At 69.4% G+C, this 55,062-nt stretch carries 54 protein-coding genes and 1 tRNA gene (1 of these 55 only partly in view); 29 read left to right on the top strand and 26 right to left on the bottom strand.

Annotated elements, in window-relative coordinates; translation table 11 throughout:
* From ALA01S_RS10520 to ALA01S_RS10475, 10 genes are all read left to right on the top strand, one after another.
* Nucleotides 1–16: the end of a LysR family transcriptional regulator gene (locus ALA01S_RS10520; protein ID WP_066335727.1), read on the top strand. The gene continues 911 nt to the left of window position 1, outside the view; 16 of the gene's 927 nt are visible here — the last part of the coding sequence; its start codon lies beyond the left edge, outside the window; it ends in the stop codon at nt 14–16.
* A gap of 96 nt (nt 17–112) precedes the next feature.
* A complete protein-coding gene (gene nadC, locus ALA01S_RS10515; protein ID WP_066335723.1) occupies nt 113–973 on the top strand; it encodes a carboxylating nicotinate-nucleotide diphosphorylase in 861 nt (286 codons plus the stop codon).
* Between the two features lie 203 nt (nt 974–1,176).
* Nucleotides 1,177–2,397: a cytochrome-c peroxidase gene (locus tag ALA01S_RS10510; protein ID WP_066335721.1), complete on the top strand. Its 1,221-nt coding sequence runs from the start codon at nt 1,177–1,179 to the stop codon at nt 2,395–2,397.
* A gap of 59 nt (nt 2,398–2,456) precedes the next feature.
* Nucleotides 2,457–3,776, top strand: a complete 1,320-nt coding sequence (locus ALA01S_RS10505; protein WP_066335719.1) for a putative porin — start codon at nt 2,457–2,459, stop codon at nt 3,774–3,776.
* Between the two features lie 2 nt (nt 3,777–3,778).
* The gene (locus tag ALA01S_RS10500; protein ID WP_066335718.1) at nt 3,779–4,321 is read left to right on the top strand and encodes an FMN-binding protein; all 543 of its coding nucleotides are present in this window, start codon (nt 3,779–3,781) and stop codon (nt 4,319–4,321) included.
* Nucleotides 4,322–4,342: 21 nt separating this feature from the next.
* Nucleotides 4,343–5,098 carry an FAD:protein FMN transferase gene (locus ALA01S_RS10495; RefSeq protein WP_066335716.1) on the top strand — a complete coding sequence of 252 codons (756 nt, stop codon included), beginning with the start codon at nt 4,343–4,345 and terminating at the stop codon, nt 5,096–5,098.
* Complete coding sequence (locus ALA01S_RS10490; protein ID WP_066335713.1) at nt 5,077–5,655, top strand: hypothetical protein; 579 nt, start codon at nt 5,077–5,079, stop codon at nt 5,653–5,655. Before ALA01S_RS10495 ends, ALA01S_RS10490 begins: the two co-directional genes overlap by 22 nt.
* Before the next feature lie 71 nt (nt 5,656–5,726).
* Nucleotides 5,727–5,969 (top strand): FeoA family protein, encoded by a 243-nt coding sequence (locus ALA01S_RS10485; RefSeq protein WP_066335768.1) that lies wholly within the window; start codon nt 5,727–5,729, stop codon nt 5,967–5,969.
* Nucleotides 5,970–6,003: 34 nt separating this feature from the next.
* Nucleotides 6,004–7,887, top strand: coding sequence for a ferrous iron transporter B (feoB, locus tag ALA01S_RS10480; protein WP_066335710.1), 1,884 nt, complete (start codon nt 6,004–6,006; stop codon nt 7,885–7,887).
* 5 nt (nt 7,888–7,892) lie between these two features.
* Complete coding sequence (locus tag ALA01S_RS10475; RefSeq protein ID WP_157118888.1) at nt 7,893–8,150, top strand: hypothetical protein; 258 nt, start codon at nt 7,893–7,895, stop codon at nt 8,148–8,150.
* Nucleotides 8,151–8,222: 72 nt separating this feature from the next.
* Here the strand turns inward: ALA01S_RS10475 and ALA01S_RS10470 are convergent, their stop codons facing one another.
* The 7 genes from ALA01S_RS10470 to ALA01S_RS10440 all read right to left on the bottom strand — a co-directional run bounded on the left by ALA01S_RS10470 (nt 8,223) and on the right by ALA01S_RS10440 (nt 14,537).
* Complete coding sequence (locus ALA01S_RS10470; protein WP_084267415.1) at nt 8,223–9,260, bottom strand: TRAP transporter substrate-binding protein; 1,038 nt, start codon at nt 9,258–9,260, stop codon at nt 8,223–8,225.
* A 103-nt stretch (nt 9,261–9,363) separates the two neighbouring features.
* Nucleotides 9,364–10,179: a shikimate dehydrogenase family protein gene (locus ALA01S_RS10465; RefSeq protein ID WP_066335708.1), complete on the bottom strand. Its 816-nt coding sequence runs from the start codon at nt 10,177–10,179 to the stop codon at nt 9,364–9,366.
* 32 nt (nt 10,180–10,211) lie between these two features.
* Complete coding sequence (locus tag ALA01S_RS10460; protein ID WP_066335705.1) at nt 10,212–11,186, bottom strand: 2-hydroxyacid dehydrogenase; 975 nt, start codon at nt 11,184–11,186, stop codon at nt 10,212–10,214.
* Nucleotides 11,183–12,148, bottom strand: a complete 966-nt coding sequence (locus ALA01S_RS10455; protein ID WP_066335704.1) for a sugar kinase — start codon at nt 12,146–12,148, stop codon at nt 11,183–11,185. Before ALA01S_RS10455 ends, ALA01S_RS10460 begins: the two co-directional genes overlap by 4 nt.
* Nucleotides 12,145–12,906, bottom strand: a complete 762-nt coding sequence (locus tag ALA01S_RS10450) for a sugar phosphate isomerase/epimerase family protein (RefSeq protein WP_066335701.1) — start codon at nt 12,904–12,906, stop codon at nt 12,145–12,147. The genes ALA01S_RS10455 and ALA01S_RS10450 overlap by 4 nt, the downstream gene beginning before the upstream one ends.
* Before the next feature lie 151 nt (nt 12,907–13,057).
* Nucleotides 13,058–14,110, bottom strand: coding sequence for a LacI family DNA-binding transcriptional regulator (locus ALA01S_RS10445; protein WP_066335699.1), 1,053 nt, complete (start codon nt 14,108–14,110; stop codon nt 13,058–13,060).
* 148 nt (nt 14,111–14,258) lie between these two features.
* Nucleotides 14,259–14,537, bottom strand: a complete 279-nt coding sequence (locus ALA01S_RS10440) for a hypothetical protein (protein ID WP_157118887.1) — start codon at nt 14,535–14,537, stop codon at nt 14,259–14,261.
* Between the two features lie 127 nt (nt 14,538–14,664).
* Between ALA01S_RS10440 and ALA01S_RS10435 the strand changes: the two genes are divergently transcribed.
* Nucleotides 14,665–15,585, top strand: a complete 921-nt coding sequence (locus ALA01S_RS10435; protein ID WP_066335691.1) for a DUF808 domain-containing protein — start codon at nt 14,665–14,667, stop codon at nt 15,583–15,585.
* 539 nt (nt 15,586–16,124) lie between these two features.
* Here the strand turns inward: ALA01S_RS10435 and ALA01S_RS10430 are convergent.
* From ALA01S_RS10430 to ALA01S_RS10410, 5 genes are all read right to left on the bottom strand, one after another.
* A tRNA-Ala gene (locus ALA01S_RS10430) sits at nt 16,125–16,200 on the bottom strand.
* 68 nt (nt 16,201–16,268) lie between these two features.
* The gene (locus tag ALA01S_RS10425) at nt 16,269–17,069 is read right to left on the bottom strand and encodes a pseudouridine synthase (RefSeq protein WP_373862988.1); all 801 of its coding nucleotides are present in this window, start codon (nt 17,067–17,069) and stop codon (nt 16,269–16,271) included.
* 5 nt (nt 17,070–17,074) lie between these two features.
* Nucleotides 17,075–17,470: a YchJ family protein gene (locus ALA01S_RS10420; protein WP_066335689.1), complete on the bottom strand. Its 396-nt coding sequence runs from the start codon at nt 17,468–17,470 to the stop codon at nt 17,075–17,077.
* Between the two features lie 66 nt (nt 17,471–17,536).
* Entirely contained in the window at nt 17,537–17,788 is a 252-nt protein-coding gene (locus ALA01S_RS10415; protein WP_066335686.1) for a hypothetical protein, read from the bottom strand.
* 144 nt (nt 17,789–17,932) lie between these two features.
* Nucleotides 17,933–19,738, bottom strand: coding sequence for a glutamine--tRNA ligase/YqeY domain fusion protein (locus ALA01S_RS10410; protein WP_066335679.1), 1,806 nt, complete (start codon nt 19,736–19,738; stop codon nt 17,933–17,935).
* Between the two features lie 153 nt (nt 19,739–19,891).
* On the opposite strand from ALA01S_RS10410, the gene ALA01S_RS10405 reads away from it, so the two are divergent.
* Complete coding sequence (locus ALA01S_RS10405) at nt 19,892–20,344, top strand: hypothetical protein (RefSeq protein ID WP_066335678.1); 453 nt, start codon at nt 19,892–19,894, stop codon at nt 20,342–20,344.
* Nucleotides 20,345–20,408: 64 nt separating this feature from the next.
* Here the strand turns inward: ALA01S_RS10405 and ALA01S_RS10400 are convergent, their stop codons facing one another.
* Complete coding sequence (locus tag ALA01S_RS10400; RefSeq protein WP_066335674.1) at nt 20,409–21,914, bottom strand: helicase HerA-like domain-containing protein; 1,506 nt, start codon at nt 21,912–21,914, stop codon at nt 20,409–20,411.
* 110 nt (nt 21,915–22,024) lie between these two features.
* Between ALA01S_RS10400 and ALA01S_RS10395 the strand changes: the two genes are divergently transcribed.
* From ALA01S_RS10395 to rng, 8 genes are read left to right on the top strand one after another with little or no spacing between them, the layout of a single operon-like run.
* Nucleotides 22,025–22,756 (top strand): YebC/PmpR family DNA-binding transcriptional regulator, encoded by a 732-nt coding sequence (locus ALA01S_RS10395; protein ID WP_066335672.1) that lies wholly within the window; start codon nt 22,025–22,027, stop codon nt 22,754–22,756.
* A complete protein-coding gene (purD, locus tag ALA01S_RS10390; RefSeq protein WP_066335668.1) occupies nt 22,753–24,039 on the top strand; it encodes a phosphoribosylamine--glycine ligase in 1,287 nt (428 codons plus the stop codon). The genes ALA01S_RS10395 and purD overlap by 4 nt, the downstream gene beginning before the upstream one ends.
* Nucleotides 24,040–24,043: 4 nt before the next feature.
* Nucleotides 24,044–24,997 carry an oxygen-dependent coproporphyrinogen oxidase gene (gene hemF / locus ALA01S_RS10385; protein WP_157118885.1) on the top strand — a complete coding sequence of 318 codons (954 nt, stop codon included), beginning with the start codon at nt 24,044–24,046 and terminating at the stop codon, nt 24,995–24,997.
* Nucleotides 24,994–25,605: a nicotinate-nucleotide adenylyltransferase gene (gene nadD, locus ALA01S_RS10380; RefSeq protein ID WP_238455759.1), complete on the top strand. Its 612-nt coding sequence runs from the start codon at nt 24,994–24,996 to the stop codon at nt 25,603–25,605. Before hemF ends, nadD begins: the two co-directional genes overlap by 4 nt.
* On the top strand, nt 25,606–26,451 hold the full coding sequence (rsfS, locus tag ALA01S_RS10375; RefSeq protein WP_066335660.1) for a ribosome silencing factor: 846 nt from the start codon (nt 25,606–25,608) through the stop codon (nt 26,449–26,451).
* 12 nt (nt 26,452–26,463) lie between these two features.
* Complete coding sequence (gene rlmH / locus ALA01S_RS10370) at nt 26,464–26,934, top strand: 23S rRNA (pseudouridine(1915)-N(3))-methyltransferase RlmH (protein ID WP_066335658.1); 471 nt, start codon at nt 26,464–26,466, stop codon at nt 26,932–26,934.
* A 53-nt stretch (nt 26,935–26,987) separates the two neighbouring features.
* Nucleotides 26,988–27,602 carry a Maf family protein gene (locus ALA01S_RS10365; protein WP_066335654.1) on the top strand — a complete coding sequence of 205 codons (615 nt, stop codon included), beginning with the start codon at nt 26,988–26,990 and terminating at the stop codon, nt 27,600–27,602.
* Between the two features lie 34 nt (nt 27,603–27,636).
* Entirely contained in the window at nt 27,637–29,118 is a 1,482-nt protein-coding gene (gene rng, locus ALA01S_RS10360) for a ribonuclease G (RefSeq protein ID WP_066335651.1), read from the top strand.
* A gap of 46 nt (nt 29,119–29,164) precedes the next feature.
* Here the strand turns inward: rng and ALA01S_RS10355 are convergent, their stop codons facing one another.
* The gene (locus tag ALA01S_RS10355; protein ID WP_066335645.1) at nt 29,165–30,217 is read right to left on the bottom strand and encodes a hypothetical protein; all 1,053 of its coding nucleotides are present in this window, start codon (nt 30,215–30,217) and stop codon (nt 29,165–29,167) included.
* A gap of 288 nt (nt 30,218–30,505) precedes the next feature.
* On the opposite strand from ALA01S_RS10355, the gene ALA01S_RS10350 reads away from it, so the two are divergent.
* Both ALA01S_RS10350 and ALA01S_RS10345 read left to right on the top strand, forming a co-directional pair.
* On the top strand, nt 30,506–30,889 hold the full coding sequence (locus ALA01S_RS10350; RefSeq protein ID WP_157118884.1) for a hypothetical protein: 384 nt from the start codon (nt 30,506–30,508) through the stop codon (nt 30,887–30,889).
* A 131-nt stretch (nt 30,890–31,020) separates the two neighbouring features.
* Nucleotides 31,021–31,377, top strand: a complete 357-nt coding sequence (locus ALA01S_RS10345; protein ID WP_066335641.1) for a putative quinol monooxygenase — start codon at nt 31,021–31,023, stop codon at nt 31,375–31,377.
* Nucleotides 31,378–31,431: 54 nt separating this feature from the next.
* Here ALA01S_RS10345 and xth read toward each other — a convergent pair whose 3' ends face one another.
* Nucleotides 31,432–32,214, bottom strand: a complete 783-nt coding sequence (gene xth / locus ALA01S_RS10340; protein WP_066335639.1) for an exodeoxyribonuclease III — start codon at nt 32,212–32,214, stop codon at nt 31,432–31,434.
* Nucleotides 32,215–32,318: 104 nt separating this feature from the next.
* Here xth and ALA01S_RS10335 point away from each other — a divergent pair, with 104 nt between their 5' ends.
* Both ALA01S_RS10335 and ALA01S_RS10330 read left to right on the top strand, forming a co-directional pair.
* Nucleotides 32,319–33,488: a zinc-dependent alcohol dehydrogenase gene (locus ALA01S_RS10335; RefSeq protein ID WP_066335635.1), complete on the top strand. Its 1,170-nt coding sequence runs from the start codon at nt 32,319–32,321 to the stop codon at nt 33,486–33,488.
* A 44-nt stretch (nt 33,489–33,532) separates the two neighbouring features.
* Nucleotides 33,533–34,156: a hypothetical protein gene (locus tag ALA01S_RS10330; RefSeq protein ID WP_238455758.1), complete on the top strand. Its 624-nt coding sequence runs from the start codon at nt 33,533–33,535 to the stop codon at nt 34,154–34,156.
* 189 nt (nt 34,157–34,345) lie between these two features.
* Here ALA01S_RS10330 and ALA01S_RS10325 read toward each other — a convergent pair whose 3' ends face one another.
* The 5 genes from ALA01S_RS10325 to ALA01S_RS10305 form a co-directional block, all read right to left on the bottom strand.
* Nucleotides 34,346–34,924 carry a DUF4337 domain-containing protein gene (locus tag ALA01S_RS10325; protein ID WP_066335629.1) on the bottom strand — a complete coding sequence of 193 codons (579 nt, stop codon included), beginning with the start codon at nt 34,922–34,924 and terminating at the stop codon, nt 34,346–34,348.
* 40 nt (nt 34,925–34,964) lie between these two features.
* Entirely contained in the window at nt 34,965–35,462 is a 498-nt protein-coding gene (locus tag ALA01S_RS10320) for a dihydrofolate reductase (RefSeq protein ID WP_066335627.1), read from the bottom strand.
* A gap of 18 nt (nt 35,463–35,480) precedes the next feature.
* On the bottom strand, nt 35,481–36,458 hold the full coding sequence (locus ALA01S_RS10315) for a thymidylate synthase (RefSeq protein WP_066335625.1): 978 nt from the start codon (nt 36,456–36,458) through the stop codon (nt 35,481–35,483).
* 117 nt (nt 36,459–36,575) lie between these two features.
* Nucleotides 36,576–37,247, bottom strand: coding sequence for a YiaD family glycine zipper/OmpA-like lipoprotein (locus ALA01S_RS10310; protein ID WP_066335622.1), 672 nt, complete (start codon nt 37,245–37,247; stop codon nt 36,576–36,578).
* Between the two features lie 114 nt (nt 37,248–37,361).
* Nucleotides 37,362–39,173, bottom strand: coding sequence for an ABC transporter transmembrane domain-containing protein (locus tag ALA01S_RS10305; RefSeq protein WP_066335758.1), 1,812 nt, complete (start codon nt 39,171–39,173; stop codon nt 37,362–37,364).
* Between the two features lie 92 nt (nt 39,174–39,265).
* On the opposite strand from ALA01S_RS10305, the gene ALA01S_RS10300 reads away from it, so the two are divergent.
* The 5 genes from ALA01S_RS10300 (at nt 39,266) to ALA01S_RS10280 (ending at nt 45,422) form a co-directional block, all read left to right on the top strand.
* Nucleotides 39,266–39,844 carry a MarR family winged helix-turn-helix transcriptional regulator gene (locus ALA01S_RS10300; protein ID WP_084267414.1) on the top strand — a complete coding sequence of 193 codons (579 nt, stop codon included), beginning with the start codon at nt 39,266–39,268 and terminating at the stop codon, nt 39,842–39,844.
* A complete protein-coding gene (locus ALA01S_RS10295; protein ID WP_066335619.1) occupies nt 39,841–41,280 on the top strand; it encodes an efflux transporter outer membrane subunit in 1,440 nt (479 codons plus the stop codon). Before ALA01S_RS10300 ends, ALA01S_RS10295 begins: the two co-directional genes overlap by 4 nt.
* A 47-nt stretch (nt 41,281–41,327) precedes the next feature.
* Entirely contained in the window at nt 41,328–42,704 is a 1,377-nt protein-coding gene (locus tag ALA01S_RS10290) for an HlyD family secretion protein (protein WP_066335616.1), read from the top strand.
* A 25-nt stretch (nt 42,705–42,729) separates the two neighbouring features.
* Nucleotides 42,730–44,364, top strand: a complete 1,635-nt coding sequence (locus ALA01S_RS10285) for a DHA2 family efflux MFS transporter permease subunit (protein WP_084267413.1) — start codon at nt 42,730–42,732, stop codon at nt 44,362–44,364.
* A gap of 239 nt (nt 44,365–44,603) precedes the next feature.
* Nucleotides 44,604–45,422: a GGDEF domain-containing protein gene (locus ALA01S_RS10280; protein WP_066335614.1), complete on the top strand. Its 819-nt coding sequence runs from the start codon at nt 44,604–44,606 to the stop codon at nt 45,420–45,422.
* On the opposite strand, the gene ALA01S_RS10275 is transcribed toward ALA01S_RS10280, so the two are convergent.
* The 6 genes from ALA01S_RS10275 to ALA01S_RS31645 form a co-directional block, all read right to left on the bottom strand.
* On the bottom strand, nt 45,377–46,540 hold the full coding sequence (locus tag ALA01S_RS10275) for a lipocalin-like domain-containing protein (RefSeq protein WP_084267411.1): 1,164 nt from the start codon (nt 46,538–46,540) through the stop codon (nt 45,377–45,379). The genes ALA01S_RS10280 and ALA01S_RS10275 overlap by 46 nt on opposite strands.
* A gap of 172 nt (nt 46,541–46,712) precedes the next feature.
* Nucleotides 46,713–48,281, bottom strand: a complete 1,569-nt coding sequence (locus ALA01S_RS10270) for a sulfatase family protein (protein ID WP_169805892.1) — start codon at nt 48,279–48,281, stop codon at nt 46,713–46,715.
* A 339-nt stretch (nt 48,282–48,620) separates the two neighbouring features.
* Nucleotides 48,621–51,119 carry an FtsX-like permease family protein gene (locus ALA01S_RS10265; RefSeq protein WP_066335606.1) on the bottom strand — a complete coding sequence of 833 codons (2,499 nt, stop codon included), beginning with the start codon at nt 51,117–51,119 and terminating at the stop codon, nt 48,621–48,623.
* 323 nt (nt 51,120–51,442) lie between these two features.
* Nucleotides 51,443–53,416, bottom strand: coding sequence for a T6SS phospholipase effector Tle1-like catalytic domain-containing protein (locus ALA01S_RS31655; RefSeq protein WP_169805891.1), 1,974 nt, complete (start codon nt 53,414–53,416; stop codon nt 51,443–51,445).
* Entirely contained in the window at nt 53,406–53,996 is a 591-nt protein-coding gene (locus ALA01S_RS31650; RefSeq protein ID WP_084267410.1) for a DUF3304 domain-containing protein, read from the bottom strand. The genes ALA01S_RS31655 and ALA01S_RS31650 overlap by 11 nt, the downstream gene beginning before the upstream one ends.
* A 12-nt stretch (nt 53,997–54,008) precedes the next feature.
* Nucleotides 54,009–54,857, bottom strand: a complete 849-nt coding sequence (locus ALA01S_RS31645; protein WP_157118882.1) for a DUF4123 domain-containing protein — start codon at nt 54,855–54,857, stop codon at nt 54,009–54,011.
* Nucleotides 54,858–55,062 lie beyond the last annotated feature (205 nt).

The raw sequence follows: 55,062 nt of genomic DNA, 5'->3' as shown, positions 1-55,062 counted from the left end.
GGGCTTGGGCGGCTGAAGAGGGTGGATGGCGCCTGGCCGGTGCTCGTCCCGGTCGGCGGCGCGGCGCGAAGCTGCGACACTGGCGTGTTTTCCTTTCCGACCGTTTGAAGACATGTTCGAGAGCAACGAGACCCTGGACGCGGCGCTGGCGCGCAACGTGCGCGATGCGCTGATGGAGGACATCGGCCGCTGCGACTGGACGGCGCAGCTCGTCCCGGCCGGGCGCTGCGTCACGGCGCAGGTGGTGGCCAAGGAGGCGGCCGTCATCGCCGGGCGTGCCTGGTTCGACGCCTGCTTCCACGCGCTGGACCCCGACGCCCGCCTGGCCTGGGCCGTGCAGGAGGGCGACCGCGTCGAGCCCGGCACGGTGCTGGTGCGCATCGAGGCCGACGCCCGCGCCCAGCTCTCGGCCGAGCGCCCGGCGCTGAACTTCCTGCAAATGCTCTCGGCCGTGGCCACGCTCACGCGCGAGTACGTGGACGCCATCCAGGGCCTCTCGCCCAACCCGAACGGCTGCAAGGTGCTGGACACGCGCAAGACCCTGCCCGGGCTGCGCCAGGCGCAGAAGTACGCCGTGCGCGTGGGCGGCGGCCACAACCAGCGCATGGCGCTGTGGGACGGCATCCTGATCAAGGAAAACCACATCGCCGCCGCCGGCGGCATACGCCCCGCGCTGGAGGCCGCCTTCGCCCTGAACGCGGGCGTGGACATCCAGATCGAAGTGGAAAGCCTGGACGAGCTGCAGCAGGCGCTGGACGCCGGCGCGAAGAACGTGCTGCTGGACGACTTCAGCTTCGAGGACATGGAAAAGGCCGTCGCGCTCACCGCCGGCCGCGCCGTGCTGGAGGTCTCCGGCGGCGTGGACCTGGCGTCCATCCGCCGCATCGCCGCCACCGGCGTGGACCGCATCTCCAGCGGCAAGCTCACCAAGGACGTGCGCGCCGTGGACCTGTCCATGCGCGTGCTGGGCTGAGCCGGGAGCCCGCGAAAAGGGCACGCCGCGCGCCTGTTGACCGCTTTGTGCACCCCGACACAAAAAGCCGCCGCAAGGCGGTTTTTTATTGCGCTGCATCAAAGGCCGTGTCGTAACCGTGCCACGAGGGCTGTCTGACTCGAATTGAGAATCTTTATCATTTGGCTTCATGAGGGCGCGAGGGGCGTCCGAAAAGGCCGGTGATGCAGTCGAAATTCATAAAACAGACGGTCGCGGCGCTGGCGGCAGCTTTGGTGGCAGCGCTGGCGGGTTGCGGCGGTGGCGGCTCCAGCGGGAGCAGCGATGCGGCGGGCGCCGCGCCCACGGAGACCGCCACGGCGCTGTCGCCACAGGCGGCGCTGGGCGCCAAGATCTTCGTGGACAAGACGCTGTCGGCCTCGCGGGCGCAGTCCTGCCAGAGCTGCCACGACCCGGCTTTCGGCCACGGCGCGCCCAACCACGACGCGGGCCAGCCCGGCGGCACGGTGCTCACGGCCGGGCAGGGCGGGCGCAGCTCCCCCTCCATCCGCTACCTGAAATTCAACACCGCCTTCTACTTCGCCAAGGACGGCACGCCCACGGGCGGCTTCTTCTGGGACGGCCGCGCCGCCTCGCTGGCCGACCAGGCCGGCGGCCCCTTCCTCAACCCGGCCGAGATGGCCAACCCCGACAAGGCCAGCGTCGTCACCAAGCTGGCCACCACCGACTACGCCGCGCAGTTCCGCCAGGTCTTCGGCAGCGACATCTTCAACCGCCCAAATGACGCCTACGAGGCCATCAAGACCGCGCTGCAGGCCTTCGAGCAGGAGGATGCCGCCTTCGCTCCCTTCACCAGCAAGTACGACGAGGTCCTGCGCGGCAAGACCACGCTCAGCGCCGCCGAGCAGCGCGGCCTGGTGCTGTTCAACTCGCCCGCCAAGGGCAACTGCGCCGCTTGCCACCCCTCGGCCAAGAGCGCCGACGGCTCGCACCCGCTCTTCACCGACTTCAGCTACGACGCCCTGGGCGTGCCGCGCAACCCCAAGCTCAAGCCCGTCCAGGACGACGCCGGCTTCTACGACCTGGGCCTGTGCGCGCTGGACGCCTACAAGGACCGCGCCGACCTCTGCGGCGCCTTCAAGGTGCCCTCGCTGCGCAACGTGGCGCTGCGCGGCAGCTTCTTCCACAACGGCCGCTTCACGGACCTGCGCGAGGCGCTTTCCTTCTACGTCACCCGCGACACCAACCCCTCGCGCTGGTACACGCAGGCCGACGGCAGCGTGCTGAAGTTCGACGACCTGCCCGCGCAGTACCGGCGCAACGTCAACCGCACCGAGGCGCCCTACAACCGCCAGGAAGGCGCCGCCCCCGCGCTCACCGAGGCCGAGATCACGGACCTCATCGCCTTCCTGAACACGCTCACCGACGGCTACGTCGCGCGCTGAAGCCCGCGCCCGCACCGACGCCCGCCCGCCGAATCCCGCCTCCGAGAAGAAAGCCCGCCATGAAAGCCGACACCCGTTTCGTCCTGCGCCCGCTCGCGGCCGCGCTGCTGCTTTGCTGCGGCCTGGCCCACGCCCAAAGCGCCGGTGAAAGCGCGCTGATGAAGCGCCTGGACCAGCTCGCCAGCGAGCTGGCCGCCGTCAAGGCCGAGCTGGCCACGCTGCAGCAGCAACAGCGCGCCACCGCCGCCGCGCCGGCCCCGGCGGCTGCACCCGCGGCCGTGCCCGCCGCGGCCCCGGCCGGCTACGCCGCCGCCGCACCGGCCGCGGGCGAGCCCGCCACCGTCATCACCGGCTACGGCGAGGTCAACTACAACCGCTACAAGAACGACGCCAAGAAGACGGAAGCCGACCTGCGCCGCGCCGTCATCGGCATCCAGCACCGCTTCGACGACAAGACCAAGGTCGTGACGGAGCTGGAGGTGGAGCACGCCGTGTCCTCCGCCGACGACGTGGGCGAAGTCGCGCTGGAGCAGGCCTACGTGGAGCACCAGTTCACCGACACCTGGGCCGGCCGCGCGGGCCTGTTCCTCATCCCCATGGGCCTGCTCAACGAGAACCACGAGCCCACCGCCTACTACGGCGTGGAGCGCAACTTCGTGGAGACGGCCATCATCCCCAGCACCTGGCGCGAGGGCGGCATCCAGGCCGTGGGCAGCTTCGACAACGGGCTGACGGTGCAGGCGGGCGTGTCCACCGGCTTCAACATCAGCGGCTGGAGCACGGAAGAAGGGCGCGAGTCGCCCCTGGGCACCATCCACCAGGAAATGGCGCAGGCCCGCGGCCGCGACCTCTCGCTGTTCGGCGCCCTCAACTGGCGCGGCGTCCCGGGGCTGCTGGTGGGCGGCGGCGTGTTCAGCGGCGGTGCCTCGCAGGCGCAGACGCTCAACAAGTCGCGCGTGACGCTGTGGGATGTGCACACCCGCTGGACGCCCGGCCGCTGGGACCTGGCCGCCGTGTACGCGCGCGGCAGCATCAGCAACAGCGCCGCGCTCAACACCGAGTTCGGCTTTGCCGGCGCCGCCGCGCCCATCCCCGCCCGCTTTGACGGCGGCTACGTGCAGGCCGCCTACAAGCTGTGGGAAAGCGGCCGCTACGCCCTGAAACCTTTCGTGCGGGCCGAGCGCTTCAACACCGGCCGCCGCTACGCCCAGGGCCTGGGCCCGGCGGGGGCGCCCAACGGGCTGCCGGCCGAGCGCGTGCTCACCGCCGGCGCCAACTTCGACATCGGCTCCGGCGTGGTGCTCAAGGCCGACATCCAGCGCTTCAAGCAAGATAAATCCATGGACCGCTTCGACCTGGGCCTGGGCTGGAGTTTTTAAACATGCGCGTGCTGCTGGCCCCCACAGCCGCCGCACTGGCCCTGGCCCCGGCCGGGGCCTTTGCCGTGGAGTACATGAGCGCCGAGCAGGCGGCCAAGCTCATGTTCCCGGAGGCCGAGCGCTTCGAGCCGCGCGCGCTCACGCTGGATGCGGCGCAGATGCAGCAGCTCGCCGCCAGGGGCGTCGCGGCGCGCTCGGCGCAGTGGAGCGTGCAGGCCGCGCTGCGCGGCACGCAGGTGCTGGGCTACGTGGTGGCGGACGCCGTCATCGGCAAGTTCGAGCTCATCGGCTACGCCGTCGGCCTCACGGCCGAGGGCGCGGTCAAGCAGGTGGAAGTCCTGTCCTACCGCGAGAGCCACGGCCACGAGGTGCGGCTGCCCGCGTGGCGCAAGCAGTTCGTGGGCAAGACGGCCGCCGCGCCGCTGCGCGTGGGCGAGGACATCGCCAACATCAGCGGCGCCACGCTGAGCTGCACCCACGTCACCGACGGCGTGCGCCGCATCGTGGCGGTGGTGGAGATGGGGAAGAAGGGCGGGGTGCTCTGATTTGAGCCGGCGGCCCGCGTGATGTCGTCGCCCGGCCCCGCTCCCAGGCCCTGGCAGCGCCGCGCCCGCCCGCTGCTGGGCACGCTGGTCGACATGGCCGCCGACGCCGGCGCGCCCGCGCAGGCGCTGGAGGCCGCCTTCGCCGCCGTCGCCGAGGTCCAGGCCGCGCTCTCGCGCTTCGATCCCGGCAGCGACGTCGCCCGCTTCGAGCGCCTGGGCGCCGGCGGCGAGCTGAGGCTCCACCCGGCAGGCAGCCGCGTGCTCCACGCCGCCCAAGCCCTGCACGCGGCCAGCGGCGGCCGCTTCGACGTCGCCCTGGGCAGCGGCCGCTGGCGCGTCGAGGGCGCCCGCCTCCTGAAACTCGATGCCGCCACCCGGCTGGACTTGGGCGGCATCGCCAAGGGCCATGCCGTGGACCGCGCCGTGGCCGCGCTGCGCCGCGCGGGCGCGCGCGCCGGCTGGGTCAATGCCGGCGGCGACCTGCGCGCCTTTGGCGACGTCGAAGTGCCGCTGCACCTGCGCGACGAGCGCGGCGGCGGCGTCCGCCCCCTGGGATTTCTGCACGAAGGCGCCTTCGCCACCAGCCACTACGGCCCCGGCAGCCGCAGCCGGCTGCACGGCGGCACGGACAATGGCGGGTTTCGCCATGTCAGCGTGGCCGCGCCGCGCGCCCTCTGGGCCGACGCGCTGGCCAAGCTCGTGGCGCTGGACGACATCGACGTGGCGCCGCTGCTGCGGCGCCTGGGAGCACAGGCATGGGTCCATCCAAGCCCCTGAAACATTCGCCGCCGCCGCACCGCCCGCACGGTGCCGGCGGCGTCATAGACCTCGCCCTGGCCAAGCACGCCACCGCCCGCCATGCCGCCGCCGCAGCCGGCGCGGCCCGCGCGCCCACGCTCACCGTGGCCCGCTGGCAGCGCCTGCTGCTGCTGGCCACCGCCGCGCTGCTGCTGGCCAGCGGCGCCGCCTGGCTGGCCGTGCACTACCTGCTGGGGGCCGGCGCCGGCGAGCTGCCGCACCCGGCCGAGCCCTGGCTGATGCGGCTGCACGGCGCGGGCGCCTTCGCCGCGCTGTTCGCGGCCGGCGCCATGGCGGGCGCCCACGTGCAGGCGGGCTGGCGCGTGTCGGCGCGGCTGGGCCGCCAGCGCGGCAGCGGCATCGCGCTTGTGAGCCTGCTGTCGCTCACCGTGCTCAGCGCCTACCTGCTCTATTACTTCGCGCCGGAAGCGTGGCGCGGCCTCATGGGCTGGATTCACGCCGGCTTGGGCGCCTCGCTGGCCGGTACCGGGCTGTGGCACGCGCGGCGCCGTCTCTTGAGCTGGCGCAAGCCCTGAGCAGCCACGGGCGGCTAGGAGCAGGTGATAATGAGACAGAATCTCATTTACACGAGCTCCGACGCGTGACCATGCTGCTATCCGACCTGCCCAACGGCGCCAGCGCCACCGTGCAGCGCGTGCTGCCTGAAGCACCGCCGCTGGACGCCGCCGCGCTGCGCCGCTTGGGCGAGCTGGGTTTCCTGCCCGGCGAGCCCGTGCAGGTGCTGCGCCGCGGCCCGGGCGGGCGCGAGCCCCTCGCCGTGACGGTGGGGCAGACCATGTTCGCGCTGCGCCTGGCCGAAGCGCGCTCCATAGAAGTCATCCCCGACTGACCCACGCAACAAGAGCCGCCAAGAGGGAGCCGCCATGTCCGCCGCCGAACTGCCGTCCCCCGTCGCGCTGCCCAGCGTGGCCCTGGTGGGCAACCCCAACTGCGGCAAGACCGCGCTGTTCAACCTGCTCACCGGCGCGCGCCAGAAGGTCGCCAACTACGCCGGCGTGACCGTGGAGCGCAAGCTGGGCACCGCCAGGCTGCCCAACGGCCACAGCGTGCAGGTCATCGACCTGCCCGGCGCCTACAGCCTGCGCCCGGCCACGCCGGACGAGGAAGTGACGCTGCAGGTGCTGCAGGGCCAGCGCGTGGGCGAGGCGGTGCCGGACTACATCGTGGCCGTGGCCGACGCCACCAACCTGCGCATGAACCTGCGCCTGGTGCTGGAGCTCAAGAGCTTGGGCCGGCCCATGATGCTCACGCTCAACATGACCGACGTGGCCCGCGCCCGCGGCATCCACATCGACACGCAGCGCCTGTCGCGCGAGCTGGGCATCCCCGTCGTCGAAACCATCGCCGTCAAGGGCGACGGCCACAAGGCGCTCATCGAGCAGCTCGTGAAACACCTGCAGTCCGACCCGCCGGACCCGCAGCTCAACGCGCCGCACACGCTGTCGCTGCCGGAGAGCGCCGCGCTGCAGCAGGAGGTGCGCCGCATCCTCGAAGCCGCCGCGCCCAGCGCGCTGAACGTCAAGCGCTTCCACTACAAGCTCGACGCCTGGGTGATGCACCCGGTGTGGGGCCTGGTGATCCTGGCGGCGCTGCTGTTCATCGTGTTCCAGGCCGTGTTCTCCTGGGCCAGCGTGCCCATGGACGCCATCGAGGCGGGCTTCGCGCAACTCGGCCAGTGGGTCAACGCGCACATGGCCGACGGGCCGCTGCGCAGCCTGGTGGTGGACGGCGTCATCGCCGGCGCGGGCGGGGTGCTGGTCTTCCTGCCGCAGATCCTGATCCTGTTCTTCTTCATCCTGGTGCTGGAGGACTCCGGCTACCTGCCGCGCGCGGCCTTCCTGCTGGACAACCTCATGGGCCGCGTGGGCCTCTCCGGCCGCGCCTTCATCCCGCTGCTGTCCAGCTTCGCCTGTGCCGTGCCGGGGGTGATGGCCACGCGCACCATCACGCACTGGCGCGACCGGCTCGCGACCATCATGGTCGCGCCGCTCATGACCTGCTCCGCGCGGCTGCCGGTGTATGCGCTGCTCATCGGCGCCTTCATCCCCGAGCGCTCGGTGGGGCCCTTCAACCTGCAGGGCTTGACGCTGTTTGCGCTCTACGTGGCCGGCGTGTTCTCGGCCATGGCGGTCGCCTGGGTGTTCAAGCGCGTGTGGCACCGCAGCCGCTACCAGCCGCTGATGCTGGAGCTGCCGCCCTACCGCGTCCCGGGCCTGCGCAACCTCGGCCTGGGCCTGTGGGAGCGGGCGCGCATCTTCCTGCGCCGGGTGGGCACCATCATCTTTGCGCTGACGGTGCTGCTGTGGTTCCTCTCCAGCTACCCGGCGCCGCCCGCGCACTGGAGCGGCACGGCCATCGAGTACAGCTTTGCCGGCCAGCTCGGACGCATCCTGGAAGTGGTGTTCGCGCCGCTGGGCTTCAACTGGCAGATCTCCATCGCGCTGGTGCCGGGCATGGCCGCGCGCGAGGTGGTCGTCAGCGCCCTGGGCACCGTGTACGCCCTGTCCGGTGACGGCGTGGACGCGGCGCTGGCGCCGCTGATCGCCAAGCAGTGGCCGCTGGCCACCTGCTTCTCGCTGCTGGCGTGGTTCGTGTTCGCGCCGCAGTGCATTTCCACCCTGGCCGCCGTCAAGCGCGAGACCAACGCCTGGCGCTACCCCATCGCCATGGCCGTGTACCTGTTCGGCCTGGCCTACCTGGCGGCGTTCATCACTTACCGCGTGGCGGTGGTGCTTGGAGGAGGTTGAGCTTCATGACGCAGACGCTGATCGTTGCCGTGCTGGTCGCTTGGGCCAGCGTCTATGCCGCCTGGGTGCTCATGCCCACGCCGCTGCGCCGCGCGCTGCTGCGGCTTGGGCAGCGCTACTGCCCGGGGCTGGCGCGCCGCGTGGCGCCGTCGGCCGAGGGCGGCTGCGGCGGGTGTGGCGGTGCTTGCGGGCCGGCGAAGAAGCCGGCGGGCGGCAGGGCCGAGGGGCAGACCATCCAGTTGCACCTGAAGCGGCGCTCCTGATGTGACGACGCCGGGCTGGGCCCGGCGTTTTTCATGGAGGCGTGATGGCGGCGAGTGCCGCCGCGGGCGCCGTCACTTGGCCGCCACGCGCGCCTTCTCCAGCTCGGCCTGGAACGCCTTGACCAGCGGCTCGCCCACCTGCGCGGCGTACTTGTCCACCACGGGCTTGACCTTGTCGCGCATGCGCTGCAGCTCGGCGGGCGCGACGTCGTTGATCAACATGCCGTGCTTGATCAGCTCCTGGCGCGACTTCTCGCTCATCTCGCGCGCCACCTTGCGCTGGTAGTCGCGGGCCTCGAAGGCCGAGTCCTGCACGATCTTCTTCTCGTCGGCCGAGAGGCCGTCCCAGAACTTCTTGCTCACCAGCAGCATCTGCGGGTTGTAGATGTGCCGGGTGTTGCTCATGTACTTCTGCACCTCGTAGAACTTGGAGGCCTCGGCTGTGGCGTAGGGGTTCTCCTGGCCGTCCACGGCCTTGCTCTCCATCGCGGTGTACAGCTCGGGGAAGGGCATGGGCACGGCGTTGGCGCCCAACGCGTTGAGCATGTCGATGTAGAGCGGGTTGAGGATGGTGCGGATCTTCAGGCCCTGGATGTCTTCCATCTTCTGGATGGGCCGCTTGCTGTTGGTGATGCTGCGGTAGCCCTGCTCCATGTAGGCCAGGCCGACCAGGCCCTTGGCGGGCATCATGTCCAGCAGCTTCTTGCCCACGGGGCCGTCAAGCACCAGGTCGGCCTCGCGCTCGGTGGCGAAGGCGAAGGGGAAGTCCAGCAGGACGAACTCCTTGATCATGCCCACGAGCTGCGCCGGCGCCATCATGGACGCCTCCACCGTGCCGCCCTGCATGGCCGACGCCACCTGCTGCTCCCCGCCCAACGTGCCGCCGGGGAAGATCTTCACTTTCAGCTTGCCGCCGCTCTTGGCGCTCATGAGGTCGGCGAACTTCTGCGCGCCCAGGCCCTGCGGGTGGTCGAGCTGGTTGACGATGGGCAGCTTGATGGTGCGCTCCTTGACGTCGGCGGCCAGGGCCGTGCCGGTGGTGAAGGTGCCCAACAGGAGGGCGGCGCCGGCGGCGAGGAAGCTGCGCTTGAAGCGGTGGACGGTGTTCATGGGGTGGTCTCCGAGGGACGTGCTGGCAGCGGTGGGCCGGCTCGTGGATGGGAAGAAGGGGTGTGTGTCGGGGGCAGTCCGCGGGCCTTGGTGCCTGGGCCTGTCAGCCCACGCGCTCAATTTCCGCCAGCAGCGCGGCGCTCATGGCCTCCAGCGGCGCCTGCAGGCCGCCGCTGTAGAGCTCGACCTGGCCGCGGGCCTGGTGAAGCATCATCCGCGTGCCGTCCGAGGTGCGGCAGCCCAGGGCCTGCGCGTCGCGTATGAGGCGGCTGCGCACGGGAATGAAGGCCGCGTCCATCACGAACAGGTGCGGCGCCAGGCGGCCGGCGATGGGGTTGACGTCCGGCGCCTTGAAGCCCGCGGCGGTGGCGTTGACCACGCCGTCGAAGTCCGCGGCCTGGAAATCCTCCAGCGTGCCGCCGAAGCCCAGCTCGAAATCCGCCGCCAGGGCGCGGGCCTTGTCGGCCGTGCGGTTGAACACCGTCACGCGCGCGCCGGCCTCGCGCAGCCCGTAGGCGATGGCGCGGGCCGCGCCGCCGGCGCCCAGCAACGCGACCTTCTTGCCCGGCAGCGTGGTGATCTCCTCCAGCGCCCGCACCGCGCCCACGCAGTCGGTGTTGTAGCCGGTGAGTTTTCCATCGACGTGGTTGATGGTGTTGACGGCGCCTATGGCGCGCGCGGTCTCGTCCAGCGCGTCCAGGTGCGCCATGACGGCCTGCTTGTGCGGCATGGACACGTTCAGGCCGCGAATGCCCAGCGCACGCACGGCGGCGATGGCGCCGGGCACGTCCTCCACGCCGAAGCACACGAAGGTGTAGTCCAGGCCCAGCGCCGCATAGGCGGCGTTGTGCACCTTGACGTTGAAGGTGAAGGGCGAGCCCATGATGGAGCCGCACAGGGTGGGGATGGAGCGGGGCATGGCGGAGGTGTCCTGGGTCGGTTGGCGGCGCGTCAGCGCCGGGGCAGCAGGGCGCAGGCCGGGCGCTGGCCGTCCAGCGCCATCAGCAGGTTGTCGGTGGCCAGCTCGGCCATGGCGCGGCGCGTCTCGTGCGTGGCCGAGCCGATGTGCGGCAGCGGCGTCACGCGCGGGTGGGTGCGCAGCGGCGAGTCCTGCGGCAGCGGCTCCGTGGCGAACACGTCCAGCGCCGCGGCGCGCAGGCTGCCGTGGTCCAGGGCGTGCAGCAGCGCGTCTTCCTGCACCAGGCCGCCGCGGGCGCCGTTGACGAAGAGGGCGCCGGGCTTCATCAGCCCGAACTCGCGCGCGCCCATGAGGCCGCGCGTGGCGTCGGTGAGCGGCAGCGTCAGCGCCACGATGTCGGCGCGCCGCAGCACGTCGTCCATGGGGAGCTGCGTGGCCTGGCCGGCCAGCTCGGCCACCTGCACCGCATGGGGGTCGTGGTAGAGCACGCGCATGTTGAAACCCAGGGCAGCGCGGCGCGCCAGCGCCTGGCCGATGCGCCCAAAGCCCAGGATGCCCAGCGTCTTGCCGTGCACGTCCCAGCCGAAGAGGTCTTCGCCGATGTTGCGCACCCAGCGCCCCTCGCGCACGAGGTTGGCCACCTCCACCAGCCGCCGGCTGGCGCACAGGATGAGGGCGAACAGCGTGTCGGCCGTGGTTTCCGTGAGCACGCCCGGCGTGTGGCACAGCATCACGCCGCGCTGCTCCAGGTAGGGCAGGTCGTAGTTGTCCACGCCCACGGAAATGCTGGAGATCACCTCCAGCGCCGGCGCCCGCTCCAGCGCGGCGGCGTCCAATTTGAAACTCGAGCCGATCAGCCCCTGCGCCGTGGGCAGCGCGGCCAGGAAGCGCGGCAGCTCCTCGGCGCGGCGCGGGTCGGCCACGGTCACCGTGTGGCGCTGGGCGATGCGCTCCAGCAGGTCCGGCGGCAGGGCGCGGAAGACGAGAACGTTCTTTCTTTGGCTCACAGCCCGGCCTCCAGCAGTTGCGCCCGCGTGGGCAGCCCTTCGGTGTCGCCCGTGACCTGCACGGCGCGCGCGCCTATCCAGGCGCCGCGCCGCGCGGCGTCGGCCACGCTGCGGCCTTCCAGGCGGGCGCTGATCACGCCCACCGCAAAACCGTCGCCCGCGCCCACGGTGTCCACGACGCGGGCCACGGGGAAGGCGGCCACCTGGCCCGTGCCCTCGTCGGCGTCGTCGTAATAGGCGCCCTCGGCGCCCAGCTTCACGACCACGGTGCGCACGCCCTGGCCGCGGTAGAAGCGGGCGATGCCCTGCGGGTCGCGGGTGCCGGTGAGGATGAAGCCTTCCTCGATGCCGGGCAGCACCAGGTCGGCCTGCACGGCCAGGGCGTTGAGCGTGTCGCGCATCACGTCCTGCGAGGCCCACAGCGTCGGCCGCAGGTTGGGGTCGAAAGAGATGGGCTTGCTCGCCTCGCGCATCACGGCGATGGCGCGGCGGGCGAGCGCCAGGGTGCTGGCCGACAGCGCCGCGAACACGCCCGTGACGTGCAGTTGGCGCGCGCCGCGCAGCCAGGCTTCGTCCAGGTGCTGCAGCCCCATGCGGCTGGCGGCGGAGCCGGCGCGGTGGTACTCCACGGGCGGGTCGCTGCCGTCGTCCACGCGGCCCTTGAACTGGAAGCCGCTGCGCTCGCCGGCGGCCACTTCCACGTGGGAGCAGTCCAGGCCCTCGCGCGTCATCTCGGCCAGCAGGTAGCGGCCCATGGAGTCCGCGCCCAGCCGGCTGCCCCAGCCCACGCGATGGCCCAGGCGCGACAGGCCGATCGCCACGTTGGTCTCGGCACCGGCCGTGCGCTTGTGGAAGTGCTGGACCTGCTCCAGCGGGCCGCACTCGTCGGCCACCAGCATGAGCATGGCTTCGCCGAAGGTCACGACGTCCAGCGCCGTGTCGTGATGGGGGATGTCGTTCATGCCTGGGTCTCCACGCGGCGCAGCAGGGCGATCTCGGCCCGGGTGACGGCCTTCAGATCGTCGCCCTGCAGCGGGTATTCGATGGCGCGCGGCACCTCAGGAGGCAGCGCGCGCAGCACGGCACGCCAGGGGGCGGCCGATTCCAGCAGCGGCACGGCCACCCAGCGGTCCTGGCGCCGGTGCACGCCCTTGCAGTGCACGTAGCCGACCTGGGGGGCCAGCGCCTGTGCCGCCTGCAGCGGGTCTTCTCCGAGCCAGTGCCAGTTGCCCATATCGAAGGTCAGGGGCAGCGGCAAGCCGGCGTCCCGCGCGTCGCTGCAAAAGCGGCGCAGCGCGGGCAGGGTGCCGGCGGACTCGGTCTGGTCGTTCTCGATCAGCAATTCAATGGGGGTGTCGCCCAGCCGGTCGGCCAGGGCGCCCAGGCCGCGGCCGGCATAGCCGCCAATGGACATTTTCAGGCGCGGTGCGCCCAACAGGCGGGCGTGGTCCAGGGCGCGCTCCAGGGCGGCCACGGCGAGCGACCCGTCGGCCTGCCACAGCCCCTGCGGGCTGGAATAGACGCGCGCCAGGCGACAGGCGGCGGTCAGCGTCGCCAGCGCCGGCAGCTCGCGCGCCGGATCGGCCAGCAGCTCGCCGCGCACCTCCACGCCATCCGCCCCGGCCTCGGCCGCCAGCTCGGTGAACCAGCACTGGCCGTGGCGGCGCACTTCGGCTGCGCCAAAAGCGCCCAGGGAGATGAGGACTTGGGGAGAAGGCATGGATGGCTGCTGTTGGGAAACCGGTTTCTCAGGAGTTTAAGAAACCGGTTTCAAGATGGTATGAGGGCTAACCCGGAGCGGGCATTGATCTTCAGACGAGCCGCCCGGCGGCAGCGGCGCAGGGGCCCGCCGCTCTACGGGAAGAGGGCCTTCAGCCTTCCCGTTGCGACGAGCCCCGCGCCAGCAGCCGCGCCGGCAGCCTGAAGCGGCGCGGTTGGGTGGCTTGGCCTGGGTTCTCCAGCCGCTCTATGAGGCAGCGCGCGGCCTGCTGGCCGATGTCGTCGGTGGGCTGCGCCAGCGTGGTGATGCCGGGGCCCACCAGCGGGGCCCAGTCGGTTTCGTCGAAGGTGACCAGGCCCAGCTCGCGGCCCAGCGTGCAGCCCAGGCACTTGGCGGCGGCGGCGATGCGCAGGCCGACCACGGCGTTGACGGCCAGCACGGCGGGGCGGCGGGCGTCGTCGCCCGCGCGCTGCAGCAGCGCGCGCAGCGCGGCGTCCAGCGTCGCGTCGTCGCCCGCGGGCACTTCCACGCCCTGGCCACGGCACTGCGCCGCCTGGGCCGAGGTGTAGGCGGTGAAGGCGGCCCTCCGCTCCTCGCGCGAGGTGGCGCTTTGTATGGGCTCGGTGACGAAGAGCAGCTCATTCCAGCCTTGCTGCAGCAGGTGGTCCAGCGCCAGGGGCACGGCCTGCGCGTTGTCCAGGCCCACGAGGTCCAGCGGCGCGTCCAGTGCGCGGTCCACGAGGACGATGGGCTTGTTGCGCTGCAGCGCATCGTCCAGCACCTGCCGCTCGCGGCCCAAGGTGTGGAGGATGAAGCCTTCCACCTGGTAGGAAGCCAGGGCCGTGATGGCCTCGCGCTCGCGGCCCTCGTCGCCGGCCAGGTTGTAGAGCATGAGCATGTAGCCCGCGGCGCGGCACACGCGCTCGGCGCCCTGCATCACGGCCACGGAGAAGGGGTTGGCCACGTCCGCCACCACCAGGCCGATGAGGCGCGAGCGCCCGCGCTTGAGCGCTTGCGCCATGGGGCTGGGCGCGTAGCCCAGCCGGGTGATGGCTTCCTGCACCCGCGCCGCCAGTTCCGGGCTCATCAGCTCGCCGCGGCGGTTGAGGACGCGCGAGACGGTCGCCTTGGACACGCCGGCCTCGCGGGCGACGTCGTCGATGGTGATGCGGGTGCGGGCGGTGGGGGCAGGATGGGCGGACATGCCGCTACTGTAGCCCGCGCGTTCGGAAACCGGTTTCAGGGATTTGCCGGAGCCGGGAGTGCCGGGGTGCAAAAAAGCCGCCGGCGTGCAGGCCGGCGGCTTGTGGGTGATGCGGGCCGCCGTGGCGGGCCTGCGCAGCGCACGCGCGTCAGGCGATGCGCCCCGACACCGGAATGTCTTCCCGGTTGGGCTGGTTGTTGACGGCGGGCTCCTCGGTCGCGCCGAACACCGGGGCGGAGAGGGCGCGGCCCAAGCCCTCCAGGGCGCTGTCCTTGTGCTGTGAGCCCTCAGGCGCTTCGCGCCAGGGGGCGTGTGCCCCGTGGCGCGCACCCTGGGTGCGCATGGCGCGGTATTTCTCGTCGAGTTGCCGCGCGTATTCCTCGCGGTAGCGCTCGAAATGGGCGTCGCTGGAACGTAGGTCAGCCATGGTCAAACCTCCGTGAAAACCGTTGTCGAAAGAACGGGATGCGAGCGTGCCGCAATCGGCATGCCCGCCACAATGGCGCGCGGCTTGCCCATGGCGGGCAACGCGGGAATTCCCATAGAGGACAAACATGGCAACAGGCAGCCTGCTGGCGCTGGTGGACGACATAGGTACCGTGCTCGACGACGTGGCGGTTCTTTCCAAGGTGGCGGCCAAGAAGACGGCCGGCGTGTTGGGCGACGATCTGGCGCTCAATGCGCAGCAGGTCACGGGCGTGCGCGCCGAGCGCGAGGTGCCCGTGGTGCTGGCGGTGGCCAAGGGCTCGCTGGTGAACAAGGCCATCCTGGTGCCGCTGGCGCTGCTCATCAGCGCTTTTGCCCCATGGGCGGTGACGCCGCTGCTCATGGTCGGCGGCCTGTTCCTGTGTTTTGAAGGCGTGGAAAAGCTGGCCCACCGCTTCCTGCACAGCAAGGAGGAGGACGAAGCCGCCCATGCCGATCTCGTGCGCGCGCTGGACGATCCGAAGGTGGACCTGGTCGCCTTCGAGAAGGAGAAGATCAAGGGTGCGGTGCGCACCGATTTCATCCTCTCGGCAGAGATCATCGCCATCACCCTGGGCGCCGTGGCCGGGCAGCCGTTGATCACGCAGGTGGGCGTGCTGGTGGGAATCTCGCTGCTGATGACGGTGGGCGTCTACGGCATCGTGGCCGGCATCGTGAAGCTGGACGACCTGGGCCTGTGGCTGCAGCGCAAGGCGTCGTCGGCCGCTCAAGCCATAGGCGGCTGGATCGTGCGCGCCACGCCCTGGCTGATGAAGGCGCTGTCGGTGGCGGGCACGGCCGCGATGTTCCTGGTGGGCGGCGGCATCCTGGTGCATGGCGTGAGCGTGCTGCACCACTGGATAGAAGAGGCCACCGACGAGCACACGGGCGCCATGGACGTGCTGCTCACCAGCCTCTTCGACGCGGCGGTGGGCATCGTGGCCGGCGCCGTGGTGCTGGTGGTGGTGACGCTGGTGCAGCGCCTGCGCGGACGCCAGCCGGCGCATTGAGCTAGCAAAACTGCCTGTTTTTTGGGCAGGGCAAGCGTCCGCCGATACGAATCAAGGACTTAACGATGCTGTGGGCAGGTGGCCCACAGTGTTGTCCACAGCGATAGGGGAAAACCCGGACCCCAAAATGGAGCAACCCGCCAGCGGCCTTGATCCGGGGGCGGGTTGCTTGTCGTCCTCAAGCAGATATCGGAGGCGGTACTGGGTAAGCCCTGGCGGCGTTCCGTTCTGGCCTTCCGCAGTGCCATCGGTTGACGGCTTCACTCTACGCGCCCACGAGCCGGGGATTCAAGTGCACCGACGTTGCTGTTAGGGGTTTGACGCGGTGCAGCAAGCGTGGCTGTCCGCGCCGGCTGTCATCAAGCTGCCTTATTTATGGGCAACGCCAAGGCGGTCCTTGTGAAACAACAACTTAAGCGCGGTGCGAGCAGGCGCCTCACAGGGTTGTCCACAGCGGCTGGGGAGAACCTGCCGGACGCGCGAAAGATGAGCGCGCAAAGAAAAAGGGCCTTGCGCAAGCAAGGCCCTTTTCGAATTTGTGGTGGAGACGAGGAGGATCGAACTCCCGACCTTCGCATTGCGAACGCGACGCTCTCCCAGCTGAGCTACGTCCCCACAGAAGCTAGCAGTGTAACGCTATCAATTCGGGTGTGCAAGCCTATCGGATCGAAAATTTGAATTTCTCATCTAGGGGCATGCGCAACCGTGGCCCAAGCCGGCGGCTCGGCGTCCCATTGCCACGGTCCGTGCGCCAGCAGCGCGTGCCAGGAGGCGTCCGGCAGGGCCTCGATGCGCAACGCCTGGCCCGTGGCCGGGTGCGCCAGCTCCAGCGACAGTGCATGCAGCCACAGGCGTTGCACCTGCAACCAGGCCGCCACGGCGCGGTTGTGCGGGCCCTTGCCATGCGTGGCGTCGCCAATGAGCGGATGCGCGATGTGTTTCAGATGCCGGCGTATCTGGTGGCGGCGGCCGCTTTCCGGACAGACGCGCAGCAGCGCGTAGCGGCTCGTGGCGTGCAGCGCGTCGGTGGCGAAAGGCCATTCCACCCGCGCCAGGCGCTCGAAGCGCGTGCGCGCCGCCAGCAGCGGCTGGCCGGCGGAAGGGCGCTCAGGGTCGCGCGCGAGCGGATGGTCTATCTCGCCGGCCACCGGCGGCCAGCCGCGCACCAGCGCGAGATAGGTTTTTTTCGGCACACCCGCCTCGAATTGCGCGCCCACGCGGCGGGCCGTGTCGGCGTCCAGCGCGAAGGCCAGCACGCCGGACGTGCCCTTGTCCAGCCGGTGCACGGGCCACACGGGAGCACCTAGCTGATCGCGCAGCAGCTGCAGCGCGGCGCGCTGCTCGTGCGCGTCCAGCGCGGTGCGGTGCACCAGCAGGCCCGGCGGCTTGTCCACGACGGCGAGCTGCGCGTCGCGGTGCAGCAGCGGCAGCGGCGGGGCGTCGTCGTCCAGGTCGGTGGCGTCGCCGGCCGCCGGCGGGGGCAGGGGTGTCAAAGCAGGTCGCCGTCCACGTAGAACCAGCGCCCGTCCTCGCGAGTGAAACGGCTGATCTCGTGCAGGCGGTGGGCGCGGCCACCAAGCTTGCTGCGGGCAACGAACTCGACCAGGGCGTGAGCGGCGTCCAGCACCTCGTGGCGCTTGACTTGCAGGCCCAGCCAGCGCAGGCCCGGCTCGTTGGGCTCCAGCGCGGCGGGGCGCGTCGTCGGGTGCCAGGTCTCCAGCAGGTAGGGAACCAAGCCCAGGACGAAGGCGCTGTAGCGCGAGCGCATGAGCGCCTGCGCATCCGGCGCCTGCAGGTATTGCGCGCCGGCATGCCAGCGGCCGCAGCAGCCGGCATAAGAGGAGCCCCTGCCACAGGGGCAGGGCTCGGCAGGGAGCATCGTCATCGCGAGCGGGTGGTGTGGTGAAGCAACGGCCCGCCGCGCCTGGGCGATGCCCGGGATGCTGGAACGTCAGCGGGCGTCGCTGCCGGCGGCCGGGGCGGCGCCGGTGGGATCGTCGCGCTGGATTTCCGAGGCGCCGGCCGTGCCGTCGCCGGGATCGGTCACGTCGCCTTCAGGGGCGAGCGATTCGCCCTCGGCGCCACCTTCGCCCAGGCCGCCGGCGGCCTTGCGCGCCTTGCGCTCTACCATCTTCTCTTCCTTCTTTTTCTTCTTGGCCAGGTCGCGCTGGCGTTTCTCGAAGGCGTAATTGGGCTTGGCCATGCGGTCTCCTGCTGTGGAATGGGCGGCTAACGGGAAGCCGCCAAGTACCCATTGTCGCCGCTGCGCGACGCCTGCCGCAGCAGATGCGGCTCCAATGCGGGCAAGGAGCCGTTGCGGCGGCCCCCGCCCGCATTCTTCAGGCCGTCAGCGCCCGCGGCTGTCCTTGAGCCCGGTGATGCGGTTGAACACCGCTCGGCCGGCCGCGTGGTCCTTGCGGTCGGTGACGAAGTACCCATGGCGCTCGAACTGGAAACGCTCGTCCGCACCGGCCTGCGCCAGCGAGGGCTCCACCATGGCCTGCACCACGCGCAGGCTTTCCGGGTTGAGGCTGGCCTTGAAGTCGCGCCCGCCGGCATCCGGCTGCGCCTCGGTGAAGAGGCGGTCGTACAGCCGCACCTCCGCCGCCACGCCGCCGCCTTGTTCGGCCGGCTGCGCGCCGACCCAGCCGATCACGCCCTTGACCTTCACGCTGTCGGCGCCCGGCGTGCCGCTCTTGGTGTCGGGCAACAGCTTGGCGCGCACCAGCGTCACGCGGCCGTCGGCGTCCTGCTCGAAGCCCGTGCACTCGATGACGTAGCCGTACTTCAGGCGCACGCGCCCGCCCGCCACGTCGCCCTTGGGCGGGTAGAGGCGGTGGTAGCCCTTGGGCGGATCGATGGCGAAGTCTTCGCGCTCGATCCAGACCTCGGAGCCCATGGCGAACTCGCGGCGGCCGCGCTCCGGCTGCGCCGGGTGCACGGGCGCGCTGCAGGGCTCGATGTGGCCGGCGCCCAGGGCCTCGCCCCAGTTCTCCAGGACGAGCTTGAGCGGGTCCAGCACCGCCAGGCCGCGCGCGGCCTTGGGGTCCAGGTCGTCGCGCAGCGACTGCTCCAGCGTGGCGTAGTCGATCCAGCTGTAGTCCTTGGCCACGCCGATGCGCTCGGCAAACAGCTGCAGCGCCTCGGCCGTGTAGCCGCGCCGGCGCAGGCCGACGATGGTGGGCATGCGCGGGTCGTCCCAGCCGTTGACGATGTTTTCATCCACCAGCGCCTTGAGCTTGCGCTTGCTCGTGATCACGTAGGTCAGATTGAGCCGGCCGAACTCGTACTGCTTGGGCAGCGGGCGCGCGAGCAGGCCCAGGTCGGCCAGGCGCTCCAGCACCCAGTCGTAGAAGGGGCGCTGGTCCTCGAACTCCAGCGTGCAGATGCTGTGGGTGATGTTCTCCAGCGCGTCCTCAATGGGGTGCGCGTAGGTGTACATCGGGTAGATGCACCAGCGGTCGCCCGTGTTGTGGTGCGTGGCGTGCTTGATGCGGTAGATGGCCGGGTCGCGCAGATTGATGTTGGGCGAGGCCATGTCGATCTTGGCGCGCAGCACCATGGCGCCGTCGGCGTGCCGGCCGTCGCGCATTTCGCGAAAGCGCGCGAGGTTCTCTTCGGCGCTGCGGTCGCGATAGGGGCTGTTGGTGCCGGGCGTGCCGAAGTCGCCGCGGTTGGCGCGCATCTGCTCCGGCGTCTGCTCGTCCACGTAGGCGTGGCCGGCCTCGATGAGGGCCTCGGCCGCGCGGTACATGAAGTCGAAGTAGTTGCTCGCGTAGTACAGGTGGCTGCTGCCGTTGGCCTCCCAGCCGAAGCCCAGCCACTGCACGGCGTCGAGGATGGAATCGACGTACTCCTGCTCTTCCTTCTCCGGGTTGGTGTCGTCGAAGCGCATGTGGCAGACGCCGCCGTAGTCGCGCGCCAGGCCGAAGTTCAGGCAGATGCTCTTGGCGTGGCCGACGTGCAGGTAGCCGTTGGGCTCGGGCGGGAAGCGGGTGCGGATGCGCGCCGGGTCCAGCGCGCCGCTGCCTTGGTGCGCGGCGTCGCCGGGGCCGCCGGCCCAATGGCGTTGGGCATAGGTGCCTGCGGCCAGGTCGCGTTCGATGATGGCGCGCAGGAAGTTGCTCGGCTTGGGGGCTTCGGGTGCGGACATGGAGGTGTGGAAAGTGACCGGCCCGCGGCCGGTGCAATGCGGGTTGTTGCGGGGATTTTATAGAGGGGGTGCGTTTGCAGGCCGACACAATTGGCGGTGCACCGAAGGGCCGGCAGCCGCGTTGTAAAAGCCTGCTTGTCGAAGGACGCCGCCATGAAGCGATCCCTGCCCACTTTTTCCACCGCCGCCGTGTTGTTTCTTGGCGGCTTGCTTGCGGCGCCGGCCCACGCGGCCGGCGTGCAATGGACCATTGGCGTCAATGCGTTGAACCCGGGCGTGGCGGTGGGCACCGTCATCTCCAACGTGCCCGTGCACCCGGCGCCGGTGTACGTCGCGCCGCCCGGCGTGGGCTATTCGCCGCCGCCGCCGGTCTATGTCTCGCCGCCGCCGCTTTACGTGCCGCGCCCGCCGGCCTACGTGGCGCCGCCACCCATCTACTACGCCCCGCCGCCGCCCGTGTACGGGCCGCCCATGCCGCCGGTGTACGTGCCGGCCGCGCCGCGCTACATCGCGCCGCCGGGGGTGTATGCGGCACCGGTGGTCTATGCCGCGCCGGTGGTCGTCCCGGTGTGGCCGGGCGGCCACCACCATCACTGGCGCCGCTGAGCCTGCATCCCTGGCCGGCGACAGCGCGCCGTCGCCTCTCGCGGCGCAGCGGCGCCTGCCGGGTTCAGCGCCGCCGCCGCGTGCCGCCCAACAGCGAGCCCAGCACGCCGCGCACGATCTCGCGCCCAACGGTGGAGCCCATCGTGCGCATGGCACTGCGCGCGGCCGCTTCGGCCAAGCCTTCGCGCCGCCCGCCGCGCGGTCCGGTGCTGCCGAAAAGAACGTCCTTGAGGCCGTCCAGCAGCCCGCCGCCGGCTTCCGCAGGGCTGGCGGCACCGGCCGGGCCAGAGGCGCCCGGCACCCGCGCGCGCAGCTGCTCGTAGGCCGATTCGCGATCCACCGCCTGCTCGTACACGCCGGCCACCAGCGAGCCTTCCAGCAGCGCCTGGCGCTGCTGCGGCGTGATGGGGCCAAGTTGGCTGCCCGGCGGCTGGACGAACACGCGCTGCGTGACGCTTGGGCGCCCGTGCTCGTCCAGCAGGCTCACCAGCGCCTCGCCCACGGCCAGCTCGGTGATGGCGGCCTCGATGTCCAGCCCCGGGTTGGGCCGCATGGTCTGCGCCGCGGCGCGCACGGCCTTCTGGTCGCGCGGCGTGAACGCCCGCAGCGCGTGCTGCACCCGGTTGCCCAGCTGCGCCAGCACGCTGTCGGGCAAATCCGCCGGGTTTTGCGTGACGAAATACACGCCCACGCCCTTGGAGCGCACCAGGCGCACGACCAGCTCGATGCGCTCCACCAGCACCGCGGGCGCGTCCTTGAACAGCAGGTGCGCCTCGTCGAAAAAGAAGACCAGCTTGGGCTTGTCCAGGTCGCCCACCTCCGGCAGCGCCTCGAACAGCTCCGACAGCATCCACAGCAGGAAAGTGGCGTACACGCGCGGCGCCTGCAGCAGCTTGTCCGCGGCGAGGATGTTGACCACGCCCTGGCCGCTGACCGTCTGCATGAGGTCGGCGATGTCCAGCATGGGCTCGCCGAAGAACTGGTCACCGCCTTGCTGCTCGACTTGCAGCAGCGCGCGCTGTATGGCGCCGACGCTGGCGGCGCTGACGTTGCCGTAGCTGGTGGTGAACTCGCGGGCGTTCTCGCCCACGTGCGTGAGCATGGCGCGCAGGTCCTTGAGGTCCAGCAGCAGCAGGCCGTGGTCGTCGGCGATGCGAAACACCAGGCTCATCACGCCGGCCTGCGTCTCGTTGAGGTCCAGCATGCGCGAGAGAAGCAGCGGGCCCATGTCGCTCACCGTGGCGCGCACCGGGTGGCCCTGGGTGCCGAACACGTCCCACAGCGTCGCCGGGCAGGCATGGGGCTCAGGCAAATCCAGCCCGCGCTGCTGCAGCGCGGCGGCCAGCTTGGGCGAGGGCTCGCCGCGCTGGCTGATGCCCGTGAGGTCGCCCTTCACGTCGGCCATGAACACCGGCACGCCGATGCGGCTGAAGCCTTCGGCCAGGCGCTGCAGCGTGACGGTCTTGCCGGTGCCCGTGGCCCCGGTCACCAGGCCGTGGCGGTTGGCCAAAGCGGGCAAAAGGCAGGCTTCCAACTTGCCGTGTCGTGCGATCAGTATCGGATCAGCCATGGCGTGCGGGCTCCTTCGAAAGGGCGTGACGGGGGCGACCGGTAAAATCGCCGGCAGTCTAACCAAGCACAAGAGCCGAACGCCCCCCGGGCCGGCGAGGAGCAGCCACTATGGCCGGACATTCCAAATGGGCCAATATCCAGCACCGTAAAGGCCGCCAGGACGAAAAGCGCGGCAAAGTCTGGACGCGCGTCATCCGCGAAATCATGGTCGCCGCACGGCAGGGCGGCGGCGATGTCACGGCCAACCCGCGACTGCGCCTGGCCATCGACAAGGCCAAGGCCGCCAACATGCCTGCCGACACCATCAAGCGCAACGTCGACAAGGCCACCGGCAACCTCGAGGGCGTGAGCTACGAGGAAATCCGCTACGAGGGCTACGGCATCGGCGGCGCGGCCATCATCGTGGACTGCATGACCGACAACCGCGTGCGCACCGTGGCCGAAGTGCGCCACGCCTTCAGCAAGTACGGCGGCAACCTGGGCACCGAGGGCTCCGTGGCCTTCCAGTTCAAGCATTGCGGCCAACTGCTGTTCGCGCCCGGCACCAATGAGGACACGCTCATGGAAGCCGCGCTGGAAGCCGGGGCCGAGGACGTCATCACCGGCGAGGACGGCTCCATCGAGGTGCTCACCGCCCCCGGCGACTTCGAGTCCGTCAAGGAAGCCCTGTCGGCCGCCGGCTTCAACGCCGAGGTGGCCGAAGTCACCATGCGCGCCGAAAACACCATCGCTCTGGCCGGCGAGGACGCCCAGCGCATGCAAAAGCTGCTGGACGTGCTGGAGGACCTGGACGACACCCAGGCCGTTTTCCACAACGCCGAGCTCGAGGAACAGGCATGAAGGTTCTGGTCATAGGCAGCGGCGGGCGCGAACACGCGCTGGCCTGGAAGCTGGCGCAGTCGCCGCGCGTCAATCAGGTCTTCGTGGCCCCGGGCAACGGCGGCACGGGCACCGATGCGCGGCTGCACAACCTCGCCATCACCGACGTCAACGCGCTGGCCGACTTCGCCCAGGCCGAGAAGATCGCGCTGACGGTGGTGGGCCCCGAAGCCCCGCTGGCCGCCGGCGTGGTGGACGTGTTCCGCCAGCGCCACCTGCGCATCTTCGGCCCCACCAAGGCCGCCGCGCAGCTGGAGAGCTCCAAGGCGTTCGCCAAGGACTTCATGAAGCGCCACGCCATCCCCACGGCGGCGTATGACAGCTTCAGCGACCCCGCCGCCGCCCACGCCTACGTGGACAAGATGGGCGCGCCCATCGTGGTCAAGGCCGACGGCCTGGCCGCGGGCAAGGGCGTGGTCGTGGCCATGACGGTGGAAGAGGCGCACCAGGCCATCGACTTCATGCTCGAAGGCAACGAGCTGGGCGTGCAGCACAACGCCGGCGGCGCCCGCGTGGTGATCGAGGAGTTCCTGCAGGGCGAGGAAGCCAGCTTCATCGTCCTGTGCGACGGCCACCACGTGCTGCCCCTGGCCACCAGCCAGGACCACAAGCGGCTGCTGGACGCCGACCAGGGCCCCAACACCGGCGGCATGGGCGCCTACTCGCCCGCGCCCGTGGTCACGCCCAACGTGCATGCGCGCGCCATGCACGAAATCATCCTGCCCACCATCGCCGGCATGGCGCGCGAGGGCCGGCCCTTCACGGGCTTCCTCTACGCCGGGCTGATGATCAGCCCCGAGGGCCAGGTCAAGACGCTGGAGTTCAACACCCGCATGGGCGACCCCGAGACGCAGCCCATCATGATGCGGCTCAAGAGCGACCTGCTGGACGTGCTGCTCGCCGCCACCGACGGCACGCTCAACAAGGTCGAGCTGCAGTGGGATCGCCGCTTCGCGCTGGGCGTGGTCATGGCCGCTGCCGGCTACCCGATGAATCCGCGCAAGGGTGACCTCATCCTGGGCCTGCCCACCACGCAGGCCGAAGACGCCATGGTCTTCCACGCCGGCACCACGCCCACCGACCAGGGCGTGGTCACCAGCGGCGGCCGCGTGCTGTGCGTCACTGCCCTGGGCGAATCGGCCAAGCAGGCCCAGCAGCGCGCCTACGACGTGCTCGCCGGCGTGCAGTTCGACGGGGCCCAGTTCCGCAAGGACATCGGCTACCGTGCCATCAAGCAGCGCTGAAGCCATGAGCAGCGGCAGCACCGGCGGCGATCAGCAGCCCTTGGACACCAGCGCCGTGCGCGGCTGGCTGCTGGACCTGCAGCAGCGCATCGTCTCGGCGCTGGAAGCGGCGGACGGCACGCCCTTCCGCAGCGACGGCTGGACGCGCGAGCCCGGCGGCCGGCTGGAAGGCGACGGCCTGTCGCGCCTGGTGGAGGAGGGCAAGCTGCTGGAGCGCGGCGGCTGCAACTTCTCGCACGTCAAGGGCCGCGCGCTGCCGCCCTCGGCCACGCAGCACCGGCCGGAGCTGGCCGGCGCCAGCTTCGAGGCCATGGGCGTGTCGCTGGTGCTGCATCCGCGCAACCCGCTGGTGCCCACGGTGCACATGAACGTGCGCATGTTCGCCGCGCAGCCGCAGGACGGCCGCGCGCCCGTGTTGTGGTTCGGCGGCGGCATGGACCTCACGCCCTACTACGGCTTCGAGGAAGACGCGCGCCACTTCCACCGCACCTGTGCCGAGTCGCTGGCGCCCTATGGCGAGGCGCTGCACCCGCGCTTCAAGCAGTGGTGCGACGAGTACTTCTTCCTCAAGCACCGCAACGAGCCGCGCGGCGTGGGCGGCATCTTCTTCGACGACTTCTGCGAGCTGGGCCCGCAGCGCAGCTTCGAGATGGTGCAGTCCGTGGGCGATGCCTTCCTGCCGGCCTACCTGCCCATCGTGGAGCGCCGCCGCGAGCTGCCCTACGGTGAGCCAGAGCGCGACTTCCAGGCCTACCGGCGCGGCCGCTACGTCGAGTTCAACCTCGTCTTCGACCGCGGCACGCTGTTCGGCCTGCAGTCCGGCGGCCGCACCGAGAGCATCCTCATGTCCATGCCGCCGCTGGTGAAGTGGCGCTATGACTGGCATCCGCAACCGGGCAGCGCCGAGGCGCGGCTCTACAGCGACTTCCTGCGCCCGCGCGACTGGCTCAGCGAGTGAAGCGCATCGGCCTGTTGGGCGGGACTTTCGACCCGCCGCACCTGGCGCACCTGGCGCTGGCCCGCCAGGCGCGCGAGGAGCTGCGGCTGGACGAGCTGCGCCTGCTGCCCGCGGGCCAGCCCTGGCAGAAGCTTGCCTCCGGCAAGCGCGCGCCCGTGGCCGCGGCACACCGCGTGGCCATGCTCAGGCTGCTCACGCGGGGCGAGCCGGGCATCGTGATCGACGAGCGCGAGCTGCACCGCGCCGGGCCCAGCTACAGCGTGGACACCGTGCGCGACATCCACGGCGAGCAGCCTCAAGCCAGGCTGTTTTTCGTGGTCGGACAGGACCAGTACGCCCGGCTGCACACCTGGCACGACTGGCGGGCGCTGCTGCGCTTGGCCACGCTGGCCGTGGCCGGCCGTGCCGGCGAGGCACCCCAGGCGCCGCCGCCAGTGGCTGCCGCGCCTCACGACATTGAAATCCTGGCACTGCCGCCCATGGCGGTGTCATCGACCGACATCCGCGCCCGCGCGGCCCAAGGCGAGGAAATCTCCTCGCTGGTGGGCCCCGAGGTCGCGGCCTATATTGACCAGAACGCCCTGTACCGGGCGGACCTTGGGAGCTGAATGGACATCCGCAAGCTGCAACGCGCCATCGTCGATGGCCTCGAAGACGTGAAGGCCGTGAACATCGTGGTCTTCAACACCGAGCACCTCTCACCGCTTTTCGAGCGCGTGATCATTGCGTCGGGCACCAGCAACCGCCAGACCAAGGCGCTGGCCGCCAGCGTGCGCGAGACCGTCAAGTCCCGCGGCCTGGACGTCATGCGCACCGAAGGCGAGGACAACGGCGAATGGATCATCGTGGACTGCGGCGCCGCCGTCGCCCACATCATGCAGCCCGCCATCCGCGACTACTACCACCTCGAGGAAATCTGGGGTGAGAAGCCGGTGAAGATCAAGCTGGGCGGCCCGGCCAAGGGCCTGCCCAAGGCCTCGTCCGCGGACGATGAGGACGAGGAAGACGCCGCGCCGGCCGCCCGCACCGCCCGTTCCGCGGCCGGCAAGGCGGCGCTGGGCGCGGCGGTCAAGAAGACCGCAGGCACCAAGGCCCCGGCCAAGAAGGCCGCCGCCAAGAAGGCCACGGCCAAGACCACGGCGACCAAGGCCTCCACGGCGACGACGGCCAAGGCCGCACCTGCCAAGAAGGCTGCTGCCAAGAAGGCGCCGGCCAGGAAGGCCGCCGTCACCCGCACCGCCGGCGTGAAGACGGCCGCGCGCAAGACCGCCACGGCTGTGGCCGCGCCGGAGCAGCGCGTGGTGGTCAACGCCCCGCCCAAGAAGCCCGCAGCCAAGAAGACGGCGACCCGCGTCGCCGCTGCGCCGGCCAAGCGGGCCGTGGCTGCCAAGAAGGCGCCTGCAGCCAAGAAGGCCGCGCCGGCCCGCAAGGCCGCCAAGGCCAGCCGCGGCTGAGCGGCTTGAGCCGTGCGGCTGGTGATCGCCGCCATAGGCCAGCGCCAGCCGGCGTGGGCCGAGGCGGCTTATGACGACTTCGCCAAGCGCTTCCCGCCGGAGCTGCGGCTGGAGCTCAAGGCGCTCAAGGCCGAACCGCGCACCACCGGCAAGCCGGCGGCGGCGCTGATGGCGGCCGAGGCGCAGCGCATCGAAGCCGCCATCCCCAAGGGGGCGCGGCGCGTGGTGCTGGACGAGCGCGGCACGCGGCAGACCACCGCCGCGCTGGCCGATCGGCTGCGCTTCTGGATGGGCGACGGCCGCGACGTGGCCTTCCTCATCGGCGGCCCCGACGGGCTGGACCCCGCGCTCAAAGCCACCGGCGACGAGACCCTGCGCCTGTCCGAGCTGACCTTGCCCCATGCCTTCGTCCGCATCCTGCTGGCCGAAGGCCTCTACCGGGCCTGGTCGCTGACGGTGAACCACCCGTACCACCGGGAATGACCCTTACGCGTACCGGCGTGCCCTGGCGGCCGCCGGTGCGCAGACCTCTGCACATGACCATCTCACACGAATCCATCCTGCTCGCCTCCCAGAGCCCGCGCCGGCGCCAGTTGCTGGAGCAGATCGGGGTTGCACATGAACTGCTGCTGCCGGAGGCGCACGAGGACGCCGAGGCGCTGGAAGCCGTGCTCGAGGGCGAGACGCCCGACGCCTACGTGCAGCGCGTGACCCGCGCCAAGCTCGATGCGGCCGTGGCGCGCCGCGCGCGCCTGGAGCTGCCTGCCGTGCCCGTGCTGGTTGCCGACACCACCGTGGCGCTGGGCAAGCGCATCCTGGGCAAGCCCGCCGACGAGGCCGAGGCCCGCACCATGCTGCGCGCGCTGTGCGGCCACACGCACCGCGTGCTCACCGCCGTGGCGGTGGCCTGCGAAGGCAACCGGGTGCTGCACGCGCTGAGCGTGTCGCGCGTCCGCCTGGAAGGCATGCGCGAGAGCGACATCGACGCCTACATCGCCAGCGGCGAGCCCTTCGGCAAGGCCGGCGCCTACGGCATACAAGGCCGCATCGCCGCCTTCGTCGCCCATGTCGAAGGGAGCTACTCCGGTATCATGGGTTTGCCCCTCCACGAGACGGCCATGCTGCTGCGGCAAGCGCACGTGCGTTTCTGAGACCGCGCGCTGCGGCAGTCAGAGGCTGCAGCGCATGCAAGACATTCTCATCAACTGGGCCCCGCAGGAGACGCGGGTCGCCATCGTCGAAAACGGCGCGGTACAGGAACTGCACATCGAGCGCGCGCTGGAGCGCGGCCTGGTGGGCAACATCTATCTCGGCAAGGTCGCGCGCGTGCTCCCGGGCATGCAAAGCGCCTTCATAGACATAGGCCTGGAGCGCGCCGCCTTCCTGCACGTGGCCGACCTCGTCGGCCACAGCCGCTTCGAGCCTGGCGGCAACGGCAATGGCCACACGCCCGTGCCCATAGAGCGCCAGGTGTTCGAAGGCCAGAGCCTGATGGTGCAGGTCATCAAGGACCCCATAGGCACCAAGGGCGCGCGGCTGTCCACGCAGATCAGCATCGCCGGGCGGTTGCTCGTGCACCTGCCGCAGGACGACCACATCGGCATCTCGCAAAAGATCGGCTCCCACGAGCTGCGCGAGCAACTGCGCCAGCGCATGCAGGCCCTGGTGGGCACGCGCGAGACGGGCGGCGGGGGCGGCTTCATCCTGCGCACCAACGCCGAGGACGCCACCGACGCCGAGCTGGCCGACGACATCGCCTACGGCCGCAAGACCTGGGCCACCATCCGCGAGCGCGCCTTCAGCGTGCCGCCGGGCACGCTGCTGCACCAGGACCTCAACCTCGCCGAGCGCGTGCTGCGCGACCTCAGCAACGAGCAGACCGCCTCCATACGCATCGACTCGCGGCTGCAGTTCGATCACCTCAAGGCGTTCGGCCAGGAGTTCACCCCCGGCGCCGTGGGCAAGCTGGAGCTCTACAAGGGCGAGCGGCCCATCTTCGATCTCTACAACATCGACACCGAGATCGAGCGCGCGCTGGCGCGCCGGGTGGACCTGAAGAGCGGTGGTTACCTCATCATCGACCAGACCGAGGCGCTGACCACGATCGACGTCAACACCGGCGGCTTCGTCGGTGCGCGCAACTTCGACGACACCATCTTCAAGACCAACCTCGAAGCGGCCGGCGCCATCGCGCGGCAACTGCGGCTGCGCAACTTGGGCGGCATCATCATCGTGGACTTCATCGACATGGCGCGCGACGAGCACCAGAGCGCCGTGCTGGGCGAGTTCCGCAAGCAGCTCGGCCGCGACCGCACCAAGACGACGGTGAGCGGCTTCACGCAGTTGGGCCTGGTGGAGATGACGCGCAAGCGCACCCGCGAGTCGCTGGCGCACATGCTGTGCGAGCCCTGTCCGACCTGCGGCGGCCGCGGCCAGGTGAAAACCGCGCGCAGCGTCTGCTACGACGTGCTGCGCGAGATCCTGCGCGAGGCGCGGCAGTTCAATCCCAAGGAATTCCGCGTCGTGGCCAGCGCCGCCGTGGTGGAAATGCTGCTGGACGAGGAAAGCCCGCACCTCGCGGGCCTGTCGGAGTTCATCGGCAAGCCCATCTCGCTGTCGGCCGAGCCGACCATGAACCCGGAGCAGTACGACATCGTGCTGCTGTAGGCGCGGCGCCACCGCGCAGGCGGTGGCAGCGCGCCTTTACGTGCCTTCATGCGCCGCTGTCTAGGCGCACCGCCTCCACGCTCAGCCGTTCCGCCGCCAGCCGCAGCGCCGGCCCGTTGCCCGGCGCGCTGGCCGTCACGCTCACCGTGCCCGTGATCGCGCCGCTGCCCCCTTGCAGCCCGGCCAGTGAGAACAGGGCCCGCGCGGCCCACAGGTCCGGCAGCCGCAGCACGATCTGCCGGCCCAGGGACGCCGCCGAGAGGCCCACCCGGTTGCGCCCCTGCGCCCGTCCCGCCAGTTCCACCTGCTGCGTGCGCGTGCCCATCACGCCGTCGCCCAGGCTCAGCTCGCCGCTCACGCGCGTGCGCTGCAGGGCAGGCGCCGCGTTGCGCCCGGGGCGTCCCTGCGGCGTGCCGCAGCCGGCGTTGTGCAGCAGGCTTTCCACGAAGGGTTGGAGCTCCAGCGAGCCCCGGTCCGTCACCCGCGCGCCGAAGAGCGAGCCGCGCTGCTCGAAGCGCACGCCCGGCACGTGCGGCAGCGTGAACTGGTAGAGGTAGTCGCGCCCCGCTGGGCTGTCGGCGTAGATGCCCATGTGGCTCACGCCCATGGGCGAGTCCGGGCCGATGTGCTCCACGGACATGCGGTTGAAGTCGATGCGCCCGCCCTGGATGGCCACGCCCACCTCGGCGTCGACGATCCAGGCCGCGTCGTCGATGTGCATCTGCAGGCGGCCGTCCAGGCCCGCGAGCGCGTCCAGTTGCCACTGCGCCTGCTCGCCGGCCGCGGCGGGCGAGGGCGCGCGGGCCAGCTCCAGTTGCGCGTCCTGCACCTCCAGCGCGTCCAGGCTCAGGGCGCGCAGTGGTTGGGCGGCCGCATCGCCCGGCGGCGCCGGCACCACGCTGAGCCCGCGCAGCAGCACCTGCGCCGCGCGCAAAGCCAGCGCCGGGGTGCGCAGCTCCACGCCGCGCAGCAGCAGCCGGCCCAAGCGCCAGGCGCCGTCGCGCAGCGCCAGGCCGGAGAGCTCAACGACTTCGGCCTGCAGGGCCTGCACGGTGCCCAGGCCGGGCAGGGTGAAACCTTGGAGCTGGCGCATGTCCATGGGGTGGGCCTCCTCGTCGTCATGGGGTCCCGCGCAAGCGCGGAGCTTGGGCCGCAAGGGGTGCAACCGGCGTGCCGCCGCGCCGCAAGCGGCGGCGCAGCGGGCTGGGCAAAGCGCTCAGGAGCTGGCCTGCCTGGGGGATTTGACCGTCCCGGGTGGGGCAAATGGCCCAGTGGCGCACCGCGCACGGCGCGTTCCCCTGGGAAGCGCTTTGGCATGGGCGTTGCGCAAGGGATGGCGGTGGCGCCGGACCGGCGCGCCTAATGTCTTGCATCACAGGAGTTCCCCATGAGCATCCGTTCCCTGGGTCTTGCAGCCGCTGTGGCCGTGTTCGCCTTCACCGCGGTAGCCGCCCAAGCCGCCGACGTCAGCGTGGCCTGCGAGAAGCGCAGCAGCCGCTCCAAGGTCTCGGTGGACGGCAACAACCTGGCCGACGGCAACTACCGGGCCGTCGTCACCTCCGGCGCCGGCACCGCGCGCAGCCCCTTCGAGCACACCGTGGGCGACGAGGTGGAGTTCGACTTCGACAGCCGCCCCGCCGACATCGCCGAAGGCGCCACCGCCATATCGCCGGGCTTCATCCAGGACGGGCGCGTGCGCGGCTGGCTGGTCAACGCCAGCGGCCAGCGCGTGACGCCCGTGGTCACGGCCATTTGCCGCATCCGCCGCTGAGGCTGCCGGCCAGCGGTCTTGTGAATGCGGCAATGCACGGGCTCGCCGTGGCGGGCGGCTGACTCACAATGCCCCGGCGGCGCTTGGCGGCGCCGCCATCAACGCATTCACATTTTCAGGAGACGACAACCATGGCCGACACCTGCTGCACCCTGGTGCCGTATTTCAAGGTCCACGAGGGGCGCATGGACGACTTCAAGCGCCTGGGCCCCAGCTTCGAGGAAAAGACCCTCACCGAGCCCGGCTGCCTGCACTACGCCTTCAGCTTCAACGGCGACGAGGTGCACTGCCGCGAGGGCTACGTGGACGCCGCCGCGCTGCTGCACCACCTGGACAACGTCGGCTCGGTGCTGCAGGAGGCGCTGAAGGTGGCCGACATCACGCGGCTGGAAGTGCACGCGCCGGCCGCCGAGCTGGAAAAGCTGCGCGGCCCGCTGGCCAAGCTCAACCCGGCCTTCTTCACGGTGGAAGGCGGGTTCAGGCGCTGAGGCGCCCCCCGCGCGCTCCTTCTTGCGGCCCCGTGCGGCGGGCCGCACCCCCGATCAGCACGCCAGCTCCACCACCACCGGCGCGTGGTCGCTGGGCCGCTCGTTCTTGCGCGGCAGCTTGTCGATATGGCAGCCGCGCACCAGCGGCTTCAGCGCGTCGCTCACCAGCAGGTGATCGATGCGCAGTCCCTGGTTCTTGCGGAAGGCCAGGTTGCGGTAGTCCCACCAGCTCCACAGCCGCGGCGGCTGCTCGAAGAGGCGGAAGGCGTCCGACAGCCCCAAACCCGCCAGCGCCTGGAAGTGCGCACGCTCCTCAGGCGTGCAGTGGATCTGCCCGGCCCAGGCGACGGGGTCGTGCACGTCGCGGTCCTCGGGGGCGATGTTGAAGTCGCCGCCCAACACCAGCCGCGGGTATTGGGCCAACTGATCCTTGAGCCACTCGCGCAGCGCCTCCAGCCACGCCATCTTGTAGGCGAATTTTTCACTGCCCGGTGCCTGGCCGTTGGGAAAGTAGGCCCCGATGAAGCGCAGCGGCTGGCCGTCGGCGCAGGGCAGGGAGGCCGTGACCACCCGGGCCTGTGGATCGTCGAAGCCCGGGATATTGCGCTGCACGTCGGTGGCGGGCTGGCGCGAGAGCAGGGCCACGCCGTTGTAGGTGCGCTGGCCGAACCAGTGCGCGTGGTAGCCAGCCTCCTGCAGCGCCTCGTGGGGGAACTTGTCGTCCGTGAGCTTGGTTTCCTGCAGCGCGATGGCGTCCACGGGGTTGGCCGCTAACCAGTCCAGCAGTTGCGGCAGGCGCACGGAGAGGGAATTGACGTTCCAGGTGGCGAGTTTCATGGGCGGGCAGGGCTTGCGAGGGCGGCAAGCCTAACCCACCACGGGAACACGTATTGCCGCCCAGTCCACACCGCCAGAAGCCCAAGCGCGAAAGGACTGACCCCATGCGAGCCCTGTGCTACCACGGCAAGAAAGACATCCGCTGCGACAACGTCCCCGACCCCAAGATCGAGGACGGGCGCGACGCCATCATCAAGGTCAGCTCCTGCGCCATCTGCGGCTCGGACCTGCACCTCTTCGACGGCTTCATGCCCGGGATGATGAAGGGCGACATCGTCGGCCACGAGTTCATGGGCGAGGTCGTCGAGGTCGGCCGCGACAACAAGAAGCTCAAGGTCGGCGACCGCGTGGTCGTGCCCTTCACCATCTGCTGCGGCGAGTGCGACCAGTGCCGGCGCGGCAATTTCTCCGTCTGCGAGCGCTCCAACCGCAACAAGGACGTGGCCGACAAGCTCTTCGGCCACACCACGGCCGGCCTCTTCGGCTACACGCACCTCACCGGCGGCTACGCCGGCGGCCAGGCCGAGTACGTGCGCGTGCCCTTTGCCGACGTCGCGCCCGTGAAGGTGCCCAACGGCCTCACCGACGAGCAGGTGCTCTTCCTGGGCGACATCTTCCCCACCGGCTGGCAGGCCGCCGTGCAGTGCGACATCCAGCCCACCGACACCGTGGCCATCTGGGGCGCCGGCCCCGTGGGCCAGTTCGCCATCCGCAGCGCGCTGCTGCTGGGTGCCAAGCAGGTGGTGTGCATCGACCACGTGCCCGAGCGGCTGGCCATGGCGCGCGCGGGCGGCGCCATCACCATCGACTTCGACAACGAGAGCGTGCTGGAGCGCCTGGCCGAGCTCACCCAGGGCAAGGGCCCGGAGAAATGCATAGACGCCGTGGGCATGGAGGCCCACGCCACGCGCTCCATCGACTCCATGTACGACCGCGCCAAGCAGGCGCTGATGCTGGAAACCGACCGCGCCCACGTGCTGCGCGAAATGATCTACGTCTGCCGCCCCGCGGGCGTGCTCTCCATTCCCGGCGTCTACGGCGGGCTGCTGGACAAGATTCCCTTCGGCGCGCTCATGAACAAGGGCCTGACCGTGCGCACCGGCCAGACGCACGTCAACCGTTGGGCCGAAGACTTGCTCCACCGCATAGAGGAAGGGCAGATCGACCCGTCCTTCGTCATCACCCACACCGTCGGCCTGGAGCAGGGCCCCGAGATGTACACCACGTTCCGCGACAAGCAGGACGGCTGCATCAAGGTGGTCCTCAAGCCCTGACCCCCGCGGACGGCCCAACGGACCCCCTCAGCAGGAGCCTCCTCATGCAGCAACAGCCATCCTCCCTCACGGAAAGCAGCGGCCTGCCCAGCGGCGTGTACAGCCCGCAGGCGCCGCAGCAGCGGCGCCACGACGCGGCGGTGGACGACGGCCACATGCTGCCCTCGCGCCGCCTGGCGCGCGGCCTGGGCTGGTTCAGCATCGGCCTGGGCCTGGCCGAGGTGCTGGCGCCGCGCCTGATGGCGCGCGCCACCGGGCTGCACGGGCACGAGGCGCTGGTCAAGGCCTATGGCTGGCGCGAGATCGCCGCCGGCGTCGGGCTGCTGCTGGCCAAGGACCCCACGCCCTGGCTGTGGGGCCGCGTGGCCGGCGACGCGCTGGACCTCGCTGCCCTGGGCAGCCGCGCCGTCACCGGCAACGACGCGCAGCGCGCCCGCGCCGTGAGCTCCCTGGTGGCCGTGGCCGGCGTCGCCGCGCTGGACGTGGCCTGCGCCACCGCCGTGCCCAAGGCGCAGGCCGTGCGCCAGGCCCAGGCCGCGCACGACTACAGCGACCGCAGCGGCTTGCCGCAGGACCCGGAATGCATGCGCGGCGCGGCGCTGGCCAGCTTCGAGATGCCCTCCGACATGCGCATCCCCGACGCGTTGCGGCCGTACACGCTGCATTGAGCCGGCGCCCAAGCCTCGGCTTTCAGCAAAGGCAAAGGGCCCGTGAAGGGCCCTTTGTGCGTTGGCAGGCAGCCGATGCGGCCGGCGCATTGCTTCGTCGTTCCCGCGAAGGCGGGAACCCAGGCGGTCCCCACGCTGGCCGCAAGACAGGGCCGGCAGGCGTGCTGAGCACCGGCCGGCCCTTGCGTCTTACATGTGCAAAGCGGCCGCCACACCCAGCAGCGTCCCGCCCCCCGCCACCGCGTACATGCCGATTTCCAGCCACTTGCGCCGCGTCAGCAGCGTGATGGCCGCCAACGCGATGGACACCTGCAGCGCCGTCGTCGCCTGAGCCCAGCGGTGGTGCAGGTGCATCTGCTCGTCGGACTGGTGGTCCCAGTCGCGCGCCTCGGCTTCGAGCTTGTCGGCGCCTTCCTTGATCTCCGCCTTCTCGGCCTTGTAGCGGTCGATTTCCTTGCGCACGTCCGCCTTCTTCTCTTCCGGGACGAGCTGCAGCGCCAGCTCCTGCAGGCTTTGCTTGCTGCTCTTGGCCTGGTAGTAGTTCCACTGGTTGGAGGCTTCGGTCTTCTTGATCGCGGCGTTGTTCTTGTAGAGCGAGGCGTTGGCCTGCGTGGCGCCGCCCATGTAGCCGAAGAGCGCGCCCACCGTGGCCAGGATGGCGGTGGTCACGGCGATGCGGCCCTGGAAGGGGTCCTTGCCGCCGTGGTGCGCGGCATGCTCGATCTCGTGGTCGTGCGGACCGTGGACGTGGAAACCGTGGCCGGACATGGGAAATCTCTCCTGAAGGTGCTTTTACGGGGGCGAAAAATCAGGCCTGTCGCCGGTAGGTGACGAAGGCGAAGTCGAAATCGTTGGGCGGCGCGGCGCGGTGCGTCTCGCGCGCCACTTCGGCAAAGCGCTCGCGCTCGAACGCCGGAAAGCGCGTGTCGCCCTCGAAGTCGCGGTCGATCTCGGTGAGGACCAGCTCGTCGGCCAGCGGCAGCGCCTGCGCGTAGAGCTGCGCGCCGCCCACGACGAAGGCGGCGGGTGCGTCGGCCAGGCGTTGCAGCGCCTCCTGCAGCGACGCGGCGGCCTCGGCGCCCTCGGCGCTCCAGCCGGCGTTGCGGGTGATGACGACGTTGCGCCGCCCGGGCAGCGGCTTGAAGGCCGCGGGCAGCGAGTCCCAGGTGCGGCGGCCCATGATCACCGGCGCCCCCAGCGTCACGCGGCGGAAGTGCTTCAAGTCCTCGGGCAGCCGCCAAGGCATGTCGTTGTCACGGCCGATCACGCCGTTGCGGGCCACGGCGGCCACGATGGTGAGTTTCATGTTGTCCAAGCCCCCGTATTACACGGCCATGGGGGCGGTCAGCGGCGGGTGGTGGCGGTAGCCGTCCAGTGAGAAATCACCGGGTTCGACCTGTTCCAGCCACTGCGGCTCGTAGCGGCCCGTGACGGCGAAGTCCGGGATGCGGTCCGACAGCAGCAGCCGCGGCAGCGGCAGCGGCTCGCGCTGCAACTGCTCGCGCAGCATGTCCAGGTGGTTCTCGTAGATGTGGGCGTCGCCCACGAAGTAGCTGAACCAGCGCGGCGTGTAGCCCGTCAGGCGCCCAACCAGGTGCAGCAGCGCCGCGCCCTCGGCCAGGTTGAAGGGCGTGCCCAGCCCCAGGTCGTTGCTGCGCACGTACAGGCACAGCGAGATCTCGCGCTTGGCCGCGTTGGGCAGGAACTGGTAGAGCAGGTGGCAGGGCGGCAGCGCCATTTCCTCGATCTGCGCCCAGTTCCAGCCGTGGAAGAGGATGCGGCGGTCGGCCGGGTTGTTGACGATGGTGTCCAGGCACTGGCGCAACTGGTCCACGGCCTTGTAGAGCAGCACGCCGGGGGCGCCGGTGGCTTCGTCCTGCACGGTGCCCACGCGGCGGTAGCCGCGCTGGAGAGCGTCCTCGATCTGGCCCATGGCCTGCGGCGACACGAGCTTGTAGGCGGGCCACTGGCGCCACTGCACGCCGTAGACGGGGCCCAGGTCGTCGTCACCCAGGCGGTAGGGGTTGGCCAGCCAGGCCTGGTTTTCGTTGGCGTTCTGGTCCCAGACCTTGCAGCCCAGGGCGCGGAAGTCGGCGGCGCTGCGGCTGGCGCGCAGGAAGCCCACCAGCTCGCCCACGGCGGTCTTGAAGGCGAGCTTCTTGGTGGTGACGGCCGGGAAGCCCTGCTGCAGGTCGAAGCGCAGCATGGCGCCGGGCAGGCTCAGGGTGCGGATGCCGGTGCGGTTGTCCTGCCAGCTCCCCTGGTCGAGGACGGTCTGGACGAGTTCGAGATAGCTCTTCATTGGGCGGGCGGCTTGAGAAGGCGCGCAGTGTAGGGGCGCCGCCATGCGCCCGCCCAAATCCCCGGGGCTCAGGGCGCCAACGGCCGTGTCAGGACCGTGGCGCCCGCCGTTGGGCGATCAGCCCGCCGGCTGCGGGTCGCGCAGGAACAGCTCCACGCGGCGGTTGCGGGCGCGGCCGGCCTCGCTGGTGTTGTCGGCCACGGGCTCGTAGCTGCCGCGGCCCTCGGTGGTGATGCGCGCCGCGGGCACGCCGCGCATCACCAGGTAGTCGCGCACGGCATTGGCGCGGTTCACCGACAGCGGGTTGTTGATGGCGTCGCTGCCGGTGTTGTCGGTGTGGCCGACGATGCGCACGATCTGCCGCGCGTCCAGCCCGCTGGCGAACTGGTCCAGCACCGGGCGCATCTGCGGCTTGATGTCGGCGCGGCCCACGTCGAAGCTGAAGTCCGCGGGCACGTTCACGCGCAGCTCCTCGTTGGGCGTGCGGCTCACCTCGATGCCCGTGCCCTGCGTGGCCTGCTGCATGGCCACGCGTTTGTCCTCCATGCGCTTGGACCACACGTTGCCGGCGATGGCCCCCAGCGCGCCGCCGATGACGGCACCGCGCGTGGTGTTGTGGCCGCCGGTGGCGTTGCCTATGACCGCGCCGGCCACCGCGCCCGCACCGGCACCGATGGCGGTGCCTTTCTGGCGGTCGCTCATGTTCATGTCGGCGCAGCCGCTCAACACCACGGCCGCGGCCAGCAGGCCGGCCACGGGACGCAGTCCAGCACGCACTCGGATACTCATACGCAATTTCTCCTCTGAAGATTGGGATGTCGGCACGCGCTGCATTGCGCGCACCGTTCACGCGCGGCAGCAGCCGGCGTGCCCACAAGACAACGCGCGAGGGCGCCTTTCGGCTTACGCCGCCGGGCGCAGGTCGAACTGCATGGACGCCAGCCGCGCGTACAGCCCCCCGCGCTGCACCAGCTCGGCGTGCGTGCCGCTGTCCACGATCACCCCGCCGTCCAGCACCACGATGCGGTCGGCCCGCTGCACCGTGGCCAGCCGGTGCGCGATCACCAGCGTCGTGCGCCCGCGCATGGCGCCTTCCAGCGCCGCCTGCACCATGCGCTCGCTCTCCGCGTCCAGCGCGCTGGTGGCCTCGTCCAGCAGCAGCAGCGGTGGGTCCTTCAGCAGTGCCCGCGCGATGCTGATGCGCTGGCGCTGGCCGCCCGACAGGCGCACGCCGCGCTCACCCAGGAAGGTCGAATAGCCCTCGGGCAGGGCGCTGATGAACTCGTGCGCATGGGCGGCCCTGGCCGCGGCGATCACCTCGGCGTCGCTCGCCTCCGGCCGGCCGTAGCGGATGTTTTCCAGGGCGCTGGCGGCGAACACCACGCTGTCCTGCGGCACCAGTGCAATGCGCGCGCGCAGCGCTTCCAGCGACGCCTCGCGCAGCTCCACGCCGTCCAGCGTGATGCGGCCCTGCTGCGGGTCGTAAAAGCGCAGCAGCAACTGCAGCAGCGTGCTCTTGCCCGCGCCGCTGGGCCCCACCAGGGCCACCGTCTCGCCGGGGCGTATGTCCAGCGACACGCCGTCCAGCGAGGGCTGGCCCGGCCGCGACGGGTACTCGAAGCGCACGTTCTGGAACTTCACCGCCGAGCCCCCGTGCGCCGGCGGCAGCGCGCGCGGGTGAGCGGCTTGCTCGATGGCCGCATCGGCGTGCAGCAGCTCCATCAGCCTCTCGGTGGCGCCCGCGGCGCGCAGGAGGTCGCCATGCACTTCCGACAGCACCGCCACGCTGCCCACCAGGATGATCACGTACACCACCGTCTGCCCCAGGTGGCCCGCCGTGATGTGCCCGGCCACCACCGCCTGCGTGCCCTGGTACAGGCCCCACAGCAGCGCGCCGAAGGTCGTCGCGATGATGAAGGCCACCAGGAAGGCCCGCACCCGCGTGCGCTTGCGCGCGGTGTCGAAGGCGGCCTCCGTGGCGTCGGCAAAGCGCCGCGCCTCGCGCCCCTCCTGCCCATAGGACTGCACCACCGGCATGGCGTTGAGCACCTCGGCCGCAATGGCGCTGCTGTCGGCCACGCGGTCCTGGCTGGCGCGCGACAGCCGCCGCACCCGGCGGCCGAAGTAGATGGAGGGCAGGACGACCAGCACCAGCACGCCCAGCACCTGCGTCATCACCCGCGGGTTGGTCACCACCAGCATGCCCAGCGCACCCAGCCCCATCACGCTGTTGCGCAGCCCAAGGGACAGGCTCGATCCCACCACCGCCTGCACCAGCGTCGTGTCCGTGGTGAGGCGGCTGAGCACCTCGCCCGTGGCCGTGTGCTCGAAAAAGGCCGGCGCCTGGCGCAGCACGCGCGCGTACACCGCCGCGCGCAGGTCCGCCGTCACGCGCTCACCGAGCCAGGTCACCATGTAGAAGCGCCCGGCCGAGAACAGCGCCAGCGCCGCGCCCACGCCAAACAGCGCCAGGAAACTGCCGCGCAGCGCCAGGATGCGATCGCCCGGGTCCGCCGGCACCAGCCCCTGGTCGATCAGCCCGCGCAAGGCGATGGGGAACACCAGCGTCGTCGCCGCCGCGCACACCAGCAGCAGCGCCGCCAGCGCCATGCGCCCCCGGTAGGGCTTCAAAAAAGGTTGCAACGCCGCCAGCGTCCCCACGCGCTGGCCGCGGGGACGCTCGCCGTCCTGGTTCTTGTTTCGATTGCGGGCCATCCCGCCAGTGTAGAAGCCGCCCCGCCGACCCCGGTCGGTCATGGGCTCTTGCCTTGACAAAGATTGTCTAGGCAATTATTGTCACGTCCGTCATGTCTGATACCGATTCCACCTCCGCACCCGCCGGCCCTGCAGCCGGCGCACCGGCCGCCGACGCTGCCGCACCGTCGCCCGTGACCTTCTACAGCGGCGGCTACTGCGCGCAGGACAGCGTGGGCTACCTCATGCGCCGCGTCATGCAGTCCATCGCCCAACTGGCGGACGAGCGGCTGGTGCCGCATGGGCTCACGCATGGGCAGTGGATGCCGCTGTTCCTGCTGCTCAAGAACAAGGACGCGCCGGTCACCGTCGCCACGCTGGCGCGCGACCTCAACGTGGACCCCGGCGCCGCCACGCGCATGCTGGACCGGCTGGAGAAAAAGGCCTTCATCAGCCGCTGCCGCAGCACGGAAGACCGGCGCGTGGTGCACGTGAGCCTCACCGAGGAAGGGCGCCGCGTGGCCGGCGAAGTGCCCAAGGTGCTGTCGCAGGTGCTCAACGACCACCTGGTCGGCTTCAGCCACGACGAGTGGCAAACGCTGCTGGTGCTGCTGCGCCGCATGCTGGTCAATGCCGAGGCGCTGCAGACCAGCGCCCCGTCCAGTCTTTTCCCGGAAGACGACACCGAATGAAGCCCTTTGCCCTCAGGGCCGCCGCGCTGGCGGCCGCCATCTTCCTGGCCGGCTGCGCCACGCCGGGGCCGTCCAAGCCGCCGGTGAAACTGCTGGAGCCCGCCGCCGTGGGCCTGCAGGCCGACGCCGCCACGCCGCTGCCCGTGGCGCCTGACTGGTGGCGCGCCTTCAACGACGCGCAGCTCGACGCGCTGGTGGAGCGCGCCCTGGCCGAGCAGCCCAACCTGCAGGCCGCGCAGGCGCGCATCGCGCGTGCCGCCGCCGCGGCCGAGGCCGCCGGCGCCGCGCTGCTGCCCAGCGCGCAGGCCAGTTTTGACGCCACGCGCCAGCGCTTCACCGAGCACGGCATCTATCCGCCGCCGCTGGCCGGCAGCGTGCGCACCACGGCCACGCTGCAGGCCGGGCTGCAATGGGACCTGGACTTCTTCGGCCGCCACCGCGCCGAGCTGGCCGCGGCGCTGGGCGCCGGCCGTGCCGCGCAGGCCGATGCCGCCGCGGCCCGCGTGCTGCTGGCCTCGCAGGTCACGCGCGCCTACGTCGGCCTGGCGCGGCTGCAGGCCCAGCGCGAGGTCGCGACGCAGACGCTGGCGCAGCGCCAGTCGCTGCTGGAGCTGGTGCGCCAGCGCGTGAGCAACGGGCTGGACACCAACGTCGAGCTGCGCCAGAGCGAAGGCGGCCTGCCGGAGGCGCGGCTGCAGATCGAGCAGCTCGACGAGCAGATCGCCCTGGCCCGCAACCAGCTTGCCGCGTTGACGGCGCAACCGCCGCAGGCGCTGCAGGGCCTCAACGCCCCGCTGGACGCGCTGCAGCCGCTGCAGCAGCCCGCCGTGCTGGGCGCCGACCTGCTGGGCCGCCGCCCCGACATCGTGGCCGCGCGCGAGCGCGTGGAGGCCGCCACGCAGGACGTCCAGGTGGCGCGCACGCTGTTCTATCCCAACGTCAACCTCACGGCCTTCATCGGCTTCAACGCCATCGGCCTGGACCGCCTGGTGGAGGCCGGCAGCCGCCAGTACGGCGTTGGGCCGGCCATCACGCTGCCCATCTTCGACACCGGCCGGCTGCGCGCCAACCTGCACGGCCGCCAGGCCGAGCTGGATGCGGCCGTGCTCTCCTACAACAACGCGCTGCTGGAGGCCGTGCGCGAGGCGGCCGACGCGCTGGCCACGCTGCAGTCGCTGCAGGCCCAGCGCCGCGAGCAGGCCGCCGCGCAGGACAGCGCCGAGGCCGCCTACCGGCTGGCCGTGCAGCGCTACGGCGCGGGCCTGTCCAGCCAGCTCACCGTGCTCAGCGCCGAAGGCCCGTTGCTCACGCAACGGCACCTGGCCGCCGAGCTGCAGTCGCGCAGCCTGGAAGCGCAAGTCGCCCTGCTGCGCGCCCTGGGCGGCGGCTGGCAGGGCGGCGAGGGCGCCGCGCAACCCGTGGCGGCCGCGCGCTGATTGCAGCCGGCCCAACGAGCAACCGAATACAGCGAAAAGAGACTCTCATGAGCGACCAAAAGGAACAGCGGCTGGCCAAGCGCAAGAAGGGCCTGACCGCCATCGCCGCCGTCGTGGCCGTGGCCGGGCTGGCCTATGGCGGCTACCACCTCATGGTGGCCAGCCGCTACGAGAACACCGACAACGCCTACGTGCAGGCCGACGTGGTGCAGATCACGCCGCAGCTGGCCGGCACCGTGCAGCAGGTGCTGGTGCAGGACACCGACTTCGTGCGCGCCGGCCAGCCCCTGGTCAAGCTCGACGCGGCGGATGCCCGCGTCGCCCTGGAGCAGGCCCAGGCCCAGCTTGCGCAGACCGTGCGCGAGGTGCGCACCCTCTACGCCAACAACAGCGCCGCGCAGGCCCAGGTGGCCCTGCGCCAGGCCGATGCCGAGCGCGCCCGCGCCGAGCTCGCCCGCGTGCAGGACGACGTGCGCCGCCGCGAGCCGCTGCTGGCCAGCGGCGCCGTGGGCCGCGAGGAGTTCAACCACGCCCTGGCGCAGCGCACCGCCGCGCAGGCCGCCGTGGCCGCGGCCGAATCCGCCGTGCAGGCCGCGCGCGAGCAGCTCGCCTCCAGCCAGGCGCTCACCGACAACACCCCCGTGCAGGAGCACCCCAACGTGACGCGCGCCGCCGCCCGCGTGCGTGAGGCGCACCTGGCGCTGCAGCGCACCGAGCTGTCCGCGCCGGTGGACGGCTACGTCGCCCGCCGCAGCGTGCAACTGGGCCAGCGCGTGCAGGCCGGCGCGCCGCTGATGTCCGTCGTGACCCTGGGGCAGAGCTGGGTGGACGCCAACTTCAAGGAAGTGCAGTTGCGCAAGCTGCGCATCGGCCAGAGCGCCACGCTGGAGGCCGACGTCTACGGCAGCAAGGTCGAGTACCACGGCCGCGTCGTGGGCCTGGGCGCGGGCACGGGGGCGGCCTTTGCGCTCATCCCGGCGCAGAACGCCACGGGCAACTGGATCAAGGTCGTCCAGCGCGTGCCCGTGCGCATAGCGCTGGACCCCAAGGAGCTGCAGGAGCACCCGCTGCGCGTGGGCCTGTCCATGGACGTGACGGTGGACGTGCGCGACCAGAGCGGCAAGGTGCTGGCCGACACGCCGCGCGGCGCGGCGCCCGCGGCCGCCGGTGGCGCGGCCTCGGCCCCTGAGGGCGCGGCCAGCGGCGCGGTGGACGCGGCCGGCCATGGCGGCGGCGCCTCCGGCATGACGCCGCAGGAGCGCGAGGCCGAGGCCGACGTGCAGCGCATCATCGCCGCCAACCTGGGGCAGGCCGCCGCGGCGCGCCCGGCCGCCGCCGTGAACCGCTCCGGCGCCGCCCAAGGTGCCACGCAGGCCGCCGCGCGCGTGGCCTCGGCGCCGGCGCGCACGGCCGTGGCGCAGTGAGGCATCAAGACACAAGGATCACGCTGTGAGCGCCGCTTCCACCACCGCCCCCGGGGCGGACGCGCCCAAGCCGGGCACCGGCACGGCCCCGGCCGCCGCCGCGCCCGGCGCGCCGCGCTACGTGCCGCCGCCGCCGCTGCACGGCACCGCGCTCGTCCTGGGCACGCTGTCGCTGTCGCTGGCGACCTTCATGAACGTGCTGGACAGCTCCATCGCCAACGTGTCGCTGCCGGCCATCGCGGGCGACCTGGGGGTGAGCCCCACGCAGGGCACCTGGGTCATCACCAGCTTCGGCGTGGCCAACGCCATCTCCGTGCCGCTCACGGGCTGGCTCACGCAGCGCTTCGGCGCGGTGCGCCTGTTCACGGCCAGCGTGCTGCTGTTCGTCCTGGCCTCGTGGCTGTGCGGCTTCGCGCCCTCGCTGGAAATGCTCATCGCCTTCCGCGTGCTGCAGGGCGCGGTGGCCGGCCCCATGATCCCGCTGTCGCAGACGCTGCTGCTGGCCAGCTACCCGCGCGAGAAGGCCGGCACCGCCCTGGCGCTGTGGGGCGTCACCACGCTGGTGGCGCCCGTGGCCGGGCCGCTCCTGGGCGGCTGGATCACCGACCACATCGCCTGGCCCTGGATCTTCTACATCAACGTGCCCGTGGGCCTGGCCGCCGCGGCCGTCACCTGGGGCATCTACAAGGAGCGCGAGACGCCCACGCGCCAGCTGCCCATAGACAAGACGGGCCTGGCGCTGCTGGTGGTCTGGGTGGGCGCGCTGCAGCTCATGCTGGACAAGGGGCAGGAGGAGGACTGGTTCTCCTCCGGCCTCATCGTGTTGCTGGCGCTGCTGGCCGTGGTGGGCCTGGCCGTGTTCATCGTGTGGGAGCTCACCGCCGAGCACCCGGTGGTGGACCTGCGGCTGTTCTCGGGGCGCAACTTCGCCTTCGGCGCGCTGGCGCTGTCGGTGGCCTACGGCGTGTTTTTCGGCAACGTGGTGCTCATGCCGCTGTGGCTGCAGCAGTGGATGGGCTACACCGCCACGGCCGCGGGCTGGGCGCTGGCGCCGGTGGGCTTCCTGGCCATCCTGCTCACGCCGCTGGTGGGCAAGAAGGTCAGCGTCTGGGACCCGCGCCGCATGGCCACGGCCGCCTTCATCGGCTTTGCCGTCGTCTTGTGGATGCGCTCGCACTTCACGACGCAGACGGAGTTCGTCCAGATCCTCGTGCCCACGCTGATGCAGGGCGCGGCCATGGCCTTCTTCTTCATCCCGTTGACCACGCTGACCTTGAGCGGCCAGCCGCCGGAGCGCATACCGGCCGCCGCCGGCCTGAGCAACTTCGTGCGCATCACCGCCGGCGCCATGGGCACCTCCATCGCCACCACGCTGTGGAGCAACCGCGCCACGCTGCACCACGCGCAGTACGCCGAAACCATGGGCCAGGGCAGCAGCGCGGCGGCCGACGCCGTGGCCGGCATGCAGGCCAACGGCTTCACAGCCGAGCAGGCCTGGGGGCAGATCAACCGCCTGGTGGACCAACAGGCCTACACGCGTGCGGCGGACGACATCTTTCTTGCCTCCGCCGGGCTGTTCCTGCTGCTCATCGTCCTGATCTGGTTCACCAAGCGCCCGGCGCGCGGCGCGGCCGGTGCGGATGCGGGCGGCGCGCACTGAATAGGCGTCGCGCGTGCACGGTGGCGGACACAAGCATCCCGGCGCGTGCCCGGGGGCTTGTGTCCCTTCTGTGAACTGTGAAGCCCTGGCCGGCCCGCGGGTCCGTGCGGGCGTCAGGGTGGCGCGCCTGCCTGTAAATTGGGGGCTGGCACTGGCCCGCCGTTTGCCGCAGCCGCATGCCGTCCTGCGTCTGGCAGGTCTTGGGATTTGCGCTCTCTGGCCCAATGGATACTTTTCCCATGCAAGCACGCACCCCTTCCGAACGTTCCCGGCGGCAGCGTTGGAGCCGCCTGCTGCTGGGCCTGGGACCCCGGCGCTCGGCCTTGTTGCTGCTGTTGCCCAGTGTTGCGGCCTGCGAGTCGCTGGCCTGGGGCACGCAGATGGCCCTGGGCGGCACGGCCGGCTGGGCGCCGCTGCTGCTGGCCGCGGGCCTGTGCGGCGTGTTGCCGCCGCTGCTGGCGCTGCCGCTGCTGCAGCAGTTGCGGCAGCTTGAAAAGCAGAACCTGGCGCTGGAAGTACGCGCCACGCGCGACGAGCTCACCGGCGCCTTCAACCGCGACTGGTTCATGCACGTGTCCGAGCGCGAGTTCTCCCGCTCCCGCCGCTACGACGCCGACTGCGCGCTGCTGATGGTGGACGCCGACCGCTTCCGCAACATCAACGACCGCTATGGCCGCACCTGCGGCGACGCGCTGCTGCGCGAGATCGTCCAGGCCAGCGGCCGCCAGTTGCGCAGCCCCGACCTGCTGGCGCGCTTCAGCGGCGAGTCGGTGGCGGTGCTGCTGCCGCAGACCGACCCCTTGGGCGCGCTGGACGTGGCCGAGCGCATACGCGAAACCATCGCCGCGCTGCAGGTCAGCTGGAACGGTGCCGCCGTGGGCACCACGGTGAGCGTGGGCGTGGCCTCGCTGGGCGTGGGCCACGCGACGCTGGAGTCGCTCATTTCGGACGCCGACGGCGCCCTGCACGCGGCCAAGGAAGCCGGCCGCAACTGCGTGCGCGCCGCGCCAATTCAGCCCAGGCGCAGCGGCGAGGCGTACCCCGTCATCTCCAAGTAGCCGCCGCCCACGCGGCGGCCGCTGCCGGCGTGCTGCAGCTCGCACAGGCCTTCCCAGTAGATGGCGGCCGTGGAGTTGCGCGCATCGAGCTCCTGCGCGTCCATGAGCGCGTGCACCTTGAAGCTTCCTGAAGGCGTCTGCACCGTCCACTCCATCGGGTAGCGCGCCTGCGACGTTGGGCTTTGCCAGGTGCGCCCCGGGGTGAACATCACCTCGCCAGGGCCGAAATCCCGTGCCGCGCCGCCCGCCGGGCGAAAGGCGCCGCCGGCCCACATCGTTGAACCGTCGCGCCGGCGAATTTGAAAAGCCATGAGCGCGCCGCCGTCGTCCAGGTTCATGCCTATCCAGTCCCAGCCCGCCGCGTCGGGGTGCAGGTAGGCGATGCTCCACTCGTGGTCCAGCCAGGCGCGGCCCTGCACGGCCTCGCGGCGCTCGCCGCGCCAGAGCGTGCCGCTCACCGCCAGGTGCGGTTCGGAGTAGTAGTGGCTGGCTTCGCTGGGGTCCGGCCCCTTTTGGCTGAAGCCCGCACGGCCCTGCAGCAGCAGCGGCTGGGTGGCGTTCAGGTCCAGCTCGTAGGCAAAGCCCGCGTCGCGGTCGGAGAGGCGGGCGCGGTAGCGGCTGGCGCCGGCACCGCCTTCGCGGCGGAAGGACCAGTCGCCCAGAAAAACGTCGGTGTCCTGCACCGAGGCCGCGGCCAGCGGCGCGGCGGGGTCTTCGTTCCAGCGCGCCAGGCGTTGGGCGTGGCGCTGGCGGCCCGCGCGCAAGTCGCTCAGCGCCGCGTGGGCCGAGAGCAACTGGCGCGGCGCGAAGCGGCCGGCGTCCTGCGTGGCCAGCCCCGTGCGGCTGCGGAAAAACGTGAGCTGAAAGCCCAGCGTCTCATCCGCAGCCGTGCGCAGCGTGCCCGTGGCGTACCACCACTCGGTGCGCACGCCCAGGTGCGCGCCGAAATCGCGCGGGAAGTCCAGCGGGCGCGGGGTGATGCGGCTGTCGATGGCGTCGATGGGGACGGCAGGAGCGGCAGGCGTTGCGCGCGGCGCGCCGGCCGCAGTTGCGGCCGTGCAAAGGCTGGGACAGATGGCCGGCAGCGCGGCGGCCAGGAGCAGGCGGCGGGAAAGCATGGGCGGCATCCTACGGAGCCGCGAAGGCCCGCCGCGGGGGAGGGCGCCGCCCAGGCCGGCTCGCAAAAAAGCGCCGGTCCCTCGCCCAACGCGGACGGGAGACCGGCGCCCTGCAAGACGCTGCCCGGGAGGCCCCGGCAGCGCACCCCAAAACAGGGTCAGGCGCGAGGCGTCACTTGGCGCCTGCGGCGGCGGCGGCCGGACGGCGGCCGGCGGGCACCTCCTCAGCGGCGCGCAGGGCGGCGCCGCTGGCGTTGCGCATGGCGGTGAGCTGGTTGGTGAGCGCCGTGCGCAGCTCGGCGTTCATGGTGCTGTAGCGGTTTTGCATCTGGTACGGGTCCAGGTAGAGGTCGTAGTACTCCGCATCGCCGATGTCGAACAGCGCGAACGTGGAGCCGAAGGCCGTGCGCAGGCCGCGGTACACGTGCGCGGGCGCCGGCGCCAGGGCGGCGGAGTTGGCGTTCATGTCGTCAGGCTCCAGCAGCCCAGGCTCGGTGGTGGCGCCTGCCGACGCCAGCTCCGACGCCTCGCCGGCCAGGCCGGTGTGGCTTTCCAGCAGCAGCGCCTGGCGCCAGGTGGCGGGATTGGGCCCCTTGAACAGCGGCACCAGCGAGCGCCCGTCCACGAAGTCCGGCGCCGCCACGCCGCCCAGGGCGGCGAAGGTGGGCGCCAGGTCCACGTTGGCCGAGAGCTTCCTCACCACGCGCCCGGCCGGGATGCCAGGGCCGCGCACGGACAGCGGCACGCGGATGTCCTCCTCGTACAGCCGCGACTTGCCCGCGGGCAGCCGGTGCTCGCCCTGGTGCCAGCCGTTGTCCGAGGAGAAGAACACGTAGGTGTTGGCCAGTTGCCCCGAGGCCTGCAGCTCGTTGACCAGCGTCTCCACCATGTCGTCCAGCGCCAGCATGGACTGGCGGCGCTTGACGTAGAGCGTCTGCATGCGCGCGATCTCGTCCTCGGTGAGCAGCGGCAGCTTGCGCAGCCAGCGCGGCTTGTCGCTGATGTCGGCCTCGTTGAACGACGGCTTACGCGGCAGCTTCACGTCCAGCAGCATGTTCTTGTAGCGCTTGGGCGGCGTGGCCGGCGCGTGCGGCAGCGTGGGCGTGAAGAACAGGAAGAAGGGCTTCTTGGCCGGGTCCTTGGCCGATTCGCGCAGGAAGCTCACCGCCTGCGCCGTGGCCACGTCGTTGAAATGGTCCGGCGCCGTGTTGCCGTAGCTCACCGTGCGGCCGTTGAAATTCACGCTGTAGTTGTATTGCGCGTAAGGCGTGCCCCCATTGGGAACCCACCAGTAATTCCAGCCCGGGGGAATGTAGAGCGGGCCAACGTCGGAATTGGGATAGCCGTTGAGATACTTGCCGATGATCCCCGTGCGGTAGCCGCCGCGCTGCAGCCAGGTGGCGATGGTGGAATTTTCCAGGCCGTCGGCGTGGAATTTGGCAAAGCCCCCGGTGGGCCAGACGTTGGTGAATATCCCGGTGTTGTGCGAATACTGGCCGCGCAGCGTGGTGGTGCGCGAGGGGCAGCACAGAGAGAGGCTGGTGAAGTTCTGGTCGAACAGCACGCCCTGGTCCTCGATCAGCCGCTTGGTCTTGGGCATGTACTGGTACAGCTCGTGTTCCATGTCGTCCACGAGGATGTACAGGATGTTGGGCTTTTGCGCGGCGGCCGGCATGGACAGCGCCGCCAGCGCCGCCGCGGCCGGCACCAGCAGCCGCCAGGAAACTCGGGACAAATTCATCTTGTTTCGCTCCTTGTGCATTTGAGGAAATACAGCAAATTCATTCTCCGACAGCTCTGGTGCCCGTAAATGGGGCGCACTGAGGCGGGCAAGGAATCTGCTGGTGTGAGCGAAGGTGTTTTAGTTTTCGAGTGAGCTTGAATATCCCGACAATTCGTAAGCGTTGCTTCAGATCTATTGAATTTGCTGGAGTTAAAGGGGGTGGGTACACGGTTCATGCCCGCAATTGCACGCCTGCAAGCAAGGGTGGGCCGCGGCGGCCAACCCCCGAAGGCGGGCTGTCGTGTGTTAGGCCCTGCGAGGCGCGTGGAAGGCCTTGCGCTCCCGGCGCGTGCTGCCCTACCAGTCCTCCTTGACGGCCAGCACCGCATCGCGCCCGGCGGCGGCGCGGGCGCTGAAGGCCGCCGTGAGCGTGCCCGCCGCCACCACCGCCGCGCACAGCGCGCCCAAGCGCGACCAAGGCAGCAGCAGCTCCATGGTCCAGTGGAAGCTCTGCGGGTTGACCACTTTCACCAGCACCACGCTCACCAGCAGCCCAAGCCCCAGGCCGACCAGCGCCCCCGCCGCCGTCCACGCCGCTCCCTCGCCACCGACCACCGCCACCACTTGGCGCCTTGTAAAGCCCAGGTGGGCGAGCAGGCCGAATTCGCGCCGCCGCGCCATCACCTGTGCCGAAAAACTTGCCGCGATGCCGAACAGCCCAATGCCTATGGCCACCGCCTGCAGGTAGTAAGTGACGGCGAAGCTGCGGTCGAAAATACCCAGCGAGATGCCGCGAATCTGTGCCGGCAGGGCGAATTCCAGCAGCCCTGCCTCCGGTGACAGCGCGCGCAGCCGCTCTTGCACGGCGTCGGCCGAGGCATCTGGCGCCAGCCACAGCGCCAGGTCGTTGACGCGCGCGTCGCCCGTGAGCCGCCTGTAGTCGCGCAGCTCCATGGCCACGGCGCCGAACTGCCGCGCGTAGTCGCGCCACACGCCCAGCACCTGCACCTGCACGGGCTGCGCGCCGCCCAGGGGCAGCTTCAGCGTCGTCCCGGGGCGGGCGCCGTAGAGGTCCACCATGGCCTCGCTCACGTACACGGCGGGCAGCGTGCCTTGCGGCGGCAGCGGGCGGCCCAGCATGGGCAGGTCGCGCGAGGCATCCGCCAGGGGCCGCGCCACCAGGCTGACCGTTGGACGGGCCGGGTCGAGCTGCAGCGGGCGCACGCGCAGCCCGTCAGCGCGCGCCACGCCCTGCACGCGGGCGGCGGCGGTGACGAACTCCGGCGGCAGGAAGGCCGTGTCACCCTGGCCCTGCGTGCCGCTGCGCACGTAGAGGTCGGCGGGCAGCACCGCGTCCAGCCACTGGGCCACGCCGTTGCGGAAGCTCGCGACCATCACCGTCAGCGCCACCGCCAGCGCCAGGCTGGACACCACGCCCGCCATGGCGACGCTGGCCGCATGCTGTTCGTGCCGCGCGCGCTGCACCGCCAGCAGCGGCAGGGCCGAGCGGGGCTGCAGCCGCGCCAGCAGCAGCGCCACGGCCGCCGGCACGCAGGTGATGCCGCCCAACAGCAGCAGCGCCACCGACACGTAGGCCGGCAGCGGCAGCCCGGCCACGGGCGGGGCCAGCGCCATCAAGCCGCCCAGGGCCAGCAGGGCGGGCGCGCGCCAGGCCGGCGCGGCGGGAACGGAGCCGCCCAAACCCTTGATGGCCTGGGCCGGTGCCATCTGCTGCGCCAGCCGTGCCGGCCACCAGCCCCCGGCCAGGGCGGCCACCATGCCCAGGGCGCCGAACACCAGCGCCGCCGGCCCCGAGAACTGCAGCCGCGGCGCGATGCCGGGGAAGTAGCCGCCGCCCAAGTCGCCCGCCAGCCAGCGCAGCGCGCCTGCGGCCAGTGCGGTGCCCAGGGCCAGACCCAGCACGCTGCCCAACGCGCCAATGGCGGCCGACTCGGCCAGCACCAGGCCGCGGCGCTGGTGGGCCGACAGGCCGAGCACCCCCAGCAGCGCCAGTTGCGGCGTGCGTTGCGCCACCGACAGGGCCAGCACCGAGAAGACGAGGAAGCCGCCCACGAACAGTGCCACCAGTGCCAGCACGGTCAGGTTGACGCGGTAGGCGCGGGAGAGGTCGCTGACCTTTTGTGCCGCCGCCTGCGGTTCGGCGAGCTGCAGGCCGTCCGGCAACTGCAGCGCCTGGCGCAGCGCACGCGCGTCGGCGCCGCCGGTCAGGCGGATGTCCACGCGCGAGAGCTTTCCGGAAGCGAAGCGCGTCTGTGCCGCCGACAAGTCCATGACCGCCAGCGGCGCGCCGCCCGCCGTGACCGTGCCCTGGATGCGCAGCGGCAGCTTTTGCAAACCCCACTGCAGCGTGAGCGTGTCGCCGGGCGACAGGTGCAGCCGCTGCAGCGCCGCGGCATTGAGGAAGACGGCGTCCGGCTCCAGGACGGCGGTGAGTGAGGAGCCCTTCATGGGCACAGGCATGAGGGCCGCGCCCAGCGGGGCCACGCGCAGCGCGTCCACGCCCAGGAGTTTCAAAGACAGCCGCTGCCCGGCGGCGTCCAGCGCGGCGGCGTCGATTTCCAGCACCGGGCTGGCGGCCTGGACCAGGGGCGACAGGGCGACGCGCTCGAACCAGGCGTCCTCCAGCGCCCCTTGGGCGGGGCTGCGCAGCGAGACGTCGGGCTCGCCCGCGGCGGCGCGCGCGGCGTTGGCGAACTCGTCCAGGGCCGAGCGGTTGATCAACTGGACGGAAAACGCCAGCGCCACGCCCAAGGCCACGGACAGCACCGCCACGGCCAGCCGCCACGGGTGGTGGCGCCATTCGGGGAGGACGAGTTGGCGGAAGAGGGGGATCACGGGTGGGGAGGTACCGAGGCGACAGGAGCGCGAAAGGGGCAAAGCAAAAGCCTGGGGAAGGGTAGATTTTCCGGGAAAATTGGGCTGGATAAGCTTTGTGAGCTGTTTAGGGCCTGTGCTGCAACTCGGAAAAATGAATTCAAAACATGTTCAAATATATTTGTGATCAGTTGAAGCAGGTGTATTTCTGGAATTCTGAACGCAAGGGCTGCTGGACTACCAAGTTCTTGACGTGATCAATTGGGGGCGGTTGGCTATGGATAAATAAATTGCCGAAGCCCCTTTGGGTGGAAAAAATCGGCCCCAACCCTGCGGACAGAGGATCAGGCGTTGCTCGTATTGGGCACATCATGGGTAGATGAAGCGTGCTGTGATTTGACGTCATCTCCGATGTAAATAACGCGCGGATCAGAGGGCAGCGTTGCATCTTTTGCGAAGGCAGCCAATGAGTCGTGCACATAGGTATCAAAAAACTCAATAATTTTTGGGTCGCGCAAGCCTTTGTTGTGTACGAATTCTGCCTCGAATGCGTCCAGTAGATTGTGGTAATGGGGGCGGATGGGCAACAGAGGATTGTTGACTAATGTTGAGCGAATAATTTTCACATCGGACATCAGTTGGTCATCATATATATCGAGATTGCGTGCGAGTGAGCCGTCGCTATCAGGTAAAGTGTCGTGGCGTGCTTTGAGTCTCAGATATTGGTCTTTGGCGGCGTCGGAAATGTCTTTTGCGGAATCTGCGTATGAAATTAGAGATGGTTTAATTGGAATGCCCAGTCGCCGGTTATCAGATTTCGCTGCGCTCAAACGCTCCTGTGCGCGCATGAAATTTGATTGCGCTTCATCCGCTTCTTTTTTTGCAGCGTTCATCTGCTTTTGTAGTTCTCCTTTTTCATATTTCCATTGCTGCTCAAGTAAATTTAATTCAACTTGGTCACTTGTGTCGGTGCGCCTGGCTCGCGCATCTCTGTTTTGACGTATTTTGTAGAAGCGCCATTCGTAATAAAGTCGCATATGTGCATTGATCTGGTGGCCGAGATCCATCTGCGTCAGGTTGATATGCTCCATATAGTGCTGCCAAAGTGAAACTGTTTTGCCAAACTCTTTTTGGCTATGAATGTCGGTGCCAAAAGCATGTGCTGTTTCTCCATAGGATATTTCCTGTAGTGAGTAGAGCGGCACGCCATGGGAATAAGCTAGGCGATGCATGACACGTAGAGGTAGTAAGCTTAATAATTGGCCGGGCTTCAAGCTCCGAGCGCCTTCTCCAGGCCGATAACCGCCGCCGACGTCTGAGTGCACGCCAGGATAAACCATTTCTTCTGTACTTGGTGGATAGGTATTGTTTCTTCGGCAGCTATCGAGTGGAAAAGAGTTTCTTGTTTCGTGTGCAGCAATCATGTGTACACACTTTTTAACCATGGGTGGTATGTCTAGTGGGTGCGCCCATGTTGAATGCCCGTCGTATGGGCCAGGGGCAGGATCTGCTCCATAAGGCTTGAATGCAAGTGATTTAACCCCATTGTTGCCTTGATTTCGCTGTTTCATGGCGATTGAGGTGTCTACAATTTTAAATGCCTGGGCATTTGATGTCGTGTTACCGCTCAGGGGCAAGCCAACAGATGCGACAGTATCCCATAAGCCTAGAAAATAGAAATTCATCGGATATTGATATTTAATTAGTTTCCAACCCTCGCTTGTCTTGCTGCACTTTTTTTGAAGCTCTCTGGCAAATGCGCGTGCCAATGTGGCGCCGCGACTGAAGCCAAATGCTGCCACATTGATGGAATTTACTTTGTTTCGTGGATTCATGGCGATTGCTGCGGCTTCGGAAATAATTTTGTCGAATTGGGAAATGGCCCAGTCTATGCGATGTTGTCCCCATGCTCCAAAACCCATGCCTTCCGGGGTTCCGCCCGGATCTCCAATTTCTTCAAAATATGTTCCAATTCCTGGAATGTAAAGTCGGTGCAGGCCTTGGGTTGAGTCGGATTCAATATGTGCTAAATATAATTTGGCGACGTTGCTTAATTCGTAAGTGGTAATGTCTGCATCCAGGTTGTTTCCTGTGCCATCAAAAAATAGGCTTACCGTTATGGTCTGCTCGCAGCCTGAAGTTGCGGGAGAAGCCAGTTTTGCAGAATTTATGCATACGCTCCGCTCTGTAAGAGTGATAGGTCTCTGCAGAGGGAGGGCAGCTTTTGATGCTGGCTGTCCTGTGGTATTCGCTAGGCTGGCGCTAAATTGAAGATTGACTTTTGATTGTGCTGCTGTGTAGTGTCCTTTAGTAGACATGCCTGCACTCCGCAACCTCTTCGTCGTGAATTGCATTGCCGGACTCTTTGCGGTGTCCGGGGTCATATCTTTCTAGTTGCAGTTTTGTTTTTGGAAAGTTAGATGTTATTTCTGGGATGATGCTGCCATCAGGCATGAAGTGCACTGCAACGGCAAATGGCTTGTCAGGGAAGGGCGGCTGAATCATGGTGGTTTTTTTGCACCAGCGTCGTTTTTGGTTCACGATCCGCATCCACTCAATTTCCACCTTCATGGCAGAAATTCTTCCGGCCCGCCAGGGGAAGCAACATGTCGTTCCGCCGCCTCCGCTGGTGGGTGAACTCACGGCAATGTTGCCCCCACCTCGGCCATTGATCGAAAACCATTCAATAACGAGATCCGTATAATTAAAGCCGTGAATGCCAAGACCTATGGGTTTGGCGGTCAAATAATCGAGAGAATTTTCTGCGTTGGCTTCATTTTTTTGGCTGGCAATCAGAGTCCCTCCTGCGTAGAACACCAAGAGGCATATGAGCCGAATGGCGCGTTGTGAAATAATAATTTTGCTCATATCCAAGCTGTTTACTGTAGATATTTTCATTTGTCCGTGTTCTCAAAGTCCTGTTTGTTGAATTGCATCTTCAAAACTTATCTCCCTGTTTCGAACTTTGTGGAGCAATGCTGCCCATTTCGCTTCCTTTGTGAAGTTTAGGCCTAATTGCAAACATGCCAATGCGAAAAGTGTTTGTGACGGCATGCCTTCAATTCCAAATTCTTTTGCGTTTGCCAAGGCACTGTAGGCAAGTTCGTGGAGTTGCGCTCGTGAATGGGTTGCACACAAGTCCCATCCATGCGTCAGCATTTGCTGCACGAGCACGTCAACGTCCGCTGTGTCAATCATCAAGTTTTGTTGTTGCTCTGAGAATATGAATAGCGAAGGCCATAAGTCCTCAGATGTCGGAACTGCTTTGAGCGTTTGGAGTTTTCCTGCTCGGTCTAGCCAAATCCATCGTGATGCAATACCCAGAAATTCCCCTCGCTGCTCAGGCTCCAATACCTTCAGTAGCGATTCAAGAATTCGTGTATCGAAATACCGCAACAGCGCCGGCACATCGTCCGGCAGCATGACGTTCAGCCTCTTTTTAAGGCCATTGACCAGTATTTGCGGATCTATACTGGAATACAGCAAGGTCAGGCTGGTGCTTTCCAGGCAGGCGGTATGCAGCCATGGCAGCCACCAAGATTTTAGCGGCGGTTGCAGTGTCAGCAGCAGCGGTGCAGCCTCAATAGACAACTCTTCCCGCGACCCTGAAAATAAATTTACCCAGGGTGTTGTCGGATAGTCATGCAAGCGGTTCAATAAACCTGGTGCGCCGGCATGGTCCACCAAGGCATATAAGCAACTGTCCGTACCAGGGCTCAAGTTCAATACGGCTTCCATAAACGTGTTGGAGTTTTGCACTTTGACCCTTCTTCAACGCAACACAAATGGCGCGCCGCTAGCCCGTGCTTTGAATAGACATTGGACGCATATCTGTTGGGGAAGCACCGGCATGGAATATTGGTATCTCGACGGTCCGACAAAACTTCTTTTCCCCGCCCGCATCGTCAACGTCCCCGGCGCCACGAATTCCACATTGCCGCCTTCCAATATCAACCCCGCCCCA

The organism is Azohydromonas lata NBRC 102462 (genome assembly GCF_001571085.1).
Classification (GTDB): domain Bacteria; phylum Pseudomonadota; class Gammaproteobacteria; order Burkholderiales; family Burkholderiaceae_C; genus Azohydromonas; species Azohydromonas lata.
Note: the sequence above shows the minus strand (reverse complement) of the source record. Positions and strands in the feature narration are given on the sequence as shown.

Bases quoted from the DNA above. Each gene is read 5' to 3' on its own strand.
- nadC (WP_066335723.1), top strand. From the start codon at position 113: ATGTTCGAGAGCAACGAGACCCTGGACGCGGCGCTGGCGCGCAACGTG.
- ALA01S_RS10510 (WP_066335721.1), top strand. From the start codon at position 1,177: ATGCAGTCGAAATTCATAAAACAGACGGTCGCGGCGCTGGCGGCAGCT.
- ALA01S_RS10505 (WP_066335719.1), top strand. From the start codon at position 2,457: ATGAAAGCCGACACCCGTTTCGTCCTGCGCCCGCTCGCGGCCGCGCTG.
- ALA01S_RS10500 (WP_066335718.1), top strand. From the start codon at position 3,779: ATGCGCGTGCTGCTGGCCCCCACAGCCGCCGCACTGGCCCTGGCCCCG.
- ALA01S_RS10495 (WP_066335716.1), top strand. From the start codon at position 4,343: ATGTCGTCGCCCGGCCCCGCTCCCAGGCCCTGGCAGCGCCGCGCCCGC.
- ALA01S_RS10490 (WP_066335713.1), top strand. From the start codon at position 5,077: ATGGGTCCATCCAAGCCCCTGAAACATTCGCCGCCGCCGCACCGCCCG.
- ALA01S_RS10485 (WP_066335768.1), top strand. From the start codon at position 5,727: ATGCTGCTATCCGACCTGCCCAACGGCGCCAGCGCCACCGTGCAGCGC.
- feoB (WP_066335710.1), top strand. From the start codon at position 6,004: ATGTCCGCCGCCGAACTGCCGTCCCCCGTCGCGCTGCCCAGCGTGGCC.
- ALA01S_RS10475 (WP_157118888.1), top strand. From the start codon at position 7,893: ATGACGCAGACGCTGATCGTTGCCGTGCTGGTCGCTTGGGCCAGCGTC.
- ALA01S_RS10470 (WP_084267415.1), bottom strand. From the start codon at position 9,260: ATGAACACCGTCCACCGCTTCAAGCGCAGCTTCCTCGCCGCCGGCGCC.
- ALA01S_RS10465 (WP_066335708.1), bottom strand. From the start codon at position 10,179: ATGCCCCGCTCCATCCCCACCCTGTGCGGCTCCATCATGGGCTCGCCC.
- ALA01S_RS10455 (WP_066335704.1), bottom strand. From the start codon at position 12,148: ATGAACGACATCCCCCATCACGACACGGCGCTGGACGTCGTGACCTTC.
- ALA01S_RS10450 (WP_066335701.1), bottom strand. From the start codon at position 12,906: ATGCCTTCTCCCCAAGTCCTCATCTCCCTGGGCGCTTTTGGCGCAGCC.
- ALA01S_RS10445 (WP_066335699.1), bottom strand. From the start codon at position 14,110: ATGTCCGCCCATCCTGCCCCCACCGCCCGCACCCGCATCACCATCGAC.
- ALA01S_RS10440 (WP_157118887.1), bottom strand. From the start codon at position 14,537: ATGGCTGACCTACGTTCCAGCGACGCCCATTTCGAGCGCTACCGCGAG.
- ALA01S_RS10435 (WP_066335691.1), top strand. From the start codon at position 14,665: ATGGCAACAGGCAGCCTGCTGGCGCTGGTGGACGACATAGGTACCGTG.
- ALA01S_RS10420 (WP_066335689.1), bottom strand. From the start codon at position 17,470: ATGACGATGCTCCCTGCCGAGCCCTGCCCCTGTGGCAGGGGCTCCTCT.
- ALA01S_RS10415 (WP_066335686.1), bottom strand. From the start codon at position 17,788: ATGGCCAAGCCCAATTACGCCTTCGAGAAACGCCAGCGCGACCTGGCC.
- ALA01S_RS10410 (WP_066335679.1), bottom strand. From the start codon at position 19,738: ATGTCCGCACCCGAAGCCCCCAAGCCGAGCAACTTCCTGCGCGCCATC.
- ALA01S_RS10405 (WP_066335678.1), top strand. From the start codon at position 19,892: ATGAAGCGATCCCTGCCCACTTTTTCCACCGCCGCCGTGTTGTTTCTT.
- ALA01S_RS10400 (WP_066335674.1), bottom strand. From the start codon at position 21,914: ATGGCTGATCCGATACTGATCGCACGACACGGCAAGTTGGAAGCCTGC.
- ALA01S_RS10395 (WP_066335672.1), top strand. From the start codon at position 22,025: ATGGCCGGACATTCCAAATGGGCCAATATCCAGCACCGTAAAGGCCGC.
- purD (WP_066335668.1), top strand. From the start codon at position 22,753: ATGAAGGTTCTGGTCATAGGCAGCGGCGGGCGCGAACACGCGCTGGCC.
- hemF (WP_157118885.1), top strand. From the start codon at position 24,044: ATGAGCAGCGGCAGCACCGGCGGCGATCAGCAGCCCTTGGACACCAGC.
- rsfS (WP_066335660.1), top strand. From the start codon at position 25,606: ATGGACATCCGCAAGCTGCAACGCGCCATCGTCGATGGCCTCGAAGAC.
- ALA01S_RS10365 (WP_066335654.1), top strand. From the start codon at position 26,988: ATGACCATCTCACACGAATCCATCCTGCTCGCCTCCCAGAGCCCGCGC.
- rng (WP_066335651.1), top strand. From the start codon at position 27,637: ATGCAAGACATTCTCATCAACTGGGCCCCGCAGGAGACGCGGGTCGCC.
- ALA01S_RS10355 (WP_066335645.1), bottom strand. From the start codon at position 30,217: ATGGACATGCGCCAGCTCCAAGGTTTCACCCTGCCCGGCCTGGGCACC.
- ALA01S_RS10350 (WP_157118884.1), top strand. From the start codon at position 30,506: ATGAGCATCCGTTCCCTGGGTCTTGCAGCCGCTGTGGCCGTGTTCGCC.
- ALA01S_RS10345 (WP_066335641.1), top strand. From the start codon at position 31,021: ATGGCCGACACCTGCTGCACCCTGGTGCCGTATTTCAAGGTCCACGAG.
- xth (WP_066335639.1), bottom strand. From the start codon at position 32,214: ATGAAACTCGCCACCTGGAACGTCAATTCCCTCTCCGTGCGCCTGCCG.
- ALA01S_RS10335 (WP_066335635.1), top strand. From the start codon at position 32,319: ATGCGAGCCCTGTGCTACCACGGCAAGAAAGACATCCGCTGCGACAAC.
- ALA01S_RS10330 (WP_238455758.1), top strand. From the start codon at position 33,533: ATGCAGCAACAGCCATCCTCCCTCACGGAAAGCAGCGGCCTGCCCAGC.
- ALA01S_RS10325 (WP_066335629.1), bottom strand. From the start codon at position 34,924: ATGTCCGGCCACGGTTTCCACGTCCACGGTCCGCACGACCACGAGATC.
- ALA01S_RS10320 (WP_066335627.1), bottom strand. From the start codon at position 35,462: ATGAAACTCACCATCGTGGCCGCCGTGGCCCGCAACGGCGTGATCGGC.
- ALA01S_RS10315 (WP_066335625.1), bottom strand. From the start codon at position 36,458: ATGAAGAGCTATCTCGAACTCGTCCAGACCGTCCTCGACCAGGGGAGC.
- ALA01S_RS10310 (WP_066335622.1), bottom strand. From the start codon at position 37,247: ATGAGTATCCGAGTGCGTGCTGGACTGCGTCCCGTGGCCGGCCTGCTG.
- ALA01S_RS10305 (WP_066335758.1), bottom strand. From the start codon at position 39,173: ATGGCCCGCAATCGAAACAAGAACCAGGACGGCGAGCGTCCCCGCGGC.
- ALA01S_RS10300 (WP_084267414.1), top strand. From the start codon at position 39,266: ATGTCTGATACCGATTCCACCTCCGCACCCGCCGGCCCTGCAGCCGGC.
- ALA01S_RS10295 (WP_066335619.1), top strand. From the start codon at position 39,841: ATGAAGCCCTTTGCCCTCAGGGCCGCCGCGCTGGCGGCCGCCATCTTC.
- ALA01S_RS10290 (WP_066335616.1), top strand. From the start codon at position 41,328: ATGAGCGACCAAAAGGAACAGCGGCTGGCCAAGCGCAAGAAGGGCCTG.
- ALA01S_RS10280 (WP_066335614.1), top strand. From the start codon at position 44,604: ATGCAAGCACGCACCCCTTCCGAACGTTCCCGGCGGCAGCGTTGGAGC.
- ALA01S_RS10275 (WP_084267411.1), bottom strand. From the start codon at position 46,540: ATGCTTTCCCGCCGCCTGCTCCTGGCCGCCGCGCTGCCGGCCATCTGT.
- ALA01S_RS10270 (WP_169805892.1), bottom strand. From the start codon at position 48,281: ATGAATTTGTCCCGAGTTTCCTGGCGGCTGCTGGTGCCGGCCGCGGCG.
- ALA01S_RS31655 (WP_169805891.1), bottom strand. From the start codon at position 53,416: ATGTCTACTAAAGGACACTACACAGCAGCACAATCAAAAGTCAATCTT.
- ALA01S_RS31650 (WP_084267410.1), bottom strand. From the start codon at position 53,996: ATGAAAATATCTACAGTAAACAGCTTGGATATGAGCAAAATTATTATT.